General features: G+C 42.3%; 57 protein-coding genes, 1 other RNA gene, 1 pseudogene and 1 other annotated feature (1 of these 60 running past the window's edge). Of the genes and pseudogenes, 39 read left to right on the top strand and 20 right to left on the bottom strand.

Annotation, left to right across the window (positions count from 1 at the left end; translation table 11 throughout):
- Positions 1 to 572 carry the start of a transglycosylase domain-containing protein gene (locus J7I80_RS07250; RefSeq protein ID WP_214737063.1) on the bottom strand. The gene continues 1,993 nt to the left of window position 1, outside the view, so only the first 572 of its 2,565 coding nucleotides appear in the window; it begins with the start codon at positions 570 to 572; the stop codon falls past the left edge of the window.
- Between the two features lie 31 nt (positions 573 to 603).
- Positions 604 to 1,221, bottom strand: a complete 618-nt coding sequence (gene recU / locus J7I80_RS07245) for a Holliday junction resolvase RecU (RefSeq protein WP_214737061.1) — start codon at positions 1,219 to 1,221, stop codon at positions 604 to 606.
- 123 nt (positions 1,222 to 1,344) lie between these two features.
- Between recU and J7I80_RS07240 the strand changes: the two genes are divergently transcribed.
- The 3 genes from J7I80_RS07240 (at position 1,345) to J7I80_RS07230 (ending at position 3,624) form a co-directional block, all read left to right on the top strand.
- Entirely contained in the window at positions 1,345 to 2,331 is a 987-nt protein-coding gene (locus J7I80_RS07240) for a DUF2515 domain-containing protein (RefSeq protein WP_214737327.1), read from the top strand.
- Between the two features lie 525 nt (positions 2,332 to 2,856).
- Positions 2,857 to 3,111 carry a hypothetical protein gene (locus J7I80_RS07235; RefSeq protein ID WP_214737059.1) on the top strand — a complete coding sequence of 85 codons (255 nt, stop codon included), beginning with the start codon at positions 2,857 to 2,859 and terminating at the stop codon, positions 3,109 to 3,111.
- A 129-nt stretch (positions 3,112 to 3,240) separates the two neighbouring features.
- On the top strand, positions 3,241 to 3,624 hold the full coding sequence (locus tag J7I80_RS07230) for a YppE family protein (RefSeq protein WP_214737057.1): 384 nt from the start codon (positions 3,241 to 3,243) through the stop codon (positions 3,622 to 3,624).
- Between the two features lie 41 nt (positions 3,625 to 3,665).
- On the opposite strand, the gene J7I80_RS07225 is transcribed toward J7I80_RS07230, so the two are convergent.
- Positions 3,666 to 3,863, bottom strand: coding sequence for a YppF family protein (locus tag J7I80_RS07225; protein ID WP_214737055.1), 198 nt, complete (start codon positions 3,861 to 3,863; stop codon positions 3,666 to 3,668).
- Between the two features lie 191 nt (positions 3,864 to 4,054).
- Here J7I80_RS07225 and J7I80_RS07220 point away from each other — a divergent pair, with 191 nt between their 5' ends.
- Positions 4,055 to 4,630: a YppG family protein gene (locus J7I80_RS07220; protein ID WP_214737053.1), complete on the top strand. Its 576-nt coding sequence runs from the start codon at positions 4,055 to 4,057 to the stop codon at positions 4,628 to 4,630.
- A gap of 163 nt (positions 4,631 to 4,793) precedes the next feature.
- On the opposite strand, the gene J7I80_RS07215 is transcribed toward J7I80_RS07220, so the two are convergent.
- Positions 4,794 to 5,270, bottom strand: a complete 477-nt coding sequence (locus J7I80_RS07215; protein ID WP_214737051.1) for an Hsp20/alpha crystallin family protein — start codon at positions 5,268 to 5,270, stop codon at positions 4,794 to 4,796.
- Between the two features lie 223 nt (positions 5,271 to 5,493).
- Between J7I80_RS07215 and hcp the strand changes: the two genes are divergently transcribed.
- Positions 5,494 to 6,795 carry a hydroxylamine reductase gene (gene hcp / locus J7I80_RS07210; protein ID WP_214737049.1) on the top strand — a complete coding sequence of 434 codons (1,302 nt, stop codon included), beginning with the start codon at positions 5,494 to 5,496 and terminating at the stop codon, positions 6,793 to 6,795.
- A gap of 91 nt (positions 6,796 to 6,886) precedes the next feature.
- Here hcp and J7I80_RS07205 read toward each other — a convergent pair whose 3' ends face one another.
- A complete protein-coding gene (locus tag J7I80_RS07205) occupies positions 6,887 to 7,579 on the bottom strand; it encodes a Crp/Fnr family transcriptional regulator (protein ID WP_214737047.1) in 693 nt (230 codons plus the stop codon).
- A gap of 207 nt (positions 7,580 to 7,786) precedes the next feature.
- Between J7I80_RS07205 and J7I80_RS07200 the strand changes: the two genes are divergently transcribed.
- From J7I80_RS07200 to J7I80_RS07165, 8 genes are all read left to right on the top strand, one after another.
- Positions 7,787 to 10,063, top strand: coding sequence for a DEAD/DEAH box helicase (locus J7I80_RS07200; protein WP_214737045.1), 2,277 nt, complete (start codon positions 7,787 to 7,789; stop codon positions 10,061 to 10,063).
- A gap of 15 nt (positions 10,064 to 10,078) precedes the next feature.
- Positions 10,079 to 11,356, top strand: coding sequence for a ribonuclease H-like domain-containing protein (locus J7I80_RS07195; protein WP_214737043.1), 1,278 nt, complete (start codon positions 10,079 to 10,081; stop codon positions 11,354 to 11,356).
- Positions 11,357 to 11,784: 428 nt separating this feature from the next.
- Positions 11,785 to 12,102 carry a CotD family spore coat protein gene (locus tag J7I80_RS07190; RefSeq protein ID WP_084135366.1) on the top strand — a complete coding sequence of 106 codons (318 nt, stop codon included), beginning with the start codon at positions 11,785 to 11,787 and terminating at the stop codon, positions 12,100 to 12,102.
- A gap of 127 nt (positions 12,103 to 12,229) precedes the next feature.
- Positions 12,230 to 12,790, top strand: coding sequence for an SLOG family protein (locus J7I80_RS07185; protein ID WP_214737041.1), 561 nt, complete (start codon positions 12,230 to 12,232; stop codon positions 12,788 to 12,790).
- Between the two features lie 107 nt (positions 12,791 to 12,897).
- Positions 12,898 to 13,197 (top strand): cell division regulator GpsB, encoded by a 300-nt coding sequence (gene gpsB, locus J7I80_RS07180; RefSeq protein ID WP_023627594.1) that lies wholly within the window; start codon positions 12,898 to 12,900, stop codon positions 13,195 to 13,197.
- An 83-nt stretch (positions 13,198 to 13,280) separates the two neighbouring features.
- Positions 13,281 to 13,669, top strand: an RNA gene (gene rnpB, locus J7I80_RS07175) — RNase P RNA component class B.
- Positions 13,670 to 13,801: 132 nt separating this feature from the next.
- Positions 13,802 to 14,944, top strand: a complete 1,143-nt coding sequence (locus J7I80_RS07170) for a THUMP domain-containing class I SAM-dependent RNA methyltransferase (protein WP_214737039.1) — start codon at positions 13,802 to 13,804, stop codon at positions 14,942 to 14,944.
- Between the two features lie 505 nt (positions 14,945 to 15,449).
- On the top strand, positions 15,450 to 15,617 hold the full coding sequence (locus tag J7I80_RS07165) for a hypothetical protein (RefSeq protein WP_214737037.1): 168 nt from the start codon (positions 15,450 to 15,452) through the stop codon (positions 15,615 to 15,617).
- Positions 15,618 to 15,704: 87 nt separating this feature from the next.
- Here J7I80_RS07165 and J7I80_RS07160 read toward each other — a convergent pair whose 3' ends face one another.
- From J7I80_RS07160 to J7I80_RS07140, 5 genes are all read right to left on the bottom strand, one after another.
- Positions 15,705 to 16,010 carry a metal-sulfur cluster assembly factor gene (locus tag J7I80_RS07160; protein ID WP_214737035.1) on the bottom strand — a complete coding sequence of 102 codons (306 nt, stop codon included), beginning with the start codon at positions 16,008 to 16,010 and terminating at the stop codon, positions 15,705 to 15,707.
- Positions 16,011 to 16,023: 13 nt separating this feature from the next.
- Complete coding sequence (locus J7I80_RS07155; RefSeq protein ID WP_214737033.1) at positions 16,024 to 17,268, bottom strand: hypothetical protein; 1,245 nt, start codon at positions 17,266 to 17,268, stop codon at positions 16,024 to 16,026.
- Positions 17,269 to 17,273: 5 nt separating this feature from the next.
- Entirely contained in the window at positions 17,274 to 17,489 is a 216-nt protein-coding gene (locus J7I80_RS07150) for a DUF2249 domain-containing protein (RefSeq protein WP_214737031.1), read from the bottom strand.
- 1 nt (position 17,490) lies between these two features.
- On the bottom strand, positions 17,491 to 17,730 hold the full coding sequence (locus J7I80_RS07145) for a DUF2249 domain-containing protein (RefSeq protein WP_214737029.1): 240 nt from the start codon (positions 17,728 to 17,730) through the stop codon (positions 17,491 to 17,493).
- Positions 17,731 to 17,837: 107 nt separating this feature from the next.
- On the bottom strand, positions 17,838 to 18,527 hold the full coding sequence (locus tag J7I80_RS07140) for a Crp/Fnr family transcriptional regulator (protein WP_214737027.1): 690 nt from the start codon (positions 18,525 to 18,527) through the stop codon (positions 17,838 to 17,840).
- A gap of 221 nt (positions 18,528 to 18,748) precedes the next feature.
- On the opposite strand from J7I80_RS07140, the gene J7I80_RS07135 reads away from it, so the two are divergent.
- Positions 18,749 to 21,112 carry a nitric-oxide reductase large subunit gene (locus tag J7I80_RS07135; RefSeq protein ID WP_214737025.1) on the top strand — a complete coding sequence of 788 codons (2,364 nt, stop codon included), beginning with the start codon at positions 18,749 to 18,751 and terminating at the stop codon, positions 21,110 to 21,112.
- Between the two features lie 36 nt (positions 21,113 to 21,148).
- Here the strand turns inward: J7I80_RS07135 and J7I80_RS23465 are convergent, their stop codons facing one another.
- On the bottom strand, positions 21,149 to 21,283 hold the full coding sequence (locus J7I80_RS23465; protein WP_285289118.1) for a hypothetical protein: 135 nt from the start codon (positions 21,281 to 21,283) through the stop codon (positions 21,149 to 21,151).
- Positions 21,284 to 21,479: 196 nt separating this feature from the next.
- Here J7I80_RS23465 and J7I80_RS07130 point away from each other — a divergent pair, with 196 nt between their 5' ends.
- From J7I80_RS07130 to asnS, 4 genes are all read left to right on the top strand, one after another.
- The gene (locus J7I80_RS07130; RefSeq protein WP_214737023.1) at positions 21,480 to 21,713 is read left to right on the top strand and encodes a DUF2249 domain-containing protein; all 234 of its coding nucleotides are present in this window, start codon (positions 21,480 to 21,482) and stop codon (positions 21,711 to 21,713) included.
- Positions 21,714 to 22,105: 392 nt separating this feature from the next.
- Entirely contained in the window at positions 22,106 to 23,614 is a 1,509-nt protein-coding gene (locus tag J7I80_RS07125; RefSeq protein WP_214737020.1) for a carboxypeptidase M32, read from the top strand.
- 62 nt (positions 23,615 to 23,676) lie between these two features.
- Positions 23,677 to 24,582, top strand: coding sequence for an EamA family transporter (locus J7I80_RS07120; protein ID WP_214737018.1), 906 nt, complete (start codon positions 23,677 to 23,679; stop codon positions 24,580 to 24,582).
- Positions 24,583 to 24,832: 250 nt separating this feature from the next.
- Positions 24,833 to 25,066: a binding site (T-box leader), on the top strand.
- Between the two features lie 54 nt (positions 25,067 to 25,120).
- Positions 25,121 to 26,512 carry an asparagine--tRNA ligase gene (gene asnS / locus J7I80_RS07115; protein ID WP_214737016.1) on the top strand — a complete coding sequence of 464 codons (1,392 nt, stop codon included), beginning with the start codon at positions 25,121 to 25,123 and terminating at the stop codon, positions 26,510 to 26,512.
- 317 nt (positions 26,513 to 26,829) lie between these two features.
- Here the strand turns inward: asnS and J7I80_RS07110 are convergent, their stop codons facing one another.
- The 3 genes from J7I80_RS07110 to J7I80_RS07100 are packed head-to-tail and all read right to left on the bottom strand — an operon-like array spanning position 26,830 to position 29,138.
- A complete protein-coding gene (locus J7I80_RS07110) occupies positions 26,830 to 28,485 on the bottom strand; it encodes a b(o/a)3-type cytochrome-c oxidase subunit 1 (RefSeq protein ID WP_214737014.1) in 1,656 nt (551 codons plus the stop codon).
- Positions 28,485 to 28,961, bottom strand: a complete 477-nt coding sequence (locus tag J7I80_RS07105; RefSeq protein WP_214737012.1) for a cytochrome c oxidase subunit II — start codon at positions 28,959 to 28,961, stop codon at positions 28,485 to 28,487. The genes J7I80_RS07110 and J7I80_RS07105 overlap by 1 nt, the downstream gene beginning before the upstream one ends.
- A 27-nt stretch (positions 28,962 to 28,988) precedes the next feature.
- Entirely contained in the window at positions 28,989 to 29,138 is a 150-nt protein-coding gene (locus J7I80_RS07100) for a hypothetical protein (protein ID WP_023627611.1), read from the bottom strand.
- 591 nt (positions 29,139 to 29,729) lie between these two features.
- Here J7I80_RS07100 and J7I80_RS07095 point away from each other — a divergent pair.
- From J7I80_RS07095 to J7I80_RS07070, 6 genes are all read left to right on the top strand, one after another.
- Positions 29,730 to 30,503: an SDR family NAD(P)-dependent oxidoreductase gene (locus tag J7I80_RS07095; protein WP_214737010.1), complete on the top strand. Its 774-nt coding sequence runs from the start codon at positions 29,730 to 29,732 to the stop codon at positions 30,501 to 30,503.
- A 506-nt stretch (positions 30,504 to 31,009) separates the two neighbouring features.
- Positions 31,010 to 32,095: a type III polyketide synthase gene (locus J7I80_RS07090; RefSeq protein ID WP_214737008.1), complete on the top strand. Its 1,086-nt coding sequence runs from the start codon at positions 31,010 to 31,012 to the stop codon at positions 32,093 to 32,095.
- A 1-nt stretch (position 32,096) separates the two neighbouring features.
- Positions 32,097 to 32,666: an isoprenylcysteine carboxyl methyltransferase family protein gene (locus J7I80_RS07085; RefSeq protein ID WP_214737006.1), complete on the top strand. Its 570-nt coding sequence runs from the start codon at positions 32,097 to 32,099 to the stop codon at positions 32,664 to 32,666.
- Between the two features lie 380 nt (positions 32,667 to 33,046).
- Positions 33,047 to 36,700: a dynamin family protein gene (locus J7I80_RS07080; protein ID WP_214737004.1), complete on the top strand. Its 3,654-nt coding sequence runs from the start codon at positions 33,047 to 33,049 to the stop codon at positions 36,698 to 36,700.
- Positions 36,701 to 36,896: 196 nt separating this feature from the next.
- Positions 36,897 to 37,742, top strand: a complete 846-nt coding sequence (locus tag J7I80_RS07075) for a sulfurtransferase (RefSeq protein WP_483297689.1) — start codon at positions 36,897 to 36,899, stop codon at positions 37,740 to 37,742.
- Between the two features lie 201 nt (positions 37,743 to 37,943).
- Positions 37,944 to 38,807 (top strand): 5'-3' exonuclease, encoded by an 864-nt coding sequence (locus tag J7I80_RS07070; protein ID WP_285289121.1) that lies wholly within the window; start codon positions 37,944 to 37,946, stop codon positions 38,805 to 38,807.
- Between the two features lie 59 nt (positions 38,808 to 38,866).
- Here J7I80_RS07070 and sspL read toward each other — a convergent pair whose 3' ends face one another.
- Entirely contained in the window at positions 38,867 to 38,998 is a 132-nt protein-coding gene (gene sspL / locus J7I80_RS07065; protein WP_214736998.1) for a small, acid-soluble spore protein L, read from the bottom strand.
- Positions 38,999 to 39,155: 157 nt separating this feature from the next.
- Here sspL and J7I80_RS07060 point away from each other — a divergent pair, with 157 nt between their 5' ends.
- Positions 39,156 to 39,617, top strand: coding sequence for a divergent PAP2 family protein (locus tag J7I80_RS07060; protein WP_214736996.1), 462 nt, complete (start codon positions 39,156 to 39,158; stop codon positions 39,615 to 39,617).
- A gap of 65 nt (positions 39,618 to 39,682) precedes the next feature.
- A complete protein-coding gene (locus J7I80_RS07055; RefSeq protein WP_214736994.1) occupies positions 39,683 to 39,952 on the top strand; it encodes a DUF6123 family protein in 270 nt (89 codons plus the stop codon).
- A 79-nt stretch (positions 39,953 to 40,031) separates the two neighbouring features.
- Here the strand turns inward: J7I80_RS07055 and J7I80_RS07050 are convergent, their stop codons facing one another.
- Entirely contained in the window at positions 40,032 to 40,970 is a 939-nt protein-coding gene (locus J7I80_RS07050) for a DMT family transporter (RefSeq protein WP_214736992.1), read from the bottom strand.
- 1 nt (position 40,971) lies between these two features.
- Entirely contained in the window at positions 40,972 to 41,379 is a 408-nt protein-coding gene (locus J7I80_RS07045; protein WP_214736990.1) for a reverse transcriptase-like protein, read from the bottom strand.
- A 197-nt stretch (positions 41,380 to 41,576) separates the two neighbouring features.
- Here J7I80_RS07045 and J7I80_RS07040 point away from each other — a divergent pair, with 197 nt between their 5' ends.
- Positions 41,577 to 42,233 carry a reverse transcriptase-like protein gene (locus J7I80_RS07040; protein ID WP_214736988.1) on the top strand — a complete coding sequence of 219 codons (657 nt, stop codon included), beginning with the start codon at positions 41,577 to 41,579 and terminating at the stop codon, positions 42,231 to 42,233.
- A 24-nt stretch (positions 42,234 to 42,257) separates the two neighbouring features.
- Positions 42,258 to 42,431 carry a zinc-finger domain-containing protein gene (locus tag J7I80_RS07035; protein WP_214736987.1) on the top strand — a complete coding sequence of 58 codons (174 nt, stop codon included), beginning with the start codon at positions 42,258 to 42,260 and terminating at the stop codon, positions 42,429 to 42,431.
- Positions 42,432 to 42,821: 390 nt separating this feature from the next.
- Here J7I80_RS07035 and cspD read toward each other — a convergent pair whose 3' ends face one another.
- Entirely contained in the window at positions 42,822 to 43,022 is a 201-nt protein-coding gene (cspD, locus tag J7I80_RS07030; RefSeq protein ID WP_023627628.1) for a cold-shock protein CspD, read from the bottom strand.
- Between the two features lie 318 nt (positions 43,023 to 43,340).
- On the opposite strand from cspD, the gene J7I80_RS07025 reads away from it, so the two are divergent.
- The 4 genes from J7I80_RS07025 (at position 43,341) to mntR (ending at position 47,531) form a co-directional block, all read left to right on the top strand.
- Positions 43,341 to 44,327, top strand: a complete 987-nt coding sequence (locus J7I80_RS07025) for an HD-GYP domain-containing protein (RefSeq protein WP_214736985.1) — start codon at positions 43,341 to 43,343, stop codon at positions 44,325 to 44,327.
- A 60-nt stretch (positions 44,328 to 44,387) separates the two neighbouring features.
- The gene (locus tag J7I80_RS07020) at positions 44,388 to 44,675 is read left to right on the top strand and encodes a hypothetical protein (protein ID WP_214736983.1); all 288 of its coding nucleotides are present in this window, start codon (positions 44,388 to 44,390) and stop codon (positions 44,673 to 44,675) included.
- Between the two features lie 185 nt (positions 44,676 to 44,860).
- Positions 44,861 to 47,038, top strand: coding sequence for a DNA topoisomerase III (locus J7I80_RS07015; RefSeq protein WP_214736981.1), 2,178 nt, complete (start codon positions 44,861 to 44,863; stop codon positions 47,036 to 47,038).
- Positions 47,039 to 47,108: 70 nt separating this feature from the next.
- Complete coding sequence (gene mntR / locus J7I80_RS07010) at positions 47,109 to 47,531, top strand: transcriptional regulator MntR (protein WP_214736979.1); 423 nt, start codon at positions 47,109 to 47,111, stop codon at positions 47,529 to 47,531.
- Between the two features lie 424 nt (positions 47,532 to 47,955).
- On the opposite strand, the gene J7I80_RS07005 is transcribed toward mntR, so the two are convergent.
- On the bottom strand, positions 47,956 to 48,174 hold the full coding sequence (locus J7I80_RS07005) for a DUF3892 domain-containing protein (protein WP_214736977.1): 219 nt from the start codon (positions 48,172 to 48,174) through the stop codon (positions 47,956 to 47,958).
- A 122-nt stretch (positions 48,175 to 48,296) separates the two neighbouring features.
- On the opposite strand from J7I80_RS07005, the gene J7I80_RS07000 reads away from it, so the two are divergent.
- Together J7I80_RS07000 and J7I80_RS06995 are read left to right on the top strand one after the other, a co-directional pair.
- A complete protein-coding gene (locus J7I80_RS07000; RefSeq protein ID WP_214736975.1) occupies positions 48,297 to 48,980 on the top strand; it encodes a class I SAM-dependent methyltransferase in 684 nt (227 codons plus the stop codon).
- 12 nt (positions 48,981 to 48,992) lie between these two features.
- Positions 48,993 to 49,626, top strand: a pseudogene (locus J7I80_RS06995) (AIM24 family protein).
- Positions 49,627 to 49,686: 60 nt separating this feature from the next.
- On the opposite strand, the gene metA reads toward J7I80_RS06995, so the two are convergent.
- Complete coding sequence (metA, locus tag J7I80_RS06990) at positions 49,687 to 50,595, bottom strand: homoserine O-acetyltransferase MetA (RefSeq protein ID WP_214736973.1); 909 nt, start codon at positions 50,593 to 50,595, stop codon at positions 49,687 to 49,689.
- 366 nt (positions 50,596 to 50,961) lie between these two features.
- Here metA and J7I80_RS06985 point away from each other — a divergent pair, with 366 nt between their 5' ends.
- The 5 genes from J7I80_RS06985 (at position 50,962) to J7I80_RS06965 (ending at position 57,237) form a co-directional block, all read left to right on the top strand.
- A complete protein-coding gene (locus J7I80_RS06985) occupies positions 50,962 to 52,650 on the top strand; it encodes a formate--tetrahydrofolate ligase (protein WP_214736971.1) in 1,689 nt (562 codons plus the stop codon).
- A gap of 152 nt (positions 52,651 to 52,802) precedes the next feature.
- Entirely contained in the window at positions 52,803 to 53,333 is a 531-nt protein-coding gene (locus tag J7I80_RS06980; protein WP_214736969.1) for a hypothetical protein, read from the top strand.
- Between the two features lie 227 nt (positions 53,334 to 53,560).
- A complete protein-coding gene (locus tag J7I80_RS06975; RefSeq protein ID WP_214736967.1) occupies positions 53,561 to 54,409 on the top strand; it encodes a DegV family protein in 849 nt (282 codons plus the stop codon).
- 303 nt (positions 54,410 to 54,712) lie between these two features.
- The gene (locus J7I80_RS06970) at positions 54,713 to 55,357 is read left to right on the top strand and encodes an HD domain-containing protein (RefSeq protein ID WP_214736965.1); all 645 of its coding nucleotides are present in this window, start codon (positions 54,713 to 54,715) and stop codon (positions 55,355 to 55,357) included.
- A complete protein-coding gene (locus tag J7I80_RS06965) occupies positions 55,354 to 57,237 on the top strand; it encodes an ABC-F family ATP-binding cassette domain-containing protein (protein WP_214736963.1) in 1,884 nt (627 codons plus the stop codon). Before J7I80_RS06970 ends, J7I80_RS06965 begins: the two co-directional genes overlap by 4 nt.
- Positions 57,238 to 57,671: the final 434 nt, after the last annotated feature.

Raw genomic sequence — 57,671 nt, 5'->3', positions numbered from 1 at the left:
ACATACATTTCAAAGATTTGTTCTTTTGTATATTTCTGTTCCAGCTGGTATGCAAGCCATGCTTCCTGTGCCTTCCTTGAAATTGTTTTTTCAAAGCCGAGGAAGTAGTTTTTCACGACCTGTTGAGTGATGGTAGAAGCACCTTCGGAACCAAAGCCTTCAGTTATATTTGCTATAACAGCTCCTCCAAGGCGGATGACGTCTATACCATTATGTTTATAGAATCTGACGTCCTCTGTCGCTAAAAAGGCATTTTCCACTAGTTTTGGTATATCTTCATAGGCAACATAATCCCTGTTCTGCGAGCCTACTTCTGTTACAAGCTCTTTGTCTTTATCATAAATTTTGGAAGATATAGGGTCTTTGAGCAAGCTTTCATCAAGTTTTGGCGTATCCTGTATCATGAATGCAAAGGTGGCGATTCCAGTCAGCATGCCAATGATCCCTAGGGCGATCAGCGTCAGGAAAATTTTCTTGAACATTCCTTTATTCGCTTTCTTTCCTTTAGGTTTCTTATTCTTGGCTGCCTGCTGTCTTCGTCGCTCCTCTCTAGTTAGAGGTTTTTGTGCCATATATAGTTCATTCCTTTCTCGCAATAAAAAACTAACTAAGTTTATAAAGATAATCGATAACCTTTATATAGTCAATCCTTGGATGAAGGCCAAGGGGGATCTGATGGCCCAATTTCATGACCTCTTCCTTTGTGATTGACTTCCTGCCGCCTGTTATCATTCGTTCCCAAAAATTAAGTAAATGGCTGGCTTCGAGCAGGTAGATTTCTTCTTCGGTGGAGAAGCGGAGAATCACAAAACAAATGCCTTGCTGCTCAAGTACGGCTTTCATATGGACGATCTGGTGTTCATGAAAGTTTTTCAAAGGAAAAGATGTTGAAAACTTTGTCTCTTTCGCTTCAAAATCAATGTACCTACCTTTGTAAACCCCATTATAGTCTGTAGTAGAAGCTTGTTTAAAGTATGCCTCTTTTATAACTGCTGCACTCCTGCGCGGATAATCCACATTAACGATTTGAACGGGTGTTGGTTTTTTATGGATTACCGCTATACCCCGGTCAAGATAGTAGGAGTTCGTTTCATTCAGGTCCTCCTCCAATGTCATACCTCTATTACTGTAGGCTGCGTTTTTTTGCACCCGGACTTTCTTTGCCCGCTCATTACTTGTGTTTGGAGTATATTTCTTCCCATTTGGATAATTGAATATCAAGCTGACCACCTCGCAGACTACTCTATATCATACCAAATATCAACGGACTTTGGTTGAATAAAAAGCCTCATTTCAATTCACCCTATAAAGAACCTATTGAAAAGGAAGAGAAAAGGTGTGTCAATAACCCAAAATCCTCAATTTCAACAACTGACTGACCACGAAGCCGAAGTTCTGCAAAAAATCAGGCAGGAAACACATGGCAAGAATTTGGACAATATCTCAAGAACAAGAGCATATCTGGATTTCTATCTGGACTATCCAGAAATGATCTGGTCGTTCCTGGCCAGCATGGTGTCAAGAAATGGCGGATATAATATGTGCGACCTGGAGGGAGACTGGTTCCCGAAGTTTCTGGATCCTCCAATCCGCCAGCGTTTGTTCCTCACATATGAAAGGGCGAATTGGCTAATCTTTCGCGATGCCTATTCTCAGCTCCTTTTATACTCTTATTCGACGAAAAAAAGCTCACCAATGTTTCACCTGCTGAAATTCCTGGATGTTTCGTCTTTTATGGAAAAGGAATGGCAGATGTTTTGGGAGCAGGGAGATAAGAAGAGGTTATTGACGGCTTTGATCATTAATGAACAAAATGTAATTCATAATCCTGTTATTAAACATCCAGTATATAAAAAACGGGTATTTAATACCTTGATGTTTTCCTTCGAAGACTATTTGCATTTCAGCACAGTCCTTTTTCCGACGTGCGAGGGAGAACTTTACGGGGCAAGTGTGAATGGATTCAAATCTGTCAGCAAAAGGATTAACCTTGGAAAGCGGCTTGCATCAATATTGTTTGACAACCGCTACTATCCTTTATTTTTGGAATTTGCGATGCATACGGAACATACTGCTTCAAGGCATGATTATGAACAGTACTTTCCTAGTAATAAAAAAAGAGACACTCCGTTCCTTCGGAGTACATATCCAATTATTCAGCATCATTTTCACGAGCAAGGTGACTGGTATAAAGAGAGGGGATATCACAAAAAATGGTTCAGCCAGGAACTCAATCACAGACATCCTGCCCACTTGACCGGTTGGTACAAAAAAAAACAAAAACAATTACATGCTTTGATTTCGCTGAAGGAGTTATTCACACCGGAATGAACCAAACAAAAAAGCAAGGGAGCTCCTTGCTTTTTTGTTTCTTAATCTAATGCCCCGCCAGTTTTCATTCCCAAGTCGGCATCCTTGAGTACCTTGTGAAAAATCAATCACTTTGTGCAGCTCGAATCGCTTGCTGGGGCTGAGCGAGTGGCTTGCGTTTTGCGTCATTCTGCTGGACGGTTAGGTCCTTCTAATTTTTTGTCGCCATATCCTGTTTTCTTCTCAGCGGTTTTACCAGGCTGCTGTGCAGTTTTCTGTTGTTTTTTATTCATTTGAACACCTCCCGAGATTAGTTTGTTCATTTGCTGGTTTTTCATTCGGTAATTGCATGTCGAAGGCTGGATAGATTGTTGCTGAAAAGCACTTTGTTTGGCGAATTCCTTCTAGTTTTGTCAACGTGGAAGGAGGTTTCAGCCAAAAATAGAATTTACAAGTAAAGTTCCTATATTTCCGTAGATTCTTTGACGTGCAGCGAGTTCGATTCTGCCAGCCCAAAAAGTTACTATAGTAAGGAGAGATGTCCAAATGAGACCAGGAATTGAAAAAGATGAGATTTTAAGGATGTTGAATGACATGGCCCATAGCCTTGAAGTTACAGATATGAACCTGCATGATTTATTGACGGAAACCCGAAAGACAATGTATGGGACACATTCCAGGCATTTAGCAGAAACCAGCTTTCTTTTAGAAAAAATGGAAGGTAAACTGCCACAGCCAATGCCCCCAGCCTTGCATACCAAGCCTGAACAGACATCTTTAAAACTTGAATTGAGTTTTTAATATATAATAGAATAGATTCAACGTTAAGTAGCTTTTTTAAAGAAGGCTACTTTTTTGTATAACTGAAAGATGGCCAACGATTGGATACAATAGCGAAAGTAAAATAGATTCAAGAAAGTGTGATGAAACATGGAATTGGAAAATAACATTCTGACATTGTCCCGGAAATTGCTGGTGAATGTAGATACGGCCCATAGAAGATTTCAACATTCGAAAGAAGAGGGAGTCAGGGGCGACTTTCATTCGGAAGTAAAGCCATTTGCTGATGAGGTAAAAATAGCAGCGGATGCCTGGAGAGAATCTGCCGCCAACTGGGTAAGAACTAACAGACCAAAGAACCTGCATGCTAATCAAATCGAAACAGCGGCTGATTATTTGGAAGTCATCTCGGTGCAGGCCTTTTTTCCTGAAACAAGCAAGAAGAGATTCCTAGATCAAGTACAGTCGGTTGAATTCATTCTAAACAGCATGATCATTGCCATCGAACAAGCTGCTGGTCAGCCAGGCAAATGATAGTAAAGAAGCACCAGTTCTGAACTGGTGCTTCGATCTGTTTAGATGGATATTTCTTTCTGTTCCTCGGGAATGACGGCACCTTGCAACTCCAGCTCACGAACCAGGTTCCGGTAATCTAAAATGGAAATTTCATTATGAATGTACGATTTTTTAGTGAAATCAAGCAATTCATTTACATGTTCCGGAGTATATGCTTTTGTTTCGGCAAATAAATTTTTTAGTTCGTGAACGTTCATTTTTCATCCTCCTCCATCATTTGAAACAATCGTATCATGAAAATACAATTGTCATTTATTTTTCAAAAATTGAAACTTCCGACAACATTTTTCACCATTAGACAAAACCGGAAGCACCTTCCAGCTTTATCACCAACTGGGCGGCCATAACATATAATATCGTAATGAAAACCCGGAGGAGGATGTTCGCCATGTTTGGCCGCAGAAATAAGACGAATGCCAATCATCCACAATGGTGGGAAAATCAATATAATCTAAATCCTAACTTTGTAAACGTGAATAATCAAGGTTTGAACCGGCAGCAGCCATACCCTCAACAATATAACGCTCCATATTGGAATACCGCGCCAGGAAACTGGCCTAACCAATATATACAGCAGGAAAACCTGGTGAACCCATATATGCAGCAGGGTTATCCAATGAATCCATATATGCAGGGTAATGGCTCTTGGAATCAGCCTAATCAAATGGGCGGGAACAAGAATGACTATTCCAAAATGCTTTTCCAGAATCCTCTTGAGCCTGAGGGTGACCCTATTTATGGATACTATAACTCTCAAGCAGATTACCAGAATTTCAATCCATATCCTCAATATGCATTCATGCCAAAGCAGCCATCCGGCCTGCAATCGATCATGAACTCTTTTAAAAGCCAGGATGGTAACCTGGATGTCAACAAAATGGTTGATACTGCAGGACAGATGATGAATGCAGTGACGCAGGTTTCTTCGCTGGTCAAAGGACTTGGCGGGATGTTCAAGGTTTAAGTAAGATGGAGATTTCCTTAATTCCTGAAATAACATGAGGGGAATCGAAAGCTATAGGAACAAAAAAACAAGCAGGCCATTTAATTAGCCTGCTTGTTTTTTGATCGTACACATATGAGAGGGTTTCGTCTGCTATAAGGGTAAAATAAGGATTTTTATCATTTCATTCATCCTGATCTGATAGTATATCAATCTTCTTGCCTTGCTTTTTCACTACCTTGACTTCAAGCAGCCCGTCACGATAGGCAGCGCGGGTCTTTCTTTCATTGACAGGAACAGAAAAGGGAATCGTCCTGCTCAAACGCTGTGTCGAAGCCATGTGCTTCTCTGTTTTGGAGATATCATTGATCTCTGAAGTGACGTCAGTCTGATTGACCAATATGGTAAGGGAGTTATTAATAATATTGATTGATATTTGGTCTCTCTTAACCCCTGGCAATTCCGCTTTCACTATATACTCCTTTTCTGTTTCATGCAGTACCACATTGAAGGGTGAATGTGGGAAAGGCTGTCTGAAAAAATCATCAATGCTTTGCAGTATGCCTTTAACCGGCTTTTCTTGCATCAGTTGATTCATAGATTTAAACCATTGTTCCAGCGCCTCGTGTTTTTTTGGACGGTCAGGGTGGTTGGTTGCCATTGGGAACATCCTCCTCTGCAGGAATTCTTATAATAGGATATGTTGACAGGAATGTCCCTGTTCAATATTGGTGATTTTTTAACCTTGGAAAGGCTTCATCACTTCGCCTTAGATTTTTGAACACTTTGTGAAAAATGCCTTTAGTGTGATTTAGGTCACTTAACTGGATTTTCATCCTCTGTATGCTGAAAAAGTAAATAACGCAGAAGAGGGGAATACACATATGTTTTGTTACCAATGTGAACAAACGCCAACAGGGGGATGTACAGTTGTTGGTGTGTGCGGAAAAGATGAAACGATCGCTAGTCTTCAGGATACAATGATTTTTGCTTTGAAGGGGATTGCAGCATATAGAACACATGCGAATCAGCTTGGTTTCACAGATCCATTTGTTGACGCAACAACCCATGAAGCATTATATATGACATTAACTAACTCAAACTTCAATGTACAAGAACATATCGATATGGCTATGAAGGTTGGCCAATCAGCAGTTCGCGTGATGGAGCTTCTTGATGAAGCGCATACGAGTCGCCTTGGGATCCCTCAGCCGGTAAAGGTCAGCCAGAATAAGATTGAAGGAAAATGCATCGTCGTAACAGGACATAACCTGTTCGCGCTTGAAGAATTATTGAAGCAAACAGAAGGAAAAGGAATCAACATCTATACACACTCCGAGATGCTTCCTGCCCATGGTTATCCGGCATTGAAAAAGTACCCGCATCTTAAGGGGAACATCGGGAAAGCATGGTTCGACCAGCGCCGCCTGTTTGAAAAGTTCCCAGGAGCTATCCTGGCTACGACAAACTGTGTAATGCCAATCAAAGGTTCATATGCAGACCGTATGTTCACTTATGAAGTTACAGGCCTTGAAAATGTAAGAAAAATAGAAAATGATGATTTCACAATGCTAATTGAAAAAGCATTGGAGCTTCCTGAAGCAAATATGGAATCTGAAGAAACATTAGTGACAGGCTTCCACCATGAAACAGTGATCGGCCTAGCGCCAGAGGTTATCGATGCAGTAAAATCCGGGAAGATCAAGCGATTCTTCGTCATTGCAGGCTGTGACGCACCTGGTAAAGGGGGAGAATACTACCGTGAGCTTGCGACATCACTTCCTCCTGAAGCTGTGATCCTGACAACTTCTTGCGGAAAATTCCGTTTCAATGATGTAGATTATGGTGTGGTTCCTGGAACAGACATCCCTAGGTACTTGGATCTTGGACAGTGCAATAACTCTGTATCCACTGTGAAAATCGCTAAGGCACTTGCTGATGCGTTTGAATGTGACGTAAATGAGCTGCCTGTAAGTATCGTCCTTTCTTGGTTCGAGCAAAAAGCTGTAGCGATCCTGCTTGGATTGTTCAGCCTTGGAATTCAGGATATCCGCATTGGGCCTAAGCCGCCAGAATTCATTTCTGATGGAGTGATGGAAGTTCTTCAGGAAACCTTCAACCTGAAGTTGATCACAACCGCACAGGAAGATTTGGAAACAATGATGGGATTAAGCAAAACTGAATAATAAGTAAAACGCCCGGAGCAGAATCCGGGCGTTTTACTATGTTTCTTATATAGTAAAGAAAAGTATTAAAGGGTTTGCGTCTACTAGTAAATTAAACAAGCTCATCCATCAAAACATCAGGGTTCAATACCATGTTCCCGTTTGTATCAGTAGAGATTAGTTCATCTTTTTTCATTTTAGTCAATGTCCTGCTAACTGTTTCTCTGGTTGTTCCAATCATATTGGCGAGGTCTTTGTTTGTGAAATCAGCCTTCAGCAAAACCGTGCCGTCCTCCTGTTTTTCTCCATGAAGTTCTCCCAGCCTGATCAAAAGCTTGATGATCTGTTCATAAGTGTTGTTCAGGATTTGTGCTTCAAGCCTTTCTTGAAGATCAACAATTTTTTCTCCAAGGACCTTGAATACCTTGATACTTAAGTGAGGGTTATCAACTAGGACTTTCTCGAATTGTAAAATCGGAACCACGACAATGCTTGCCTGTTCCAGTACCTCGGAATAACCTGGATAGCCGCCTTTCCGGAAAAAACCGACATGCGGGAACATCTCTCCTTTTTTCAGGATGGCCACAATCTGCTCCCGGCCATTGGCATCACTTTTATAGACTTTCACTTTTCCCTCATTAATAAAATACACATTTTCCAGTGGATCGCCCTGCATGAAAATATGGCTGTTTTTCTTCCACTCTCGGGAAATTGATATATCGACAATCTTATCTAGTTCATTATCATCAAGATCCCTGAACAAAGAAAATTTAGCCAGGACCCTTTTTATCTCATTTTTATTCAAAAAAAACACCTCTATCAGCTGTTTGTCCACTCTATTTTAACAAAAGGCTGATTTAAAAGACATAACAGATTGTTTCGAGGAAGGTCAAATAGAGAATATTAGGGATGGAAAAGTGTGTTTTCCAAAAAATAGCAGTTTGATTTATTGAACTTTTATCTTTTGTAACGAACGTTTATTCGGTAAAATAGGGATAACGAGGTGAACGCTATGAAGGTCCGGAAAAGCATGCAAGAGATTTTGCAAGATCTAAAGGTTAGTGAATCGGTTAAGAAAAACATTGTCCACTGGCATACGATTGAAGAGCGAGAAGCTCAAACGGAAGAGATGCCAGAGGAATTAAGCGGCGTATTAAGAAACGCACTTGAAAGACGCGGAATTTCCCGCCTGTATACACATCAGAAGTCTTCATATGAACAAATCATGAAGGGGCAAAGCATTGTGGCTGTCACGCCGACTGCTTCAGGGAAAACATTGTGTTATAACTTGCCAGTGCTTCAATCAATCATTAATGATCCGAATGCCAGGGCGCTCTATATGTTCCCGACAAAAGCGCTGGCCCAAGACCAGAAGAGTGAAATCAATGAATTGATCCAGGAGGCGGAGCTGGCAATCAATAGTTATACATATGACGGAGACACTCCTTCTAATATCCGCCAGAAGGTCAGGAGAGCAGGGCATATCGTTATAACAAACCCGGACATGCTCCATTCTGCGATCCTTCCGCATCATACAAAATGGGTTTCCCTTTTTGAAAACCTGAAGTATGTCGTCATTGATGAATTACATATTTACAGGGGAGTCTTTGGCAGCCATGTGGCAAATGTCATTAGAAGATTAAAAAGAATCTGCAATTACTATGGAAGCGATCCCGTTTTCATCTGTACTTCCGCGACGATTGCAAATCCACTTGAATTGGCTGAGGGTCTGACTGAAAAGGATATGGTCCTGATTGACAATAATGGGGCTCCTTCAGGAAGGAAGCACTTTTTATTTTATAATCCTCCAGTCGTCAATATTCCGCTGAATGTCCGCAGAAGTGCAACGCTTGAAACCAGGAGGCTCGCAGGTGAGTTCCTGAAAAATAAGATTCAGACCATCGTGTTTGCAAGAAGTAGGGTGAGAGTCGAAATCCTGCTTACTTATCTTCAGGAGCTTGTCAAACACAAGCTCGGTCCAAAGGCAATAAGAGGATACCGGGGCGGCTATCTTCCGACAGAAAGGCGCGAAATTGAAAAAGGCTTGCGTTCGGGTGATATATATGGAGTAGTCAGCACAAACGCACTGGAACTTGGTGTCGATATCGGACAGCTTCAGGTATGTATCATGAACGGATACCCTGGAACGATTGCCAGTGCCTGGCAGCAGGCAGGGCGGGCAGGACGCCGCCACGGTGAATCGGTTGTCATCATGGTGGCGAGCTCCAGCCCGCTGGATCAATACGTTATCCAGCATCCTGATTACTTTTTTACTCGCAGTCCGGAAACGGCGAGAATCAACCCGGACAATTTGATTATCCTGATCGATCACATCAAATGTGCATCCTATGAATTGCCTTTCAAAAAGGGCGACACTTTTGGTGCTGCTGAAATTGAGGAAATACTTGAATATTTGACGGAAGAGCGTATCCTGCACCAGAACGGAGATAAGTGGTTCTGGATGAATGACGCTTTCCCGGCACACAATATCAGCCTGCGTTCAGCATCACAGGAAAATGTCGTGATCATAGACCAGTCAGATGTTGCAAATGTAAGGGTGATTGGCGAAATGGATACTTTTTCAGCGATGACATTGCTGCATGAAGAAGCCATTTATCTCCACCAGGGAATACAATTCCAGGTGGAAAAGCTTGATTGGGAAGAAAAGAAGGCGTTTGTCCGTGAAGTGGATGTCGATTATTTTACCGATGCCAACCTTGCTGTCCAGCTTAGCGTCCTTGAAGAAGATAAAATCAGAGGCAATGAAGAAACAGCAATCGGCTATGGCGATGTCAGTGTCAGAGCAATGGCAACAATTTTCAAGAAGATCCGGTTTGAAACACATGAGAATATTGGCTCAGGACCGATTTTCCTTCCGGAAGAGGAGCTCCATACAAGCTCAGCATGGATATCACTGAACAAAGAGCTGTCGGAGTTCGGCCATGACCGGCTTGAGGAAGGGCTGATTGGGACATCCCAGGCACTAAAACATATCGCCCCATTATTCGTAATGTGCGATCCCTCTGACGTTCATGTAGTCCCGCAGGTCAAAGCGGCTCATAATGAAAAGCCAACTATCTTCTTTTATGACCGCTACCCTGGAGGGATCGGGTTAAGCGAAAAAATATATACCGGAATCGAAGAAATTTTGAACCAAACTAAAAAAATGGTCATGAATTGCCAATGTGCCGACGGGTGCCCATCCTGCATCGGAACGGATACATCATCTATTCATTCAAAAAATGACGTCATAAAATTACTGGATTTATTCCTTAAAGCCGCTGTGTAGGAAAGGAGGGGGAATATGAGTCTCAAGAATAAATTGAACAGGCTGAAGCCGCATATAAAAAGCGGAGTTGAAAAGCCCAAGACCGAACCCGTAAAAGCGGAAGAAACGCCGGAAATCCCATATCTTGATGTTTGGCAGCAGGAGCAGGTATCCCCCTTCTATTTTGACGGACAATATTGCCTTGTCAGGGAAGTGAGTTATCCACTAGACCAACAGCACGGCCATTACCAATTCGGCGATTTACTGGAGGCTGTGTCACTGTGGAACAAGGAGCAGACAAAGCATCCGCTTTCTGCAGTCGGGCACAGCCCAGCCGACCTGGTATTTTTTGATACTGAAACAACAGGACTAGGGGGAGGGGCAGGCAATACTATCTTCCTGCTTGGCCATGCGTCCATTTCAGGGAATTCACTGAATTTGAAACAGCATATCCTGCCAAACCCGGGAGCGGAAGTAGCTCTTTACCAGAGCTTTTTACTGAATGCCGATTATACGACATTGGTTACATACAATGGCAAGGCTTTCGATTGGCCACAGGTCAAAACGAGACACACCCTTGTTCGTGACCATGTGCCAAAGCTGCCTTCCTATGGCCATTTTGATTTATATCATGCGGCCCGGAGATTGTGGAAGCATAAGATTGAGCGGATGAAATTAAGCATTGTGGAACAAGAAGTACTAGGTCTTGAAAGAAAGGATGACATTCCTGGCTTTTTAGCACCAATGATCTATTTTGACTTTCTTGAGAGGAGTAACCCCGAAGGCTTGCTGGGAGTCATTAAGCACAATGAAACGGATATCCTGTCACTAGTGACTCTCTATACACATTTAACATTCCAGATTCTTGGGAGGGACCGCTCACAAACATCGCGGGAAACTTACGAGGTGGGACGCTGGTTTTCCTATCTTGGCGAATCAGATAAAGCGAAGCAAGCGTTCAGTGGTCTTCTAGATGACGGAAATGAGGAAGCGGTCTCTGCTAAGCATGCACTGGCTTTTGAGTATAAAAAGCATAAAGAATGGCAAAAAGCAGTCGCCCTATGGAAAGAAAGTGCAGCTAAAGGGACGAAAAAGCAGCGGAAAGAAGCGTGCATTGAGTTGGCCAAACATTACGAGCATCGCGAGAAAGACCTTGAACTGGCGATGAAGTATTGCTCTCTTGCTGAAGAAATACACCGCGAAGAAAAGGGTACAACAAAAAAAGACATGATTTTCACCATGGAGCTTGAAAAAAGAATTCTGAGGATTTCCCGAAAAGAATTTCCCGGGCAAGCGCAGAATTCGCCAAAATAAATTGCTTTCGTGCCAGGTTTCGTCAAGGAATCTTGAATTGTAACAAAATTTTAACATTTATCCTTTCAAAACCTGTAATATCCTGTTGTATGTATGGTTTCGACGTTGTAAAATGTAAAATTGTATGGTGTTAAAAAACAATATAATTTTACGGGGCTGGTTTGATGTATAAAGCGGTATTAGTTCTATATTTTGTTGTGATTACTCTCATCGCTGTGATTTTCAGCGGGTTGAAGGACAACTTTTACACATTCCTCTAGGAGTTTTTAATAGGATTTCATTGAAATCACTAGGTGGTTGCGCTGCAAAAACTAGGTAGTTGCAATGAATTTATTTGAAAAATAGGTGTTTTCATTAGTACAAGACGCATGACTTCTTCATAGGCTGATAATGTAAACAATAAGTCTAAATGAAAGGAGTTATGCACTATGCACTGCAAGCCGACACATGTATTGCCAACAGTAGTTCATCCTACAAAGTGCTGCACGAACCATAACTTTACAAACAATGTGGTTCCGCATGTTCATCCAACACACACTACAAACGTAAACCACATCAATTACGACCATGTCCATTATTTCCCGCAGACACAGTCCACGGTTAATCAGGTGACACACCAGAATCATTATGGCGGACCTGGTCCGGTACCAGGCGGAGTGGCTCCAGTTGGCCCGAGACCGCGCCCAGGATTCGGCGGTCCAGGATTTGGTGGACCAGGATTTGGCGGTCCAGGATTTGGTCGATAAAATGACTTTCAACAAGGGCTCCTGAAGCCCTTGTTTTTTTGAAATTTTAAGGTGTAATAATTCCTGTATATAGGGAATACCTTCAATATGGAGTCTTTGATTTAATAAAAGATTCAAAGGAGATTATATGGTAAAAGTAGTTGCGATAACTGGTTATAAACCTTTTGAACTTGGCGTGTTCCAGCATAATCATCCGTCAGCAGAATACATAAAAATTGCGATAAAAAAAAGCTTGATTCCTTTAATTGAAGAAGGGCTGGAATGGGTGATGATAAGCGGACAGCTGGGTGTCGAATTGTGGGCTGGTGAAGCGGTTTTCGAGCTGCAGGAAGAATATCCCGAACTTAAACTTTCTGTATTCACCCCTTTCTTGAATCAGGAGGAAACTTGGAAAGAAGCCAATAAGGAGTGGTATGAATCAGTGCTTGCTGGCGCTGACCATGTTGATTCCATCACTAAAAAGCCTTATGAAAAACCGTGGCAATTCAGGTTGAAGAATCAATTTTTTGTAGAGAAAAGCGACCTGTTGGTCCTGCTTTACGATCCTGAAAAAGAAGGCAGTCCAAAATTTATATATGAAACAGCAAAAAAATATCAAGAAGCAAACGATTATGAGATAAGATTAATTACATTGTACGATTTACAAATGGCGGTTGAAGAGGAACAATTGAAACAGCAGGATTTTTAAAATTGCTTTCAGAACCACATAAATAAGTTTAATAAAAGAAAAATTGACAAATCCCCTTGTTTTTGAAAAAATGAATGTGACGATTGTGGTATATTGAGGTGAATGGAATGCTATCCGATAAAATACAGTTAACTGCTAAAGATATTTTAGAAAAAGAATTCAAAACAGCAATGCGTGGTTACAAACCAGAAGATGTCGATAAGTTTCTTGATATGATCATTAAGGACTATGAAGTGATGCAGCAGGAGATCGAGGAGCTTCAACAGGACAATCTTCGCCTGAAAAAGCAGCTTGATGAAGCTTCGCGCCGACCAAGCACACAGGCGGCCGGCACAACGAATTTCGATATCCTTAAAAGGCTTTCGAATCTGGAAAAGCATGTTTTTGGGGATAAACTTTACGATTAATCCAGCATTTGCTAGTTTTTGAAATGTATTACCATTGCTTTTCAAACCTATATTTCATATAATGTTTCTTGTAGCTGTTAATAACGTTCGGGTAATCGCTGCAGTTCTGCTGCAGAGGAAAGTCCATGCTCGCACAGGCTGAGATGCCTGTAGTGTTCGTGCCTGGCCAATTCATAAGCCAGGGCAGTCGGGCTCACGCTCGGCTGACGGCCGGGAAAATGCCTAAGTCGGCAACGATATGGCATGAATACCTATAAAAGTGCCACAGTGACGGAGCCTTTCGAGAAATCGGAAGGGTGGAACGAGGTAAACCCCACGAGCGAGAAACCCAAACGATGGTAGGGGCATCTTCCTGGAGGAACTGAACAAAGGGAAGGACAGATGAGTTCTCATCTGTAGATAGATGATTACCGCCGGAGTACGAGACTTTTGGTCGTTTGCAGTACAAAGGTACAAAACATGGCTTACAGAACGTTATTAATGGATTTGTATGAGTGTTTACTAAAGCTCTCCTTTTGCCAGGAGTGCTTTTTTATGTATATTAAGTCTATTGGGCAAACTTAATAATGGAGTACATAAGATATTGGATATAAAGGGTGAAACGATGAAGAATTTTGATATAATCGCAACCTCTGCTATGGGTCTTGAAGCAATTGTCGCAAAGGAAGTCCGTGACTTAGGGTACGAATGTCAGGTGGAAAACGGTAAGATCATTTATAAAGGGGACGCCAGGGCGATAGCCAGAAGCAATATGTGGCTCCGGACCGCTGACCGAATTAAGATCAAAATCGGCGAATTCAAGGCTTATACTTTTGACGAATTATTTGAAAAAACGAAGGCTCTCCCATGGGAGGATTTTTTACCGGAGAATGCTGAATTTCCTGTTTCGGGCAAGTCAGTGAAATCCAAGCTTTTCAGTGTATCGGATTGCCAGGCAATCGTTAAGAAAGCTATTGTTGAGCGAATGAGAAAGTCATACAAAACAACAACATGGTTTGAAGAGAACGGGCCATTGTTCAAAATAGAAGTTGCCCTCCTGAAGGATGTCGTAACACTGACAATAGACACCAGCGGAAGCGGCCTTCATAAGCGCGGTTACAGGACTGGCCAGGGGGAGGCTCCATTGAAGGAGACTCTTGCAGCTGCCCTGATCATGCTGACCAATTGGAATCCGGACAAGCCCTTTGTCGATCCGTTCTGCGGGTCTGGAACGATTCCGATTGAAGCTGCATTAATTGGTCAAAATATTGCACCAGGCTTTAACAGAGAATTTGTATCAGAAGGCTGGCCAATTCTTCCTGATTCCGTTTGGGACGAGGTAAGGATGGAATCAGAGGATCTTGCAAAATACGATCAGCCTCTGGACATCAGCGGCATGGACATCGACCATCGTATGGTAAAAATCGCCGAAGAGAATGCTTTTGAAGCGGGGCTTGGCGATTTGATTTCCTTCAAGCAAATGCGTGTCCAGGACTTTACGACAAAGAAAGACTATGGCGTCATTGTTGGCAACCCGCCATACGGGGAGCGACTGGGTGAAAAGAAAGCAGTTGAAGAAATGTACAGCCAGATGGGCAAGGCTTTTGACCCGCTTGACACATGGTCCATTTACATCCTGACTTCCAATGAGGACTTTGAACAAGTGTACGGAAAGCCGGCAACTAAGAAACGGAAGTTGTTCAATGGGTTCATCCGGACAGATTACTATCAGTACTGGGGTAAACGCCCTCCAAGAGTTGATAAATAAGACACAGCCTCCTGTATACCAGGAGGCTTTATTTTTTCTGGAAAAATTGAAATATGCAAGATGAAACAGCCTCTAAAAAAACACTAGGCTGACTAACAGGAATAAATATGGGGAGAACATCATAAAATACATTTATATCTGTATTTCGTAAAGGATAAGAAAGTACCAACTGTTTACACTTAGATTAGTGTCCAGCTTCAGCGCCTTTTTCATCCCCGAGAGGGCTTCTTCGAGAATCTTGCTCAAAGCGTTAGCTTTGAGCAGCTCGAGACGTTTGTCTAGCTGCGGCTCCTAACTCCTCGAGACTCTTCGGTCCTGCCAATGAAGTCAAAGAGCGACTTCACTGTCAGGCCCTCCAGAGCTTGTCGGTGTTGGGCAGTCGCAAACGCTTTTCGAGTTCGGTCCGCCCAATGAAGTCAAAAAGCGACTTCAGTGGTCGGCCCTCCAACGCTTGTCGGGGCTGAACAAGGCGCTTGCGCATTTCTTATGAAACGGAGGGATGGCAATGAATTATACATTTATCGACTTCCAAAGGATCTTAAAAGCTCTTTCAACTAGTACAGAGGCTTTGCGTAATGAATTCCAGGCTGATGAACTCCAGCTGGCAGAATTGCAGGAAGCAGAAAATAACTTTCGGCAGGCATTGTCATTTGGCCTTTCAAATCTTAAATAAGCCAATGCAAAGATGCAAAGAACGCTTGAAGCCCAAGCGTTTCTTTGCATCTTTGCTGTTTGATTATGAAACCATCATTTCCCCTGATTAAAAACCCTGAAGCAGTCTTTTTCCATCCTCGGTCATCCGTTCTGGTGTCCAGGCTGGCTCCCATGTCAATTGGACGTCTGCATGGTCAATTTCCTCCATGCCTTGTACGCAATATTTAATGCCGCTGGCGATGCTGTCATGAAGTGGGCAGCCCGGAGTTGTCAGTGTCATTAAAATCTTTGCTTTGCGGGGTTCTGGAACATCTATTTCATATATCAAACCTAGATCCACAACATTAATATTCAATTCTGGATCGATCACAGTTTTTAAATTTCCCCTGATTTTTTCCAATAATTCATTCATTTCTAACTCCTCCTTAAATAGTGACCACTTTGGCGATAATATAGCTGAATAGGACAGTCCCGATAACAATCAATCCCTGACCGATGTAAAAGACCGGCATCAGCCTGGCAATGAATGAAAGTAATAGAAGGATCGTCCCGGCAGTAAACAAGATGAAAAGCGGCAGTGCCAGCTTCTCATCCATCATGTCCTTTAACGCAGGCACCTTCTTTTTACCGATTTCCTTGCTGTATTTATGAGTCCACCACAGGAATGGGACGATCTTATATAGATAACCAATGATACTGAAAGCAATCCAGGCGACTAAATATAGTAAAATAATCGGCCCTGCCATTTTTGAAAGGAGATTTGCGGCACTTCCTGCAAAAGCGGCAAAGTGGATTAAAGCACCGCAGCCAATCGCAAATAAGGCGAACATGAATGGGCGGTCAAGCTTCTTCTTCACACGCTTATCAATGATTATTTTGACATGCCAGGTGAAAATCATGAATCCGGCAAATAGCATGAAAGTTCCCAACACTTCAAATAAATGGCTGCCCGTTAAGAAGGAAAAGATCAAAATGATAATTCCAACAACATAAACACCGAATACAAATGGTGCCGGTTTCATGGAATACCCATGTGAAAGTGAGAACATCGGAACCATTTTATAAGAAAAACCAAAGATCAATAATGAGAACCAGCCCACTGTACCCAGCAGGATATGAGTTTTAAAAATAGCTTGATAATACTCTGATGCAAAACCTGACTTCATGCTCAGAACCAATGTGATACCAAGTGTAATTGTTGCCAGGAGAGAAAACAGTGCAGTACCGACGAACAAAGTTAAGATATTTGGTTTTGCCTGGCTTTTAAGCGTCATGAACATCTGAAATATGAACATCAAAATTCCGAGCAATGTCAGGATTCCTGGAACCAAGGCATCCTGTGGGCGAAGGTATAATGCTGCAGCGAAAGATACGATTCCTGCAGTCGTTACAGCCAATTGCCAAAATCCAAATTTTTCGTTCCAAATCGGTGTCAGGAATGCGACAGGGACCAGCTGGTACATGGCACCCATAGCTACCATCAGGGCCCAGCCGAGTACGAACAGATGTGCAGCTGACCAGATTGCCGGCAATCGGAATACGCCGGAAACAAGAAGGTCACCGTTCAGCAGGATTAGCAGCTGTGAAAGAATTAACGCGAGCATGCTGAAGCCGATGAATGAAAAAGGAAGCTTTATATTTGTTTCGTTACCACTGTTTTGCTGAAACATTTGATTCACCCCGCTTTGCGGGAAATAGTCACGCGATAGCTTCCATCTTCTTGCTGTTCAGTCAAATAAAGATATCCTAGTTCATCAAGCTGCTCGAACAGAAACATCGGACGTCGGTCATTGATAATGATAAGCGTCTGTCCTTCCTCAAGCTCCTCCAGCTTTGCCAGTGTCCGCATCATCGGCTGTGGCGGTTCAAGCCCTCTGTTATCCAGGATCATCTTATTTCCCTCCCTTTTTTGTAAAAGTGATTTTATAATGTTTTGCCTCGATTTTTTCGACTACGTGTTCAAATCCCTTTGCTTTTAAAACCCCATACAAGGGGACAGGCTTGAAAGGTGCATGGAGGACCAGTCTGTCATTCAATTCTAAATCGCCAATGGCTTCCATGATTTTTTGGAAAGGCTCCAGCTTGTTATTTATATCCTCACGCACATCCAATTCTATCGTTCTGTGTTCCATATCATTCAGCTCCTCGATACTTTAGTTGGTATGATTAAATGATAATCATTTTCACTCTTTTCTGCCGTGATACGCATCACTTAACCGCAGAAAAATTGCTCTTCCTGTTAAAACAATTCCTGATGCAATTTTTCATGGTCGATCAGATAGTAGCCGTCAGGATCCAAACTTAAGTAATCTTTTTTCTTTAAATGGTTGATGGTTCTGCTGACGGTTTCCCTGGAAGTACCGATCATGTTGGCAAATTCCTTATTGGTAAAATGGGTGGTCAATTTAAATCCATGTTCCTTCTTTTCTCCATTTGTCTTGCAAAGGCGGAGTAACAGCATAATGATCTGTTCGTATGTATTGTGAAGAATCTGTTCCTCGAGCCTGGCCTGCAAATCAATGATCTTCTCTCCAAGGACTCGGAATAACTTAATAGATAGTTCGGGATAGGCAACCAGGATCTCTTCAAATTTAGAGATTGGTACGATGATCATCAGTGTGTCTTCCATTATTTCCGCGTGGGCAGGATATTGGCCTTTCCTGAAGAAGCCAGCGTGAGGAAACATTTCACCGGATTCAAGGACAGAAACGATTTGTTCTCTTCCTGATGAGTCGGTTTTATAAATTTTCACCTTCCCTGAATGAATGAAGAAAACGCGGTCTAGCGGATCTCCCTGCATGAAAGCATACATTTTATTTTTAAAGAATCTTGGCTGGGCGATTTCTATGATCGGATCCAGCTCCTCTGTCGATAATTCTTTGAAAATAGGAACTTCTTTCAATTGCTGTTTGATTTGTGATATATGCATCTCAATCTGCTCCTCTATGATTTGATTAAGTATCTGCCGTAAATTTTATCAAGGGAAAGAGGAGGGCTAAGTGACCTGAATCATATTTTGACGTTTTTATGAAAATAATTATCATTGCTGTGGGAAATATCACACCCGGCAAATGAAGAACTTCACAAACTAAACATTTCATTCCCATTATGCTTAAGTTGTAAAAAAAACAGGGAAGGGGTGTATGATAGATGGAAATCCAGCGTGGAACATCCACGAAGGCAGTGGTCAAGAAAAATAGAAACTCACTGCTGAAATCCGTACTCATCATCACATTATTACTTAGCTTTACAGTACTCCTGACAGGAGGTTACTGGATCTTTAAAGATATGGCTCCTAGGCCGCTAGAAGTGACAAACGAAAAGGGAGAGGTCATCTTAACGAAAGAAAGCATCATGGGAGGGCAGGCTGTCTTCCAGAAATATGGTTTGATGGATTATGGAACTGTATTAGGGCATGGATCCTATATGGGGCCTGATTACACGGCAGAGGCACTGAAAATTTATACTGATGGGATGCATGACTTCAAGTCACAAGAAAAATATGGTAAGGCTTTTAAAGCGTTGACGGGAGATGAACAAACAATCATCCGGGACACTGTCATGAAGGAGATGCGTGAAAACCGTTATGTGCCGGATACCGATAAGCTGGTGCTGACAGAGGCACAAATAAATGGGCACGAAAAGGTAAGGGAATTCTATCATACTATTTTTACTGAAGGTGATCAGTGGGGTCTAAAGCCAGGGTTAATTCAGGAAAAACATATGCCGGACGGGGAGCGAGCCTGGGTATCAAAGGGCGATCAGATTGAGCAAATCGCTGATTTCTTTTTCTGGACAGCATGGCTTTCAAGTACAGAAAGACCCGAAGATGATATTACTTATACAAATAACTGGCCATATTATGAGGATGCCGGAAACACTATGTCCTTCTCTGCAATCTGGTGGAGTGGTGCGAGTGTGACCATATTGATCCTATTCGTAGGATTAATCCTGTTTGTTTTCTACCGTTATCATTTAGGGATGCAAGAGGCTTATACAGCCGGGAACTTCCCGAAAATCGATTTGAGGAAGCTTCCGCTTACATCCTCGCAATTGAAAACAGGTAAGTATTTCGCGGTTGTTTCTGTACTGTTCTTTGTTCAGGCAATGTTCGGAGCGCTGCTCGCTCACTATTATATCGAGCCTGACAGTTTCTTTGGAATGAAGTGGGTCCATGATATCCTGCCATTCAATATTACAAAAGGATTCCACCTTCAGCTGGCAATCTTCTGGATTGCGACTGCATGGTTAGGAATGGGCATCTTCATCGCTCCGCTGGTCGGCGGGCATGAACCAAAGCGCCAGGGAATACTAGTCGACATATTATTCTGGGCACTAGTTGTGCTTGTAGCCGGCAGCATGATTGGCCAATGGCTTGGTGCAAACGGCTACCTGGGCAACAATTGGTTCTTATTAGGTCACCAGGGCTGGGAATACCTTGAGCTGGGACGCATATGGCAGTTCATTCTTGCGACCGGAATGCTGATCTGGCTGTTCATCGTATTCCGCGGGATCAAGAGTGGGTTGAAGAGGGAATCAGACAAAGGCGGCCTGATTCACCTGTTGTTTTACTCAGCAATTGCCGTGCCAGCATTTTACTTCTTCGCTTTCATGATCAATCCAGGCACACACTATACCTTTGCTGACTACTGGCGCTGGTGGATCATCCATCTCTGGGTTGAAGGAATATTCGAAGTTTTCGCAGTCGTTGTCATTGGTTTCTTAATGGTCCAAATGAAGCTAGTCACGAAAAAATCAACAATAAAAGCATTATACTTCCAGTTAATCCTGCTGATGGGAGCAGGTGTCATCGGTATCGGCCACCATTATTATTACAATGGTTCTTCCGAAGTCTGGATTGCGCTCGGTTCTGTATTCTCTGCTCTGGAAGTCATCCCGTTGACCTTGCTCATTCTGGAAGCATATGAACAGTACAAAATGATGAGGGATGGGGGAGTTGATTTCCCTTATAAAGGTACATTCTGGTTCTTGATTTCAGTAGCCATTTGGAATCTGGTAGGTGCAGGTGTACTTGGCTTCCTGATCAACCTGCCTGCAGTCAGCTTCCTTGAGCACGGCCAATTCCTGACACCAGCACACGGCCACGCGGCGATGATGGGTGTGTATGGAATGTTCGCAGGCGCAGTATTGATCTACTCATTGCGCAATATTGTGAAGCCTGAAAAGTGGAACGACAGGTGGGTTAAATTCATAGTCATCATGCTGAACGCAGGCTTGGCTGGCATGGTATTCCTGTCATTGCTGCCAGTCGGATATCTTCAGTTAAAAGAAGCATATTTCAATGGTTATGCAGCTTCACGTTCATCTCAGTTCTTACAGCGGGAAACAGTTGAAATGCTCCTGACGCTGAGGGCAATACCAGATACGATTTTCTTGATTGGTGTTGCTGCGCTGGCAATATTCAGCTTAAAAGCACTCTTCAATCTCCGTAATGTGACACATAAAGAAGAAGAACAGCTGCCAGTAAAAGATTTGGCTATTGATGAAGATTAATAGGAAAACCGCAAAGCGTTAGCTTTGCGGTTTTTATTATGATTTTTGTTCCTCTTCTTTTTCGCATTCAAAACAAAGCACTTTCCCATCTTTATGTACACCATTCAAAAAACCATCCAGGCAAAAAATCTCTTTTCCACAACGATCGCAGCTGCCAACTAGCTCCTTCAAAAAATCCCCTCCCCTTCATAGAATTCTCTCTAGAAAAAGTAGTTCCTCTATTTTTTTACAGATCACATTTAGAGGTGACTGAACTTCTCGAATGAAAGAAGTCATAGTTACTCTGTGACCGCGCTCACTACAAGTGGGATACAGGAGAATTATAATGTAAATGTAAAGGAAATCAGAAATTAAAGGAGAGAGTGAAATGACTTTCAATGTTATTATCAATGTTCCTGATTATGCCCCACGGGAAAAACACCCGACCATATTCCAAAACTTTGACTCACTGCACAAGGGGGAATTCATGCAAATCGTCAATGACCATGACCCTAGACCGCTGCAATACCAATTCATGATGGAACGCCCGGAGTCATTTTCATGGGAGTATCTAGAGGAAGGCCCAGAAACATGGCGAGTGGCAATCGGTAAAACGAAATAATTATCTGGAAAACATCCTATGATTCTATTAAACAACAGGTTCGCCTGTTGTTTTTATTTGGCTCTTTTCTCAAACTTTGTTGCTATTGACTACAAAATCGGGTTGAAAGACCAATATGTTCTTCGCAAAGTTGACTCTTTTGTGAAAAAAGAGCATGTCAAACTTAATACCGACCTGCAAAATGGCTTTATTACGTTAAAATCAACTTTAGGATTTTAACAATAATCTTTACGAAACAGCCTTTTATTTTGTTTCACAATTCATTAAGTTCATAAAGAATACGGCTTCAGCGCACACCCCTTTTAGGCGGGATGGCTTTTAGATTTTCTTGAACGTAAAGTTCAGAAAAGTATGATAAGATAGACGAGAAAGAGAAAAATGGGGTGAAATGAATGAGTGAAGTCATGCAAACAGAAAAGAAATTTTTGGATTATGTCAAAAAAATGGCTGCCTATGGAGAGGCGCTTTCTTTGATTTATTGGGATTTAAGGACAGGAGCCCCAAAAAAGGGAGCAGGTCAGCGTTCTGAAGTGATCGGAGTACTATCTTCAGAGCTTTTTAACATGTCAACATCAGAAGAAATGGCATCATACATAGCACGACTTTCTAATGAAACAAGTTTATCTGAGATTACCCGTAAAACGCTGGATGAGTGCAGAAAGGATTATGACCGCAATAAAAAAATCCCTGCAGAAGAATATCTTGAATATGTGATTCTTCAATCAAAAGCAGAAAGTGTTTGGGAAGAGGCAAAAGCAGAGTCCGATTTTGAAATGTTCAGACCGTATCTTGAAAAATTGGTGGATACCACTAAGAGATTCATTGGTTACTGGGGATATGAAGGCAATAAATACAACACCTTGCTCGATATGTATGAACCTGGGGTCACGGTCGATGTTTTGGACCAGGTGTTTGGAGACCTTCGTGAAAAAATTGTCCCGCTTGTACAGCAGATTTCCAGTTCAACTGCCAAACCTGATACAGAGTTCCTTTTTGAGCATTTTCCTAAAGAAAAGCAGCGTGCTTTCAGCCTCGAGATCCTAAAGCAAATGGGATATGATTTTGATGCAGGCCGGCTTGATGAAACGGTTCACCCATTCGCAATGGGGCTTAACCCAGGAGATGTAAGGGTTACGACGAAATATGATGAAGCAGATTTCAGGACAGCTGTTTTCGGTACCATTCATGAAGGCGGCCACGCTCTTTATGAACAAAACATCTCGGATGAACTGGTTGGAACTCCTCTGAGTTCAGGCACTTCAATGGGCATCCATGAATCACAGTCGCTTTTCTATGAGAACTTTGTTGGACGAAATTACTCTTTCTGGAAGCACAACTACAGCCTGCTGCAGGAGTTCTCTGAAGGACAGTTTACCGGGGTGGAGGCAGAGGAATTCTATCGTGCAATTAATGAGTCCAAGCCAAGCTTGATCAGGATTGAGGCAGATGAGCTGACATATCCACTCCATGTGATGGTACGATATGAAATTGAAAAAGGCTTATTCAATGATGAAATTGAAGTAAAGGACCTTCCGCAGATCTGGAATGATAGATATGAACAGTATCTCGGAATCAGGCCGGAAAATGATGCACAAGGTGTGCTGCAGGATGTACACTGGGCAGGAGGCAGCTTTGGCTACTTCCCATCCTATGCTTTAGGCTATATGTATGCAGCGCAGTTCAAGAATGCCATGCTCAAAGATTTGCCTGACTATGAGGCACTCCTGGAACAAGGAAATCTTCAGCCGGTTAAAGAGTGGATGACTGAGAAAGTCCATAAGCATGGAAAAATGAAAAAACCACTTGAAATATTGACTGATGTAACTGGAGAGGGACTTAATGCTCAGTACTTAGTCGATTATTTATACGAAAAATACAATAAAGTATATCAGCTGGTTTAATAAGATTCTTTTTTAGAAAATAAGATGGCAGTCTTCCTGCCATCTTTTCTGTGGGTGAATGTATGTACGGGAAATTGCCTTATTTTATGATCGCATTTGCTGCGGCAATGTGGGGCCTGATTGGTTTTTTTGTTAAAGGCCTGAATAATGCCGGGTTCAGTGCTATGGAGATTGTGGCTATCCGTGTGTTGACCGCAGCCATTATTTTGATTCTGGTGGGAATTGCTTTTTACCGAAGCCATTTAAAAATCAGGGTGAAAGACTTGTATCTTTTTGTGGGTACAGGAATTTTAAGCATTGTTTTTTTTAATTGGTCTTATTTTACGGCAATCAACCTGATGAACATCCCGATTGCTGTAGCTTTACTGTATACTTCTCCTGCTTTTGTTGCGGTTTTATCATTTCTTTTCCTGAAAGAAAGCATTAACAGGAGGAAGCTGTTGGCGATTGTCATGACGGTCATCGGCTGCACACTTGCCGCAGGCATTACAGGGCACGGGGGGACGTCATTTTCTGTCTCCAGTATCCTTATTGGCCTAGGGGCAGGGTTCGGCTACGCTCTTTACAGTATATTTGGCAAGTTGGCATTAAGGCGGTACCATCCTTTTACGGTCACTTTGTATACATTCCTTGTGGCTTCGGCTGCCCTGGCTCCGACAACTGGTATAGTCAGCAAGGCTTCTGTCCTTTTCACCGGGAATGCGTGGCTTTATGCGATAGGGTTAGGGATCTTCCCGACTGTGATTGCATATTTTGCATACTCCTGGGGCCTTGAAAGGACGGAAAGCAGTACTGCTGCAGTAGTTGCTACACTGGAACCCGTCATTGCCACCATGCTGGGAATACTGGTGTATGGTGACAGGCTGGGCGGTCTTCAGATGCTCGGATCTGCGTTGATTATCATATCTGTAATATCTATCAATATCTCAATTCCCATCAGGAAGCAAAAAAAGCACTTCACTGTGTGATTCAATCTCGTTTGAAGTGGTAAAAAAGCAAATAATAAACGCACGAATTAACAGAGAAAGGAGCCTGGTCACAAACCCAGGCTCCTTTTCTCTTAAATTAAAGCACTTTTTCGTTTAGGTAAATTGTTTCACTTTAGATTGTAATCAAAGATTTTTAGCGAAAAATGCAGATAACTTAGGGGGCAACTAGACAAAGGATTATGTTTTGTGATAAATTATTACAGTAAAAATCCTTTGAAAACTACATATTTTTAAATCGATGAAAAGGAAAGTAGTTTTTGCTATATTCGATAGCGAGCCGGGGACGGTGGAAGCCTGGCGATGAAGCATAAATGAAGAACACCTTTGAGTTCTAACCGAAAGGGATATCGTGAGTAGGCTTAGACGTTTCCAGCACGTTATAGACTGGGATATGCAATAGTAAAGCTGGTCATTTTATGACAATTTGGGTGGTACCGCGGAAGTTCAGCCTTTCGTCCCTTTTTTGGGGATAGAAGGCTTTTTTTATTGCAAAAAAATTACCATAAGGAGGCTAATTATGATTAAGACCGTAGTAAAAGATTTATACAGAAATCAAGAAAATTTTAAAGACAAAACTGTTCAAATTACAGGGTGGATCCGTACGCTACGCGATTCCAAAACCATTGGTTTTATGGAGTTAAACGATGGAACATTCTTTAAGAGTGTACAAGTTGTTTTTGAAGATACCCTTGATAACTTCAAAGAAATTACAAAGTTGCCTATTAGCTCTTCTGTTTTAGTAGAAGGTGAATTTGTTCCAACTCCTGAAATGAAGCAGCCGTTTGAAATTAAAGCAACAAAAATTGTAGTCGAGGGATTGTCGGATACAGATTATCCTATACAAAAAAAGAGACATACCCTTGAATATTTGAGAACAATCGCTCATTTACGTCCGAGAGCCAACGCCTTCTCAGCCGTCTTCAGAGTAAGATCTCTTGCATCCTATGCCCTTCATAAATTCTTTCAAGACAAAGGGTTTGTATATGTACATACACCGATTATTACCGGAAGTGATACTGAAGGAGCAGGGGAGATGTTCCGTGTAACATCAATGGACTTGAACCAGCTTCCAAAAACCGAAGACGGAAAAGTGGATGACAGTGCAGATTTCTTCGGTAAAGAAACAAACTTAACTGTTAGCGGCCAATTAAATGTCGAAAGCTTTGCTCTTGCTTTCCGTAATGTGTATACCTTTGGTCCGACATTCAGAGCAGAAAATTCCAATACGGCACGACATGCCTCAGAATTCTGGATGATCGAGCCGGAAGTTGCCTTTGCAGAATTACCGGATATCATGGACCTTGGAGAAGAAATGGTCAAGTATGTCATTGATTACGTTTTTGAACATGCACCAGAAGAAATGGCCTTCTTTAACAGCTTTATTGATAAAACACTTATCGAAAGATTGAAGAATGCATTAGAATCCGATTTCGGACGCGTTACTTATAGCGAAGCTGTTGAATTATTGAAGAACTCAGATAAGGAATTTGAATACCCTGTTGAATGGGGTACAGATTTGCAAACGGAACATGAACGTTACCTTAGCGAGGAAATTTACAAACGTCCTGTCTTCGTAACCGACTATCCGAAAGAAATTAAGGCATTTTATATGCGAGCGAATGAGGATGGCAAGACAGTTGCCGCGACAGACCTTTTGGTTCCCGGCATTGGCGAGTTAATCGGCGGAAGCCAGCGTGAGGAAAGAGAAGACGTTCTTGCAGAGCGAATTAAAGAACTTGGTATGGCGGAAGAAGATTACTGGTGGTATCTCGAGCTTAGAAAATACGGCAGCACAAAGCATTCTGGTTATGGTATTGGATTCGAACGACTTGTTATGTATCTAACTGGAATGAAAAACATCCGCGATGTCATTCCATTCCCTCGTACACCAGGAAATGCAGAATTTTAATTAAAATATGTGTGAAAATGCAAAATAGGATGCTGAGGCATCCTATTTTTTTCATGGAAGTCGAATAAGCTATTCCATGATGCGGCCCATAACAAGCCTCTTATATTGGTAGGCATCGGGTTATGTTCGATTTTAATGGCAGGTATTTTGTATGTAAAATAACAGGGCGGGAATGACAAGATCAGCATGCTAAATAGTGTGATATTAAGTTTTTTATTTATATGTTAATCGTATAAATGCTGCTAAAACAACAAAAAACAGGGTGAAATTTTTTGCAATTTCATACCCTGTTTTGGTTGATTCATAGAAAGTGTTTTTTAGAAGAATTTATATCCCTTCGACCCGATCGGTGCATTTTCGATCATATCGATGAACGGTATCGTGTATGCGAAGAGAATCAAAAGGACAGTGATGCCAAGCCATAGCTTCCAGTTTTCGAATACCATCGGAGTTTTCTCTGCTTGGTCAGCAACTTCTCCAACAGGGAATTCTTCTTCCCCTTTAGGTGCGAAGAATGCAAGGTTAATGAAAATGTAAAGGATCAGGATGATTCCAAGGAACAGGATAGATCCGCCGACTGCCTGTGCAACCTGGTAAGGAATCCATTCAGCTGCTTGCTCTGAACCGCCGTACGTTGAGAATGAAGAACGGCGTGGAGCTCCAAGGAGACCAGCTGCGTGCATCGCACCGGACATGAATGTCATACCGATTGCCCAAACAATTCCCTGGATAATGGCTAGTTTATTCATAGCCTTTGTCAAGACCCTGCCAGTCAGGTGAGGGACCAGCCAATAAGAAATCCCAAAGAAAGTAAGGACAACTGAAGTTGCAAGTGTTAAATGGAAGTGTCCTGTAACCCAGATTGTGTTGTGTACTACCTGGTTCAACTGGTGGGAAGCGTTGACTAGTCCACCAGCACCGGCAGGGATGAATGCAAGCATACCTATGAAAGGTACTGCGAATCGGGCATCTCCCCAAGGAAGCTTTTTCACCCAGCCGAATAGGCCGGTAGATCCTTTAGAACGGCCAAACATTTCAAATGTCGCAAACAATGAGAATGCGGTCATCAATGATGGGATGACAACAAGGAAAGTCAAAATAACCTGAAGGAATTTCCATGCTGGGTCAATACCTGGTTCCATTAACTGGTGGTGGAAACCAACCGGAATTGAGAACAACAGGAACAGAATGAATGACATTCTAGCTAATGAATCAGAGAAAATCTTTCCGCCTATAATTTTTGGAACGATTGCGTACCAGGCCATATATGCAGGCAATAACCAGAAATACACAAGCGGGTGGCCGAAATACCAGAACAATGTACGGCTGACCAATACATCTACACGCTCAACAAGGCCAAGCGACCAAGGAAGCAGCTGGAATAGTACTGTTGCAGCAACACCAATCGTAGCTACGATCCACATAAGCGTGTTGACGAGTGACATGAAAGTCAACAGCGGGCTAGGCTTTCCAGGATTAGCTTTTCTCCACGAAGAGTAAGCCATGATGATTGCAGCGCCGTCAATCCAGCTTCCGACGATCACGAGTGTAAGTCCCAAGTAAAAGAGTGCGTGTGCCTGTAATGGTGCGTAGAATGTATAAAGAACAGAAGCCTGGTTTGTCAGGATCATGATAGCAGCCATTACAGTACCGATGGTCATCGTCCAGAAACCAATCCAGCCAGTCTTTCGCTGTTTATTTGTTAATGTTCCGGATGTTTTGCTCACAAGAGAGAGCTGGAATCCCATAATGAAAAATGTTGTAAGCACGAGTCCAAGTACGACACCATGGATGGTAAGGATTTGGTAATACCCAGTCCATGAAGGTAATTCAAATTTTCCTGAACGGACAAGTGTCTGGAGCAAACCTGCAAGACCGCCAATTGCAAGAGCGATGAAAGCGACATAAAAGTGGGCCATTGCCAATTTGCCGTCTCGGCGGTCAACCTTTGGATTAATTGATTTAGTATTCATTATTCTACCACCTCGATTTTAGACGACATCATGTGGTGGCCGACACCACAATATTCATTACAAACAATCAGGTAATCACCGGCTTTGTCAAACGTGGTGACGTACTCACTGATATATCCAGGCTCAAGCATCATGTTGATATTAGTTCCTGCAACCTGGAAACCGTGAATGACGTCTTTTGTAGTCGCGATTACTTTCACTTTAGCTCCTTTAGGAACTTCGACCTGTCCAGGGTTGTAGGCAAATGCCGATGCCACGAAAACAAGTTCGTAATCCCATTCTTTTCCTTCAACCTTCTTTAGTCCAGGTTTATCGAAAGGTGCTGTAGTATCTACCTTTTCAGGATTGATTGTTGCCAGGCAGCTCGGAGGCTGGTTGCCTAAATAGAAGGCGCTGACCCCAATAACAGTCAGGAATACGATTAAGGTCGTAATTCCGAATATCAGCCAGATTTTTTCAAATTTATGAATATGCATAACTTCTTTCTCCCCTTTTGGTCTATCTTAGAAACGATCAACAAACAAGAAATAAACGCCTACCCAAGTAACGATTAAAAAGAATCCTAACAAGAAAACGGATGCAAGTGTTCCTTTCAAGGAAGATTGGTCTTCCACCTTTGTATGTGTTTTCTTCCCGATTCCAGGCTGAGCCATCCCGGTCCACTCCCTTCGTATGAAATGTTCGTTTATAAATGATAAGTACATTTTCATAATACAAAACAATTTGGAAACGTAAATATGGTTTCAGACAGTTCACAAATTGTTCATACCTGATATATTTACTATGTTAATGGTGAAAACGCGTCAATACAGTGATTTAAGTCACATGTAACGATGGGTAAATGTGAAAAATCTGTGAATAGATTTATGTGAAAATTTGAGCATATTAGCAAGCAATCAAATCGGGATGTGACAGAACGACTTGACATTTTTAAAAAAGCAATTAGAAAAACAGGAATCACCATTCCACGTTTAGCTAATAAACTAATAGAAAATGGATCTATCAGGAAGTGGGTTTATGCAAAAGTATTATTGCGAACATTGCCGCCTCATATATGATGAAATAAGATTATGCAAAAAATGCGGGAGGGCAGCTGAAAAACAAATCTGGATTGAGGTACAAAAGCAGTCCGACGAAAAATAGCACCTGGTTTGGTGCTTTTTCGTATTCGCAGGCGAGATATCCTGATTTTCCCGGACAATATGTTAAAATTAAGTCAATTTTAAAGCGGGAGGATGATGTGAATGTTTTTGCCATCTTTTGATTTGAAAGGTAAAACAGCAGTAGTGTCAGGTGCTGGCAGAGGGATTGGCCGAGCGATTTCAATCGGTCTGGCTGAAGCTGGAGCAGATGTTGCCTTATTTGCACGCACGGAGGAAGATCTCAAAGAAACATCTTCGGTAATTAAAAAAATGGGAAGAAAGACTCTGGTGCTGCCAACAGATGTGACAAAAAGGGATCAAGTACATAATTCGATTTCTACAGTAAGGTCTGAATGGAAAAAGATTGATATTCTTGTCAACAATGCGGGTATGAACATCCGTTCAAAGGCTCTGGAAGCAACGGATGAAGAATGGCAAACAATCATGGATACCAATCTGAAATCTGCCTTCATGATGTCCCAGGAAGCGGGAAAAATCATGAAGGTACAGGAATCAGGAGGCAAAATCATTAATATTGCGTCTGTAGCGGGTCAAGTAGCCCTCAGGACGGGCGTGGCCTATGCGGCAACTAAGGCCGCCCTTATGCAGATGACAAAGGTGCTTGCGATGGAATGGGGACAATACGATATCAATGTGAATTCAATCGGTCCATGGTACTTCAAAACGCCTCTGACTGAAAAGCTATTGGCCGACGAAGCGTATGTGCAGGATATCCTGGCAGTTACACCATTGAAGCGGATCGGGGAGTTGCCTGAGCTTGTGGGGCCGGTGGTATTCCTAAGCTCAGATGCCGGGAATTATGTCACTGGACAAACCCTGTTTGTAGACGGTGGAATGACGATCCATGGTTTTTGATTGCCTGATAAAATAGACTTACTGTAAGCAGTAGTTTGTTTACTGTATTGTCCTGAAAATGTTATTGAGGAGCAAACTGTAAAAAAAGTGGATTTGCATGCTTAATAGTAACTTTACGCTTGAATAATACCCTTATGGAGGAGGAATGCCTTCCATAAGGGTATCTTTCTGCTTGAACGATATCGAAATGTAATTATCCATTACCCGAAAAAGATCCGCGAGGTTTAAAACGGTAAAAGCAGGTACTCTGCTTCGTACAAAAGAAGCCATTGAGGTAAAAACAGACAGTCTTCTAAGAAATATAATGTCAACTGGTAATGATTTTATAATGTACAAGGCTTGAGTGCATTGTATAATGAACTTGCACAGCAACTCCTTCAAAACGTTAGGCTTTCCCTTATTTGTGGGGAAAGCTTTTTTTCGTTTCAGTCCAAGTCTAGTTTGACTGTATACTCTCTGGGTAAATGGAAAAAGTAACCGTACATAGATGTGAGGAGAGTATAAACATGCCAAGAGTTATATCCATCGCAGAAGCTGTGCCGCCATTTTCAATAGAGCAGGAAAAGGTAATGGATTTTGCAGAAAAGCTATTCAAAGAATCCTTTAAAGATATAAATAGGCTGCTAACTGTATTTCAGAATGGCCAAATCGAGAAACGCCATTTTGCTAAAAATCTTGATTGGTTTGAAAGTGACCATACTTTTGAAGAGAAGAATAATGCCTATATTGAGGCAGCTGTGGAACTAGGAGCACAAGCAATCTCGAATTGCCTGAAAAGTGATGAGTTTTTAAAAAACCAAGTACAACTTGAAGAAATCGATGCTATTTTTACTATCAGCAGCACGGGTGTGTCGACCCCAAGCATTGATGCGAGAATAATGAATATCCTGCCATCATCTCAATATACTAAAAGGATCCCAATCTGGGGTCTTGGGTGTGCTGGTGGGGCAGCTGGACTGTCGCGAGCCTTTGAATATTGTCTGGCATACCCGGAGGCAAAGGTTCTGGTGCTGTCAATTGAATTATGCAGTTTAACCTTCCAGCGTAATGACCGTTCAAAAAGCAATCTGATTGGAACTTCACTGTTTGCGGATGGGGTTGCGTGCGCCCTGGTCTGTGGTGATGATTCCGGCTATGAGAATATCATGAAAAAAGATGCTGCACCTAATATTATCGGCACTCAGTCAACAACCATGCCTGACTCTGAGGATGTCATGGGCTGGGAAGTGAAAAATGAGGGACTTTATGTCGTGTTTTCCAAGGATATACCGACGATCATCGAAAACTGGCTTCAGCCTAATGTTTTAAGGTTTTTGAACAGCAATAACCTTGACGTTCCGAATCTCGATCACTTCATTGCGCACCCAGGAGGAAAGAAGGTCCTGGATGCCTATGTTTCTGCTCTCAAATTCCCTGAAGCAATGACCAGGACATCAATGGAGGTCTTAAAAGATTATGGGAATATGTCTTCAGCAACAATACTATATGTATTAAAAAGGTTCATGGAGACAGCGGAGGCAGGCGATCTTGGACTGGGGGCAGCCTTAGGACCCGGATTTAGCTCCGAATTGCTTTTGATGAGGTGGGAATAACATGGTGTTCCTCATATTTATCGGATTAATCATCTTTCAGAGGCTGACAGAACTAGTCATAGCCAGAAAAAATGAAGCCTGGATGAAAGCACAGGGAGCAATAGAGTTTGGGCAGGGGCACTATCCCGCAATGGTGTCAATCCATACAGCTTTTTTCATATTTTTTATCCTGGAAGTGATCTTCTTTGATAAAAACCTGTCAGGATATTGGCCGGCATTACTTGCTTTGTTTATTTTTACGCAGGTGATGAGAATTTGGTCACTCTCTTCATTGGGAAGGTTCTGGAATACAAAGATCATCATTCTTCCAGGAGCTAACGTCATCAAAAGAGGACCATATAAAATCATCAAGCATCCAAACTATTTAATTGTAGCAATAGAATTGATTGTTATTCCTTTAATGTTCAATGCCTATATCACAATGGCAGTCTTCACCTTGCTGAACATCCTGATTTTATCGATCAGGATTCCTGCAGAGGAGAAGGCATTGCGAGAGTTGACCATGTATGAATCTGAATTCTCGAATCAGGGTCGGTTCGTCCCGAATTTGTTAAATAAGTGTGACAATTAATCTGCTTCCATTGAAAATGATAATCAATAGTGCTACACTTTCCTTAAGATGAAAATTATTCTCAGTTAAAAAAGAACCTTAAGGATGGTGTCGTACCAATGGTTTCCATGTTAGTTGTTTCTACCATAGCAGCTTACTCCTTACTTATGAAATATGTATTGAGCAATGTACTAAAACCACATTAATAAACAGATTCTCAATTAGATGAAAGCCCGGACTAAGTTCGGGCTTTTTCTTTTTGTCCATTTGTCAGTGCTTTTCTAGGTTGATTAATTTATTTGTTTTACTTTTTACAAGAGGCGAAAATGTAATTATAGGAAAAGACCGAAAAATCATATAAAATAAAGTTATTCACAATTTTGTCACAAGGGGTTAGAGGAATGGGCCAGACTATTGCACAGCAAGATCATAAGCTTCTTGGAAAGATTTTATCTTTATATAATTTAATGAATTCAAATCACGATGACGATACAGCTGAAAAAGTAAAGGAATTGGGAAGGAAAGCAGTTGAGGAGGAATTTTCAATTGCTTTTTGCGGACACTTTTCTGCAGGGAAGTCGAGCATGATCAACAGGCTGATCGGCGACAATATCCTGCCCTCAAGCCCAATTCCGACCAGTGCGAACCTGGTACGGATTAAGTCAGGTACTGAATATGCAAAGGTCATCTTCAAAGACGGCGGCTCACGCTTATATCCGGCACCATATGATTATGAAACTGTCAAAACTTACTGCAAGGATGGCGAGCAAATCCAGGCTATCGAAATCAGCCATAATGGTGCGGAGTTTCTGGAACAGGCCGTCATCATGGACACACCTGGGATCGATTCCACTGATGATGCCCATCGGATTGCCACTGAATCGGCGCTCCATCTTTCAGATATCGTGTTTTATGTGATGGATTATAACCATGTCCAATCTGAACTGAATTTCCTTTTTACGAAGGAATTAACAGATGCAGGAAAAGAACTATATTTGATTATCAACCAGGTCGACAAGCACCAGGATGCAGAATTGTCTTTTGAGCAGTTCAAGACGAGTGTTGAAAATTCTTTTGCTGACTGGGGAGTAAAACATGCGGGGATTTTTTATACATCGCTGAAAGCCCCTGAATCGCCACATAATCAATTTCAGATACTCCTTTCGTTTATCATGGAGCGGAAGAGCAAGAGAAAAGAAATACTGCCAGTTTCGATTTTTAAGTCGATGGAAAAATTGACCGAGGATCATTTGGCGCATCTTCATCAGAATGTCTCTGAAGAAATCGATCAATTTGAAACAATCCTCGAAGGGCTTTCGGACAGTGAAAGGCAACAGCTGTCATATGAACTGGATAATTTAAGGATGAATATTGAAAAAATCCAGGGTGAACGGGATCCTGAACGTGAATTCCGGGATGGACTCAATGATATTCTAAAAAGCGCCTATCTAATGCCATTCCAGACAAGGGAGCTGGCGGAGGCTTATCTTCAGTCAAGGCAGCCAGACTTTAAAGTGGGTTTGCTATTTTCAAAACAAAAAACGGAACAGGAACGAACAGCAAGACTCGACAGTTTCTATCGAGACCTCGAGGATAAAGTTCAATCCCAGCTCGACTGGCATATCAAGAACTTTTTATCCGAGCTGTTCAAGAAACATAATCTTTCGCAGACCGAGCTGCAGACATCAGCCAATAGCTTTAAGATTGAGTTCCAAACCGAGCTGCTATCTGGAGCCGTCAAGTCTGGTGCAAGACTTTCAGGAGACTATGTTCTCAATTATACTAACGACGTGGCGGAAGCATTGAAGAATCTTGCAAGAAGAAAGCTGGAGCCCATCAAGGAAAAGTTCATCGGCTATGTAAAAGGTCAGGATGATGAGGAGATAAATGAAATTCTCAAGAAAGAAGAACAACTCGCGAAGCTTTTCTCAGCGTGGAAGGCATTGAATGTCATTCTGGAAAACCTGGCCGAGCAACGCAGGTTCGTATCAGAAATTCTGTATGGTCAACCGACAGAATATCAAGAGGAAGCGTATCTGATTTTTAAGGCTGCCGAAGACGAGCCAGAAGTGATCGTAACTGATGATATTGCCTCCTCAAACACTGCGAAGGAAGTGACCGATCCTTTAGTACAGGAAGCTCCTGTCGAGCAAGGCGGGATTGAGATTGCACAATTTCATGAGAAACAACAGAAGCTGGTAAGAAAAATGAATTTTACATCTGAACAGATCGAGAATATACCTGGCTTGAAAAAAATCGCCCGTGAATTAAAGGATAAAGCCTCAAGGTTAAAGGAAAGAGAATTTACTGTTGCCTTGTTCGGGGCATTCAGCGCTGGGAAGTCCTCTTTCGCAAATGCTCTGGTAGGGGAACGGATTTTGCCGGTATCACCAAATCCGACAACTGCTGCCATCAATAAAATTAAACCGGTGACAAATGAGAATCCTCACGGAACGGTCATTGTCAAAATAAAAAGTGCCAGTGAATTACTGAAAGAACTGGACCGCTCTCTGGGATTATTCGGCAAGAACACGACTGATTTCGAACGAGCGATCGATCAAATCAATAGTCTTAATTCCGAGGATAGCGGTTACAGTGCCGCAGAAAAAACGCATTACTCATTTCTCCAGGCTTTTGCCAAAGGATTCAGTGATTTTAAAAATAGTTTCGGCGAGAAGCTTTTTGTTGATCTTGAATCATTCCGAGGCTATGTTGCTGAAGAGGAAAAATCTTGTTTTGTTGAATGGATAGAGGTCTATTATGATTGCGAACTTACAAGAGAGGGGATCACTTTGGTTGATACGCCTGGTGCCGATTCAATCAATGCCCGCCATACAGGAGTTGCCTTCGATTATATCAAGAATTCGGATGCTATTTTATTCGTAACCTACTATAATCATGCCTTCTCAAAAGCGGATAGGGAGTTCCTGATCCAGCTGGGCAGGGTCAAGGATACCTTTGAGCTTGATAAAATGTTTTTCATTGTCAATGCCGTTGATTTGGCGAATTCGGAGGAAGAGCAGTCAGCCGTATTAGAATATGTGAAAGACCAGCTTGTCCAATATGGCATCAGGAAGCCTCATCTGTTCCCAGTTTCAAGTTTGAATGGCTTAAATGCTAAGTTGGATCAAGAGACTGGTGGAGACCAGCTTTTTAATCGATTTGAAAAGGCATTTTATTCATTCATTGCCAATGACCTTATGAATATGGCTGTTGAGTCTGCAGGGGCAAAATGGCGTCAGGCTGTCAATGTGATCGAGGAAATGATTAGGTCGGCAGAAGAAGACAAGGCTGCAAGGACTGATAGGCGGAGGAAGCTATTATCACAAAAAGAAGAAATGCTGAGCGTTTTATCCGAGAAGCAACCGGCAGTGCTTAAGGACCGCCTTGTCCAGGAAAGCGATGAATTGACATATTATATTCGCCAGCGTGTCTTCATCAGGTTTGGGGAATTCTTTAGGGAGGCCTTCAATCCAGCGCTTTTGAAGGACGATGGGCGCAATATGAAGAAGGCTCTTGAAACAGCGCTTGATGAATTGATTGAGAGCATTGGATATGACCTGGCTCAGGAAATGAGGGCCACCTCATTAAGGGCCGAGGCGTTTATTTTACGGATATTGAAAGAGTTCCAGGAAGCTTTGTCAGCCGAATTGCTGAAAATTAATTCTTCGGTTTCTATTTCTGCCACAGAAAATGGTCCATTAACCGGAGTAGACTTTGAAACAGCATACCAGGACATCGATCATGCGATATTCAAGAAGACGCTTGGAATGTTCAAGAATCCCAAATCCTTCTTTGAGAAAAATGAAAAGAAATTAATGGCAGATGAACTTGAAAAGCTTTTACACGGACCTGCAGAGGATTATCTTGAAAAAGAGAATGCAAGGCTGAAAGACCACTACCTTCCTGAATTAGATCGTGAGTTTGAGAAAGTCCAAAAGGATTTTTCAGAGCAGATCACCGAGTATTTCGAAGGAATCACCTCTGCCCTTGATGATAATTTCTCTATCGATACTGTGAAAGCTGCATTGATGAATATAAAAAACGATCAATAAAGGTTGTATGAGGGATGACCAGTAACCGATTTCATGCATGTGCTACTTGTGTTAATTTTCAGGCTGAAAAAATTGATGGGAAAATGAAATATCATTGCCTAAGGCTGGGCTATGAAACGAAAAGCCACTATCAATTCAACTGCTGGGATCCAAAGGAGCATGTAAAAAAATTGATGGTCCAAAAACAAACGAAGGAGTGAATGCCTTGAGAAATCATGTTGATTCAAAATGGCTTAATGATCGTCTGGGAGACAAGGATACAAGAGTCGTCGATTGCCGATTCAAGCTGGGGAATCCTGATGAGGGCAGGCTTCTATATGAACAAAGCCATATTCCAGGCGCTGTTTATTTCGACCTGGAAAAAGATCTTTCTGGTTCGGTCGGGGAGCATGGCGGCAGGCACCCTCTCCCTGAAACAAGTCAGTTTAAAGAGAAGCTTCAGAATGCTGGAATCGATAATGAAACAACAATCGTTGTCTACGACGGAAAGGAAGGAGCATTCGCATCAAGGATGTGGTGGCTTCTTCAATACGTTGGACATGAGAAAGTCTATATCCTGAACGGAGGCTTCGACGCGTGGAAGAAGGCAGGGTATCCGACTGAGGAATCCGTAACGCATTATCAAAAGACAAATTACACGATAAATGAAAATAACGATATGCTGGCTTCCTATGAAGAGGTGAAAGATATTGCACTTGAAGGGAATGGGAGTGCTGTCCTTGTTGATTCCCGGGAAAGCAGACGTTACCTTGGAATCGAGGAGCCAATTGACCGGATTCCCGGCCATATCCCGACAGCGATTAATAAACCTTGGATGGACGGCTTTGAAAATGGTTTTTTTAAGCCTCGGGACGAGCAGGAAAAGAGATTTAAAGACCTAGATTTTAGCGAGCCAATCATCGTTTATTGCGGCTCAGGTGTTACGGCAACGCCTAATTATATCGCCTTAAAAGAAGCTGGATTCAAGAATGTCAGACTCTATGCAGGAAGCTTCAGCGATTGGGTTTCTTATCATGAAAATCCCGTTTCCAAAAGTGAATGATGTTTTGGGGAAAAGTCGCTTTGACTCAGTCTGGTTAGATGATTGAAGAATGGTTATTTTCGGAATATACAAGGGAACACCTATAATTGTGTTATAATATCAAAGTTGACTTTCACATTAAGGCATCAAGCTTTTTAAATAAAGCAATGGCTCAAAATTCTCATTGGAGGTGCCAGCTTGGAAAATAATAAAACTTCGCTAATGCTGGTTGACGGGATGGCTTTGCTTTTCAGAGCATTCTATGCAACAGCTGTTTCCGGACAGTTCATGATAAATTCCAAAGGGGTCCCAACAAATGCGATCCACGGGTTCATAAAACACTTTGCGACTGCAGTTGCAAATTTCAAGCCTACCCATACTGCAGTATGCTGGGATATGGGCAGCAAAACCTTCCGTACAGAAATGTTCGACCATTATAAAGCAAATAGACCTGAGGCGCCTGTTGAGCTGCTGCCGCAGTTTGACCTTGTTAAAGAGGTAGTGGAAGCTCTGGATGTACCAAACATTGGTTTGAGAGGCTATGAAGCTGATGACTGTATAGGGACGATTGCCAGGACGGCTAAGGAAGTGGACTCCATTACGATTCTGACAGGTGATAAGGATATCCTACAGCTTATTGACGACCGGGTTTCTGTCATCCTGCTCCAGAAGGGCTACGGCAATTATCAAGTCCACGATCGCCATAGCCTTTTTGCAGAAAAAGGCATCTGGCCTGAACAGATGATTGATTTAAAAGCCTTCATGGGCGACCCAAGTGATAACTATCCTGGAGTCCGCGGGATTGGTGAAAAGACTGCTATTAAGCTGCTTCAGGAACATAGGGATGTTGAAGGTGTCATCGCGAACCTGCATCTACTGACAAAATCTCAGCGAGCTAAAATCGAAGCTGACCTTGATATGCTTCATTTAAGCAGACAGCTGGCTGAAATCAAATGTGATGTACCTGTTGAATGCAAGATCGACGACGCCAGGTTTAAAATTGACCGGGAAAAGCTTCTTTCCAAGTTCAATGAAGTTGAACTCAAAGGGCTGCACCGTCTGTTCGAATACGAAATGCACGCTTAATGGGAACGGCTGGTAATATACCAGCCGTTTTTTTATGGTTTAGCGTTCAGCAAACTTCGTTATTTTGTATTCTTTTTCTTAGCGGCATTTTCCAGCTTTGACTTTGGTTCTTCAGCCAATTCAGCATCTTGTCCATAGCCTTGTGGATTTACCCCGGGTGCCTTTGTCCCTCTGTTTCCCTTTTTGCTCATATTCAGCAATCCCTCCAGAAAAATTTTTGTTTAAAAATGTTCAGAAATGAGAATTAACCTTTATAGGTTGTCTGCTTATTACAGCTTAATCCTTATTATGAACGGGCAAGAATAAAAGCAATCATTTTTCTTCAAAATAACATGGAGGTGACGGAAGATGAATAAAGGTGCAGTTATTGCAATTTCAAGTATTGGCCTTGCTCAGGCTTTAAAAATACCGTTTCATTATGCTAAGACACAGGAATGGAAACCAGATTTATTTTTGGCCAGCGGCGGAATGCCAAGCTCCCATTCAGCTGGTGTCTCATCTTTAACAACATATGTTGCTCTTACTAAAGGTGTACGTTCGGTTGATTTTGCATTGTCACTCGTGTATGGCATTATTGTCATGTATGATGCCCAGGGGATAAGGAGACAAACAGGAGAACTGACTTTAAAAGTTAATGATCTTGATGAATTAATGGATAAGATTCATGAGGATGACCCTGTAGAGTTTGAAGAAAAGTCTCCAGATCCATTGAAAGAAATGCTGGGCCACCAGCCAAAAGAGGTACTTGGCGGAGCCTTTATTGGCATGGCGATGGGATTTGCTGGATATCTTTTAACAAAAAAACGGTAGAAAAAGCTCGAATATTGCGGTAAAATTTTACTAGAAACGGCTTGAAGAGAGGATTGATTCAGTCAGTGCGGACAGTTGAAGATTACCTGCTTCATTTGAAAAGCAAAGGGTTCCAGTTGCGTGAGGACGCCATCGGCTTTATTTATTTCGGTCAACAGTATACAAATTCTACCGATGAACTCACAAATACAGCCATTGAAATCACACTAAAAGCCCAAAAAGGATTTGATGGAAGCTTTTATATTTCGCTCTTGGAAACCTTTGCTTCTAATAAAATTCATTCCCGCAAAGAAGCGTTGCAGTACGTTAAAAAAATCGAGCTTTTGGCCGTATGACAAAAAGCGGAAGCGCCGGGTCAGCCCCGACAAGCGCTGAAGCTGAACTAGAATATAAAGAGAGGCTGGTTCCAAAGCGCTATGCTTTGAAATCAGCCTCTTTTTTAGGGATTATTTTACGAATGAAACTTTCGAATTTGCCAGACGGCAATTCCGCGAAAACCATACCGGCAAAAATTAATACACAGCCGGCAAGGGCAATATAGGTTAGGCGCTCATCTGCCCAGAAGTAAGCCGTAATTGCTGCAAAAACTGGTTCCATTGCAAAAATCAAGGCAACTCGAGTGGCCGTTGTGTGTTTCTGGAAATTCGTCTGGATAAAAAACGCCAGAGCAGTCGCCAGTATGGATGTAACCAGCAGGGCGATCAGGACATTCGCTGAAAAGATGACCTCAGGGTTGAATGCTCTTTTCCAATCCTCAAAAAGGATAGCTGATATTGCTGACAGAGCCCCTACAGTTGCGATTTGGACCATCGTCAAAAGGAGTGTCGGATAACTGCTGCTGAACTTTCCTGTGAAAACGATGTGCAGTGCGAATCCTGCGGCACATATTAGGACAAAGCCGTCACCAATATTCAGGCTGGATACATCCGACATTGTTAAGAGATAAAGGCCAGCAGTTGCTGCAGAGACCCCTGCGATCGAGTTCAAGCTCGGCCGCTGTTTCAGGATTCCAAGCATTAACAGTGGTACCAGGACCACACTCAATCCAGTTATAAAGCCAGCCTTGGATGAAGTCGTATACAGCAATCCTAATGTCTGGAATGCATAGCCGATGAAAAGCCAGAATCCCAGCATGATCCCGGATAATATCAATTTCTTATCCAGCTTTTTTAGCTGGTCTTTTTCAAAAACCATAAGCCAAAGTCCTAACAAGATTGCTGCCAGGGTAAATCGGACTGCATTGAAGGATTGTGGCTCGAGAAAAGATATTGCATTTTGTACAAGCACAAATGTTGCTCCCCAGATGAGGGCTACGAAAAGCAAGCTTAAATCCGCGAAAGTTGATGCTTTCATATTATTCTTCGGTTCCTTTCATGTTGTTCTCCCTTACAGCCTTTCTTGCCAGGTCGTCCGCTGTTTTATTTTCACTCGATGGAATCCATTTCATGAAGAACAAATCAAATTGCCCGGCAAGCATTAATGCTTTTTCTAGCAGGGGGGAATAAAGCTTGTTTTTCACGAACTCCTTTTCCACTGCTGCATTTACGAGCTGCGAATCGGTCCTGAATGATACAACACTGAAACCTTTTTCAAGACAGATTTCCAATGCTTTTATAAATGCATGATATTCAGCTTCATGGTTAGACATGACCCCAAGAGGGATGGAGTATCTGAAAACTTCTCCTTCTCCTTTTATAAAAATGCCAGCACCGCTTGGTCCAGGGTTGCCAGCACTTGCGCCATCAATATAAACTTCGAACAACAAAGATCACTCCCGGTTTGTTTGTACAGATAATAGTTAGTGTATCATAAGAGGAGCGATAATTTATAAAATATACTACCACCAATAAAGTTTCATCGTCCCTTTTTCATTGTAACGTGTTCAGAAAATGGGTAAGATAACTAAAAATAACCCATTTGGCGGAGCGAAAAAACAGATTAGAAAGCGGGGGAGAATTCATGAAATATAAATTGGAATGGGAATATAAAGTAAAAGGAATAGATCGAATCCTGTTCAGCTCAGATTTTCTTGATGGTGAGCATGCACTTCAGGCCGGTGAAGAGTTAGAGAAATCAGGTAAAGCTGGAGAAATATCTTTTATAGATGAAATCGGTACTTCGTGGACGATAAAGGAGATGCGCAAGCTTCTTGAAGAAGTAGAAGAAGAACCTCATGACCTTACAGTTTACTTTGACGGTGGATTTGATAATTTTAATCATAAGGCAGGACTTGGAACCATAATCTACTTCAAGCAGGGAAAGAAGAAGTACAGATTGCGTGCCAATGAGGTCTTCGATGAGCTTGAAACGAATAACGAAGCAGAATACGCTGCTCTTTATTTTGCCCTCACCATCCTTGAGGAAATGGGTGTAAGGAACATGACCTGTGACATTAAAGGGGATTCGCAAGTGGTACTCAAGCAGCTTGAGGGTGAGTGGCCATGCTATGAAGAAACCCTGAACCGCTGGCTCGACAGGATTGAGAATAAGATCAAGGAACTGGGATTGTATCCGAAATACAATCCTGTAGGCAGGAAGGAAAATAAAGAGGCTGACAAACTGGCGACACAGGCATTGCAAGGTAAAATGATCAATAGCAAAATGCAAATATTATAACGAGGAGAGAAAGGCGGGAATAGATTGACGCGTAATGAAGTCCTTGCCGAGGTGGAAACATTGCTCAATACATTCTGCAATGGATGCTTCCTGAAAAAGCATCACCGGCAAGAAAACGGAAAAAGATATGCCCACCGGTTCTGCATTAACGAATGCACCGTTGGGGAAAAAATAAAAAAATGCGGACAAAGACTTTAGTTTCGATTTCATGGTAGATCTTTTAAGGACATTTTAAAGGAAATGAGTGGCCGAAATGTCCAAGAAAGATAATTTTATGGACATTTCAACGGAGGAGTGAAGTCAAAATGTCTAAGAAAGTGGTTTTAATGGACATTTCAGCGGATGAGTGAAGTCAAAATGTCTAAGAAAGTGATTTTTATGGACATTTCAGCGGATGAGTGAAGTCAAAATGTCTAAGAAAAAGCGTTTAATGGACATTTCATTGGAAGTTCGAGGTCAAAATGTCTAAGAAAGTGATTTTTATGGACATTTCATTGGAAGTTCGAAGTCAAAATGTCCATAAAACGCTCAGAACAATCAACCAATCAAAAAAGGCTGGCGTCAGGCGCCAGCCTTCAACTTTTTGAATTATAGTTTTACTACGTTAGCAGCTTGTGGTCCGCGATTTCCTTCAACGATTTCGAAAGAAACTTCCTGACCCTCTTCTAGTGACTTATAACCATCGCCCTGGATTGCTGAGAAGTGGACGAATACATCGTCTCCGCCTTCTACTTCGATGAAACCGAAACCTTTTTCATTGTTGAACCATTTTACTTTACCGTTTTGCATGTTAAACTTTCCTCCCATGTCTTTCGCGGCACAAATGTGTGCCAAGTTGAATATTATCATCTAATGGATACACCTGCAGTTTTGCCATGGCAATTATAATCTATTAAATGATGTCTTAAATATACAATATTGGGAAGGATTCAGTCAAGAATGTAAGCGTCATACAAACTAAATAATCTTAAAATTTAGTCAATTTAAAATAAAATGAAATTATCTCCTCTTTAGTTCCTATTTCCGGAAATATTTGTTATTATTTTCTTAATCAGAGAGCAATCATTTTAAACTACAAGTCTATTATAAGCTAAGAGGAGGGTATCAATGAAGAAGACCACTCCATCCGCGTTCACGTCCTTAACTGATCATCAAATTGATGCATTATTGGATACAATCAGGAATGGCAATGCCATTCAGGACCGCACACCACAGATCGCAGTAAATAAAAAGCTTGATGATATATCAAAGAAAATCGATGAGGCTTCCAGGCAAATGGAAGAGATATTCGATATTGTTGCAAAGACAGGAGTTGTCCCTGTTGGTGAAATCAAGAATGACATCCTTCCTGTAATCAGGCAGGCGGCTGAAATTCCCCATATCTACCATCTCTTCTATGAGCTGAAGGCGCAGGATGAGTATACCTACAGGCACACAGTCTGTGTTGGCATCATCTCCACATTGATAGGGAAATGGATGAATCTGGGCCAATCGGAGTTGAATGATCTCACTTTGGGAGCGACACTCCATGATATAGGGAAAGCTCGTATCCCTGCCAACATCCTGAACAAGCCAGGAAGGCTGACGCAGGAAGAATACATTGAAATGAAACGCCATACAGCTTATGGCTACCGGATGTTAAAGGACATTCCAGAACTAAATGAAAGAGTTGCGCTGATTGCTCTTCAGCACCATGAGCGTGAGGATGGTGGAGGCTATCCGTTCAGCCTGAGCAGCGAAAAGATAGACGAGCTTGCGAAAATCGTTGCCATTGCAGACGTATACCATGCCATGTCATCCTCAAGGGTCTATCACCAGGCAGAGCCTTTCCATATTGTTATTTCCCAGATGCAAAACGATGTATTCGGAAAATTCAATCCGAAAATCATGCTCGTTTTCCTGTACAGAATCATGGACAGCCTTGTAGGAAGGCGTATCCTCCTTAGCGACGGCGAAGAGGGGACAATCTTGATGGTTGACCAATTCGAGCCGTTAAGAGCATTGATTAAAACCGGGGATACACTTGTTGATTTGCGGCTGAATCGCGGGTTAAGGATCTCTCGAGTGCTTAATGATTCAATTGTAGGGGTATAATCTGCTGACGCCGTTCATATCTTTTAATAGTCAATGATGATGAATTAAAAGGGTGAGGGCATGTACCGCTTTTCGATAGGTGATGAGGATTGGATTATCATTTTTTCTCCGCATCTTTCACTTGAGCAAACAGAAAAGGAAGAAATTATCCGTTCCATTGCCATCATGGGTCCCCAGTGGGCGGGGTTCAGCCATGGGGAATCCTTTGTGATTTTCCAGCAGCTGGTCGGGGCAATCGTGGTGCGGATCGAAAAAGTTCCTTCGCTGATTTTAACCGTCTCGGCAGTCGTTAACAGGAATCGATGGTACATTAATGACAACAACATAGTCGAGCCATTTGAGGAATAATAAATCTTTTAGGCAGCTGATCATTTCAGCTGCCTGTTATTTTTTTAAGGGTTAGGGTACACAGCCAATGCAGGAAGGCGGGGAAAGCAGCAATAAAAGTCCTTTACGCTTTTGTCGAAAAAAAGATAAAATAGAGTTCGAAGATTAAACAGCACGTTCATATAAAAGTTTTTCAGGAGGAAATTATGAAATTGATTGTTGCGGAAAAGCCTGACCAGGGCAGAACGCTGGCCTCCGTATTCAAAATGAAAAAAAGGGATGGATTCATCGAGATACTCCCCAATGAAATATTCCCTAAAGGTGCTTACGTTTCATGGGCAATCGGCCATTTAACGGAATTGTCTGCACCCGAGCAATATAGTCCAGCCTGGAAAAAATGGTCGCTGGATACACTGCCGATCATTCCGGAAAATTTCAAGTACGAAGTCGTCAAATCGAAAGCAAAGCAATTCCAGATCATAAAAAAGCTTGCCACCGATCCGCAGGTCACTGAAATCATCCATGCAGGCGATGCCGGGCGCGAAGGTGAACTGATCATCAGGAACATCCTTCGCCTTGCCAACTGCATGAAGCCAATGAAAAGATTGTGGATTTCCTCGCTGACTCCGAAAGCGATAAAGGAAGGCTTTCAAAACCTTTTGAAAGAATCAGATACAAAGAATCTATATTTTGAAGCATACACTCGTGCTTGTGCTGACTGGGTTGTAGGCATGAACGCATCGAGGCTGTACACTCTTCTTCTTCAAAAGAAAGGCTATTCAGACGTGTTCTCTGTCGGCAGGGTACAGACTCCTACGCTTGCTTTAATTGTAAAAAGAGAGCTTGAAATCGAAAATTTCGTATCGGAACCATTTTGGGAAGTACTCGCAAAATTCAATATCAATGGCAAGAAGTACAGCGGAAAATGGGAAAAAGACGGTGATTCACGGATTAAAACGAAAGAAATGGCCGAGAAAATTGCTGCTTTTTGCGATGGGAAGACTGCGGAAGCAGCAGAGGTTGCCTCTGAGAAAAAAGAATTCCTGCCGCCGCTTTTTTTTAATCTTTCTGCAATTCAGGCGGAAGCAAATCGCCGTTTTAAAATGTCGCCAAAAAAGACTCTGGACATTTTACAAGGATTATATCAAAGGGGAATCGTATCCTATCCGCGATCTGATTCCAGATATGTAACCCCAGGAGAAGCAGAAGGCTTTTCTGCCATTTTGAATAAACTGCAGGCTAATCATGAGTATCAGCAGCTTTTTCCATTACCAAATTCATCGATAAAAAATAATAAACGCTACGTGAATGAAAAAAAAGTCACAGATCACTACGCAATCATCCCGACTGAACAAGTTCCAAACCTAAGCAGGCTGTCCGGGGATGAGCTGAAATTATATGATTTGCTGGCAAGGACACTGATTGCAGCCCATTATGGTCCATACATCGCGGAATATACAACCATCAAGACGGTCGTGGAGGGACGAGCTGAGTTTATTTCCAAGGGAAAAGTCCAGCTGGATGAAGGCTGGAAAAAAGTTCTTCCGCAAAAAGACTCAGACAAAGAGCCAGAGCTGCCTGCTGTCCAGCAAGGAGAAACTGGAACGGTCATGAAAGCAGAGGTAAAGGAAAGCAAAACACAGCCGCCAAAAAGGCTGACTGAAGGCCAGTTGATTACCTTAATGAAAACTGCAGGAAAGCATATTGAGGACAAGGAACTTGAAAAGGTTTTGATGAAAGCTGAAGGCCTTGGAACTGAAGCGACGAGAGCAGGCATCATTACCATGCTTAAAGACAGAGCATATATTGAAGTCCGCAAAAACCTCGTATATGCAACTGCAAAAGCAAAAATACTCGTCGCGGCCGTTGGTGGACAAGTCCTTGCATCACCGGAAATGACAGCGAAATGGGAGCAGAGGCTGCATCAAATAGGGCAGGGAGAGGCTTCGCCCAAGCAGTTCATTGAGCAGACATCAAAAATGATTAAACATCTTGTTTCTGAAACCTCCGAAGGCTCCTCAGGCTGGACTTTTTCCGAGGAACTTACAAACGCCTTTGTGCCGGGGAAAAAGGGCGGGCGATCCCGCCGAACTACTAACCTGGGGAAATGTAAAATATGCGATGGCATGGTTGTGGACAAAGGGACGTTCTACGGCTGTTCAAACTACCAGAAAACTAAATGCAATTTCACTCTCTCCAAACAAATCCTTGGAAAGACAGTAACACAGAAAAATATCAAGAAGCTGTTGGCAGAAGGAAGTACAGACGTGATTGAAGGCTTCCAGAGTAAGGATAAAACCTTCAACGCGAAGCTATATTGGGATGGAGAGGAAAATAAACTCAAATTCGATATAGCTGCACAGCCGGTCAAGCAAGGGGGATAGCGCCTTGTCACCCTTGTTCTTCTATAGTAAACTTTAATATGGCTATTGCTTAAGCATTGGAGGTCATGGGATGCCAACACCTAGTATGGAAGATTATATTGAACAAATTTTTATATTAATAGAACAAAAAGGATATGCCCGGGTAGTGGATATCGCAGAGGCATTATCGGTCCATCCCTCCTCAGTGACAAAAATGGTCCAGAAGCTTGATAAAGACCAGTTCGTGGTTTACGAGAAATATCGAGGTCTTGTGCTGACTCCAAAAGGATATAAAACCGGCAAAAGGCTGGTCGACCGTCATGAACTACTTGAGCAATTGCTGAAGGTGATTGGCGTAAAGGAAGAAAATATATATAATGATGTAGAAGGTATTGAACATCATTTAAGCTGGGATGCAATCGACAGGATTGGAGACCTTGTCCAGTTCTTTGAAGAAGATAAATCTCGTCTCCAGGAATTAAGAGCAATTCAAAAACAAAATGATGAAGAATAAAACAAACACCTGACCATTAATTCAGGTGTTCAGACTGTAGACAAGCTCACTGAAACGGAGCTTGTCTACTTTTTTGTGAGTGGTTAATTTCGGAAGTGGTAAATGCTATATCATCAATGAAATGTACCCTTCTGGAAGGTGACTCCCTGCATATGGTTACGATAAAAGCCGAATCGTGCCCTTATAGAAGGTGAACCCCCTGCATAAGGTTACGATAAAAGCCAAATCGTGCCCTTATGGAAGACAAACTCCCTGCATAAGGTTACGATAAAAGCCGAATCGTGCCCTTATAGAAGGTGAACCCCCTGCATAAGGTTAGGATTAAAGCAGCCTACTCCTTCTTACATAAATTTATAGGTTTACTTCCGTCCTTTTCTATATATACAAACCACCTGACAATGCTGTCAGGTGGTTTATTCGTTTTTTAATAAATATCGGGAAATTGTTCAAAGCCTGTTCCATCAGCTGAGGCTAAGGAATTATTTCCATCTGCACCCTCATTGATATTTACGCCTGTAATTGTTCCTGTATTAACTTCCATCAGTGCCTTACGGTAAGAAATGATCCTTCCGCTCGATGTCTGGAAACTGATGATTTCACCAGCGTTATTTTTATGTATGGCAACCAATTGTTCTTGTTCCAATATAATCTCTCCTTTCACACCTCCTAGTCTTGCACTTTTTCTGTAAAATTAAACTTAAGAGGAATTCCCTTTTTCGTAGCGAAATAACTATTATAGTAATTAGAAACTAGGCAGGTGAGCTTATGGATACATTTGACTGGAAAATGGAATCTGAAAAACAGTGGGACAGTATGGCCCCCTCGTGGAATTCCAGGAGCAGGGGGATGTGGGAATCTGGAAGCCGAAAGGATATCGTGCCATTCATCAAGCAATTTGTTCCGGAGGGTTCCCTTATTTGTGATTTAGGCTGCGCGGATGGAACAGGTTCGGAAAAGTTGGCGGAAGCAGGATATCTGGTAACTGGAATCGATCTTTCCGAGGAGATGCTTGAAAGAGCCAGGCTGAATCCAAGGAATGAGCACTGTTTTTTCAACAAGGTAAGTCTATCGGATTGCGGAAGTCCTGATAACTATTTCGACGCGGTCATGGCAATTAATTCAATAGAATGGACGAACCATCCCAATGAAGCTTTAAGTGAAATGGCTCGCATCCTCAAACCGAATGGATATGCCTGCATAGGCATACTCGGTCCAACTGCAGGCCCAAGGACAAAGAGCTTCAGAAGATTGTATGGAGAAGAGGTAATCTGCAACACAATCATGCCATGGGAACTAGAGAGGCTCGCTATGGAAAATGGCTGGAGAAAAGCGGGTGAGTTCGGAGTTTTTAAAAAAGCAGCAGAGCAGGTGCCGCATGGTTCATTGCCAGCAGAACTGCAGCAAGCACTATCATTTATGTGGGTTTTCATGTTCCAGGTTTTAAAATAAGGAGGCATTATAATGAGTCGGTATTCAATTGAAGAGTTTGTGAACAGAAATCAATTTGAATGGCCAGGTATGGTCGAAAGCAGGAGCGATGGTTTCCTATCGCGGCCAGATCAAGTTTGAGCGCGAGGGAGTGCTTGAACATGGGATCGGCAAGATGTTTAAAAAGGCGTTAACGGGTGAAGGTGCTTCACTAATGAAGGCAAATGGAAATGGAAAGCTTTATCTTGCTGATCAGGGAAAGAAAATATCAATCTTGCATTTGCAAAACGAAGCCATTTTCGTAAACGGCAATGACCTGTTGGCATTCGAGCCTTCCATTAGCTGGGATATCAAGTTGATGCGCCGGGTCGCCGGAATGCTGTCCGGCGGATTGTTCAATGTCCGCCTCGAGGGTACGGGCATGGTAGCGATCACATCCCATTATGAACCGCTGACCCTGCTTGTCAGCCCGGATAATCCGGTTTATACAGACCCGAACGCAACAGTAGCCTGGTCTGGAAATCTCCAGCCGGAATTCGTAACAGATATTTCGTTCAAAACGTTCCTTGGCCGTGGAAGCGGCGAATCCATTCAGATGAAATTCAGTGGAGAAGGCTTCGTTGTCGTCCAGCCTTTTGAAGAAGTTTATTACGCTCCGCAAAGTTAATAGAAGAGCCGGAAATAGATCCGAAATGAAGAAAGGCATCGACTCCGTCGATGCCTTTTCTTAATCCCATTCATATGGTGTAGCCTGGTATACATAATAGTTCAGCCAATTGGAGAAGAACAAATGGGCATGTGACCTCCAGCGGTTGACCGGTTTGTTTTCAGGATTATCATTAGGGAAATAATTCTCAGGCACTTCGATTTCAATCCCTTTTTCCTTATCTCTTAAGTATTCTTCTGCGAGTGTTGCAGCTTCGTATTCAAGGTGGCCGGTAATCATGATTTTCCTGCTGTCTCTGCTGGAAATAATCAGAGCGCCGGCTTCTTCTGATGAAGCCAGCAGCTTCAAATCAGGATGATCTTGCAATGACTCTTCAGGGATATCCGTATTTCTCGAATGCGGAGCAATAAATTCATCGTCGAATCCTCTTAAGATTTTTTCGGTATGGTCAAGAACTCTATGGTTGAACACGCCTGAGCACTTTCTCTGCAGGGCATACTTTTTGATGCCAAAATGATGGTATAAAGCAGCCTGTGCTCCCCAGCATATATGCAATGTGGAAGTGACGTTCTGCTCTGTCCAGTTGAGGATGTCCTTCAGTTCGTCCCAGTAATGTACTTCCTCAAATTCCATCAACTCGATTGGTGCACCGGTGATGATCATGCCGTCATATTTCTTTTCTTTTACTTCGGTAAAGGTTTGGTAAAACTCTTCCAGATGGTATTGTGATGTATTTTTTGAATCGTATGTAGCGGTTTTTAAAAATGTTATGTTCACCTGGAGTGGTGTATTTCCAAGCAGTCTCAGCAGCTGTCTCTCTGTTTTTTCTTTTTCGGGCATGAGATTCAGGATCAATATATTCAACGGCCGGATATCCTGTTTTGCAGCTCGGCTGTCGTCCATGATAAATATATTTTCTTTTTCCAGTATTTCTTTCGCTGGCAAGTGCAGCGGGATTTTTATTGGCAAAGTATAACCTCCCCTTTGGTAAATGCTGTTTTTCGCAATCCTTGTTGCTAATCGTACATGTTCTAATAACCGTATTAGTAAAGGTATCGAGGCTCTTTTCATGGAGACTTCTGTATAATGATTGCATCTATACTCGCAAAAAACCCATGTGGCGGTTTTTACTTTTGTTTGAAAAAGTAACAAAGTTTTTGAAAAGAGCCTTAGTAAACTAAAATCAATAATTTTTATTATAGTCTGAATTCTTTCGTGGAGCAATTGGCTAAAGAGGAAATTTTATGACAAATAAATATTTTTTGTCTGATAGTATTTCTCTGATGGTAAAATATAAGTTGGTAAGCATATAGAGAATATCTGGGGGGAATGGAAATGGGAACAAATATTCAAGTTAAGTCAGATATTGAAATTGCTCGTGATAGTAAAATGAAACCAATTGTTGATATTGCAGCGAACATTGGCCTGGACGCCGATGATATTGAGCTGTTCGGAAAGTATAAGGCGAAGCTTTCGTCAGAAGCTTTGGCTAAATTAAAAACAAAAGAAAGCGGCAAGGTCGTACTTGTTACTGCGATCAATCCTACTCCTGCAGGGGAAGGGAAATCAACTGTTACAGTCGGACTTGCAGATGCGTTGAACAAGCTTGGTAAAAAAACAATGATTGCTATGCGTGAGCCTTCTTTAGGACCTACTATGGGAATCAAAGGCGGTGCAACAGGCGGAGGTTTCGCACAGGTGCTTCCGATGGAGGATATCAATCTTCACTTCACGGGTGACCTGCATGCGATTACAACAGCGAATAATGCGCTGGCTGCATTGATTGATAACCATATGCAGCAGGAAAACAACCTTAATATTGATCAGCGCAGGATAGTTTGGAAGCGGGCTCTCGACTTGAATGATCGTGCATTGAGGAAGGTTATCGTCGGACTTGGCGGGCCAATGCAGGGAGTTCCTCGTGAAGACGGCTTCGATATTACGGTTGCTTCTGAAATCATGGCTGTCCTTTGCCTTGCAAGTGACCTGAAGGATTTGAAACTGCGTCTTTCAAAAATGGTTGTTGCTTATAATTATGACAAGCAGCCTGTCACTGTGGGTGATCTAGGAGTAGAAGGGGCTTTGACGCTTTTATTGAAGGAAGCAGTCAAGCCAAATCTTGTCCAGACGATTGAACATACTCCGGCATTGATCCATGGTGGTCCATTTGCGAATATCGCACACGGGTGCAATAGTGTCATCGCCACCGAGGCTGCATCCAAGCTTGCTGATTTCGTCGTTACGGAAGCAGGGTTCGGTGCCGATCTTGGAGCAGAGAAATTCTTGAATATTAAAGCAAGAACAGCAGGAATTGATCCGTCAGCTGTTGTTATTGTAGCGACTATACGCGCACTGAAGATGCATGGCGGAATGAAGAAAACGGAATTGGTCAGAGAAGACGTGAAAGCATTAAGGGATGGATTCACGAACCTTAAAAAGCATATTGAGACGATTTCAAGCTTTGGTTTGCCATATGTTGTTGCAATCAATCGATTCATTACAGATACAGAACTAGAAACAAATACATTGAGAGAGCTGTGCGAGAATGCTGGGATCCCGGTTGCCTTGACGGAAGTTTGGGAAAAGGGCGGCGCCGGCGGAGTGGAGCTTGCGGAGAAGCTTCTTGATGTAATTGAAAAAAGTGAAAACACATTTGCCCACCTTTATGACTTGTCCGATTCACTCGAGGATAAAATCAATACGATTGCCCGTCAGGTTTATGGTGCGGATGGAGTCGAATTTTCGCCGAAAGCCAAGAAGCAGCTTGTTGACTTTGAAGGTTTTGGCTGGGGTGTGCTGCCAATCTGTATGGCCAAAACACAATATTCATTGTCTGATGATCCGCAAAAACTTGGAAGGCCAACAGGCTTCATTATTACAGTCAGGGAACTTAAGCCGTCAGTAGGTGCGGGATTTATCGTCGCATTGACTGGCGAAGTCATGACAATGCCTGGCTTGCCGAAGCTTCCGGCAGCATTGAATATGGATGTCGATGAAGAGGGCAACGCTGTTGGATTGTTCTAAGTAAAATAAAACATTTTGGTCAGTCCTGGCAGGCATAGTGTCGACGTGTGATTGTTATTTCTATCTAGCGTCTGACATAGTGCTTTACATTGGACTGACCATTTTTCATTTGGTAAAGGGCAGAATTATGACTGGTAAAAGGAGTGGAAGCTTTGTTTGATCCGACAGCTTTTGAAAACATCAAAGTCGTCATTGAAGGCGATATATATGACAGGGATTTGAGCGGGGAAATTATTGTCATTGACCGCAATGACTGGATCAATGCCGCCAAGTTGTCGCGTAAATACGAAATTTCATTCGCAAAAAAAGGATATGAACAGGGGCTCTTGTCGGCAAACATGACCATCGAGGCCGGGTTGGAGAACCTCTCTGCTGAACTATTGCAAAACGAGAATGCCAAACAGCTTGCAGGTTGTATAGTAGGTATTTCATTCAAGCTTTTACATAGAAACGAAATGAATGTTTTTAATGAAGTTCAGAAAGCACTGGTGGGGATTTGGGGAAGGGACCGGGCGATTGTGCAGACCGCCATGATCGACCCTTTGGAAAAGAAATCACTCATACAAAGTCAGGTGAAGGTTTCCTTTAATCGCCTTGTTTTCGAAGAACAGATCGACGACTTGTCAGAAATGGTCGATTATATGATAACTTCACTGGAAAAATTAAAAAAAATTATTGATTGAATAATAATTCCTGTCTTTAAGGCAGGAATTTCTGTATTGTTTTCAGAATAATCTATTAACAAAGGGGTTCTCTATAATTCTGCTATTGGTGGAAGCACCCATTGTTAGGACAAGCATATCAGCCCTTTTAAGGTTAGGATTCTCTGTACGATTGATACAGGGGAATGGGTTGGCATCTGCAAACCATAATACTATTAAAATGAAAAAATGAAATAGGGGGAGTTTATTTGAAAAAAATCGCCTGGGTTACTGACAGTACAGCCTACCTGGATGAGGAGTTGAAAAATCATCCTGATGTATATCAAGTACCGATGACTATTGTATTGGATGATGTTGAGTACCTTGATGGAAAAGATCTGACTGCAGAAGAACTATATAAAAAATTAAAGACCGTGAAAACGGCGCCGAAAACCTCGCAGCCGCCTGTTGGTGTCTTTATGGAACTATATGAGAAGCTTGAGAAAGACTATGATCTCGTCTTTTCTGTCCTGATCTCATCCAAGCTGAGCGGGACAGTCGCCTCAAGTTTACAGGCTGCCCAAGCCGTCAATATTCCTGTCATAACCTTTGATTCTAAAGTTCTCACATATCCATTAACATCCCAATTGAAAAAAGGAATTGCGTTGGCTGAACAGGGGGCAACAATCGAGGAAATCAAAGAGAAGCTGGAAACCATTCGGGAGTCCAATGAAACCTATGTGATGATAGGAAGCCTGGAACAGCTTCACCGAAGCGGCCGTATGTCGGGGATGCAATTCTATCTTGGAAGCATGCTGAATATCAAACCAATCATCAGTATTGAAGATGGCGCATTGAATACCAAGGAAAAGGTCCGCAGCGATAAAAAGGCACGCGAGAAAATATTTGATTATTTGACCCAGTCTAACGAGAAATACGGAATTAAGGAAGTGTACATTCTCTATGGCCTTCATAAGGAGGTTGCTGATGAATGGCAACGAGAGCTGGAGGCAATATTTCCTGAGATCACTTTCCTCAGCTGTCCGATTGGAGCCGTGATCGGCGTCCATGCAGGTGAACATACAATCGGAATCAGCTGGAATAACGCAGATGCATAAGTGCCAAATTGGCACTTTTTTTTTTACTTAAACAACTACTCCGATGCAATCAAAACAGGGTAGGAAGGCTCTATCGGACAAATGGATGGAGGAAATCATGAAAAGTGTCCGATAGGCAGGCTCTATCTGACAAACATAGGCGGAAACGGGAAGATATCCTATAAATGTTTCTAAAGGTCAACGGGGGACAATAAAAGGACTAACATTCCAACCAAGAAAGATTTGTCGAATTCCCAATTAACCCAGCCGCCATAAACCAATTTCTATGGTAAAATGAGTTCGGTAGGAAAGTAGGTGCAGGATATGAGAGATAAATTAGCAATGGCAGTGGAGTTTGTCAAAGCTGAACTTGGCAAGGATTCTTCCGGGCATGATTGGCACCATATTGACAGGGTCAGGAAGAATGCCCGACTTATATGGAGCAAAGAACAGCAGGGTGACTGGTTCATCATAGAAATGGCCGCCTTGCTCCACGACATTCCAGATGATAAATTGAATGAATCAGAAGAAGCCGGATGGATGAAACTTGATTCATTTTTACAAAGCATACAATTAGATAGTGAAACCTCATCAAGAATAAAGAGTTGTATTGAAACAGTTTCCTATAAAGGCGGCAGGGTGATCGAGCTTAATAGTATTGAAGCGAAGATTGTCCAGGATGCCGACCGCCTTGATGCCCTTGGTGCGATCGGGATTGCAAGGACATTTGCCTTTGGCGGTAAAAAAGGCCACCCGATCTACGAGCCTGACCTGGATGTCAGGGGGGAAATGACGTTTGAGGAATACAGGAATGGCGACAGTTCTTCGGTCAATCACTTTTATGAGAAGCTTTTGAAACTTAAGGATAAAATGAATACTGAGCAAGCGAGACTTCTAGCTGAGGAACGACATGGATTCATGGAGACTTTCCTTGATCAATTTTACAGTGAATGGAATGGTAAGGCATGAAAATGATCACGATTGAAAACGTGACGAAAACATACGGAGAAAAAGAGCTTTTCAATGGGATTTCTTTTACGATCGGCGAGCGTGAAAGAGTAGGCCTGATTGGGGTAAATGGAACAGGAAAGTCTTCTTTACTCCGGATTGTGGCTGGGATTGATCAGCCGGATTCTGGAGATTTAATCTTTGCAAAAGACTATAAAATCTCATTTTTATCCCAACAGCCTGAAATGGAACCTGATAAAACAGTACTTGATCAGGTTTTCAGCGGGGAGGCGCCAATCCTGAAGCTAATGAGGGATTATGAGATTATTCTATCTGAATTAAACAGAAAACCTGATGATTCAGGACTTCAGGAAAGATTTTATGAGTTGCAGCGGAGAATGGATAGTTCAGATGGCTGGGATGCCAATACTGCCGCAAAATCCATTCTCATGCAGCTTGGGATTTCTGACTTCTCCAAAAAAATGGGGGAGCTATCCGGTGGGCAAAAGAAGCGTGTCGCACTCGCTCAGGTGTTGATTGAAGCTCCCGACTTATTGATCTTGGATGAGCCGACAAACCATCTTGATTATGAGACGGTAAAATGGCTTGAAGACTATCTCTCCAGATATTCAGGATCGCTTCTGCTCGTCACCCATGATCGCTATTTCCTTGATAGAGTCACGAATAGGATTTTTGAACTTGACGGAGGGAATCTGTACAGCTATAAAGGCAACTATGCCAGCTTCCTCGAAGCCAAGGCGATCCGCGAGGAAAACGAAGCGGCAACACTTGAAAAGAAGAAGAACTTATTCAGACAGGAACTCGAGTGGATCAGGCGCGGAGCTAAGGCAAGGACGACTAAACAGAAGGCCCGCATTCAGCGCTTTGACAAACTGGATGATGAAGTTTCTAATGTTAAGTCTTCAGAGAAACTCGATATCTCTTTAAGTGGCAGCAGGCTGGGGAAACAAGTGCTTGAACTGAAGGATGCAACCAAAAAATATGAAGATAAAGTAATACTCGACCACTTTAATCTGCTTGTGAAACCTGGAGACAGACTGGGAATCATCGGCCGAAACGGAACAGGCAAATCAACTTTGCTGAATATCCTCGCAGGCAGGATCAAGCTTGATGATGGTGAAATCATTACCGGACAAACCGTTAAGATCGCTTACTATACTCAAGAAAACGAAGATATGGACGAAAATAAGCGGGTAATAGAATACCTGAAAGAGACGGCGGAAATAGTCCAAACGACTGATGGCAAGACAATTTCCGCTGCACAAATGCTAGAGAGATTCCTGTTCCCGCCTTATGCACATGGAACTCCTATCAGAAAGCTTTCCGGTGGCGAAAAACGCAGACTTTACCTGTTAAAACTGTTAATGGAAGAACCAAATGTCCTGCTGCTGGATGAGCCGACGAATGATTTGGACACACAGACATTGACTGTACTGGAAGATTATCTGGAAGAATTCCCGGGTGTCGTCATTACCGTTTCCCATGATCGTTACTTCCTTGATAAGGTCGTAGATTTGCTGCTTGTACTGGAAGGAAACGGACAGACAGACCTTCATTACGGCAACTACTCCGAATACCTTGAAAAGAAGCCGAAACCAGAAGCTGCTCCTATGGTACCGAAGAAGGAAAAAGTAGAGCAGACAGAAAAGCCAAAGAAAAAGAAACTATCCTTCAAAGAGCAAAAAGAATGGGCAGAAATTGAAGATAAGATTACTGGTACAGAAACACGCCTTGAAGAGATCCAGGCCGAAATGGCCAATATCGGAAGCGATTTTGAAAAGGGCCAGGCACTGGTAAACGAAGAGAAAGAATTGAATGAGCAATTAGAGTATCTAATTGAGAGATGGAGCTATTTATCCGAGCTCGCAGAAAACGAATAAGGCCTGGGAAACCAGGTCTTATTTTTTCTGTCTTATACTTCTTTGAAGTCATAGCAACTTCAGACAGGTTCAACGGGTAAAGCGGGAAAGTTGTCAAAAGACAGAGCAACTTCAGACAGGTTCAGCGGGAAAAGCGGAAAAGTTGTCAAAAGACAGAGCAACTTCAGACAGGTTCAGGGGGAAAAGCGGAAAAGCTGTCAAAAGTCATAGCAACTTCAGACAGGTTCAGGGGGAAAAGCGGAAAAGCTGTCAAAAGTCAGAGTAACTTCAGACAGGTTCAGGGGGGAAAGTAGAAAAGCTGTCAAAAGTCGGAGCAACTTAAGACAGGTTCAGGGGGAAAAGCGATAAGGCTGTGACAAGGCAGAGAAACTTTATACAGGTGCAGGGGGGTTCTCGGTAAAGAAGACCAAATTCAGAGGAACTTCAGACGGTAT

Origin of the sequence: Bacillus sp. ISL-41 (assembly GCF_018613235.1) — a bacterium.
Taxonomy (GTDB): Bacteria; Bacillota; Bacilli; order Bacillales; family Cytobacillaceae; genus Mesobacillus.
This window is presented reverse-complemented; position numbering and strand designations above follow the sequence as displayed.

Excerpts from the sequence above, each read along its gene's own strand:
- J7I80_RS07235 (WP_214737059.1), top strand. The coding sequence starts at position 2,857 with ATGAGACCAGGAATTGAAAAAGATGAGATTTTAAGGATGTTGAATGAC.
- J7I80_RS07230 (WP_214737057.1), top strand. The coding sequence starts at position 3,241 with ATGGAATTGGAAAATAACATTCTGACATTGTCCCGGAAATTGCTGGTG.
- J7I80_RS07225 (WP_214737055.1), bottom strand. The coding sequence starts at position 3,863 with ATGAACGTTCACGAACTAAAAAATTTATTTGCCGAAACAAAAGCATAT.
- J7I80_RS07220 (WP_214737053.1), top strand. The coding sequence starts at position 4,055 with ATGTTTGGCCGCAGAAATAAGACGAATGCCAATCATCCACAATGGTGG.
- J7I80_RS07215 (WP_214737051.1), bottom strand. The coding sequence starts at position 5,270 with ATGGCAACCAACCACCCTGACCGTCCAAAAAAACACGAGGCGCTGGAA.
- hcp (WP_214737049.1), top strand. The coding sequence starts at position 5,494 with ATGTTTTGTTACCAATGTGAACAAACGCCAACAGGGGGATGTACAGTT.
- J7I80_RS07200 (WP_214737045.1), top strand. The coding sequence starts at position 7,787 with ATGAAGGTCCGGAAAAGCATGCAAGAGATTTTGCAAGATCTAAAGGTT.
- J7I80_RS07195 (WP_214737043.1), top strand. The coding sequence starts at position 10,079 with ATGAGTCTCAAGAATAAATTGAACAGGCTGAAGCCGCATATAAAAAGC.
- J7I80_RS07190 (WP_084135366.1), top strand. The coding sequence starts at position 11,785 with ATGCACTGCAAGCCGACACATGTATTGCCAACAGTAGTTCATCCTACA.
- J7I80_RS07185 (WP_214737041.1), top strand. The coding sequence starts at position 12,230 with ATGGTAAAAGTAGTTGCGATAACTGGTTATAAACCTTTTGAACTTGGC.
- gpsB (WP_023627594.1), top strand. The coding sequence starts at position 12,898 with ATGCTATCCGATAAAATACAGTTAACTGCTAAAGATATTTTAGAAAAA.
- J7I80_RS07170 (WP_214737039.1), top strand. The coding sequence starts at position 13,802 with ATGAAGAATTTTGATATAATCGCAACCTCTGCTATGGGTCTTGAAGCA.
- J7I80_RS07165 (WP_214737037.1), top strand. The coding sequence starts at position 15,450 with ATGAATTATACATTTATCGACTTCCAAAGGATCTTAAAAGCTCTTTCA.
- J7I80_RS07160 (WP_214737035.1), bottom strand. The coding sequence starts at position 16,010 with ATGAATGAATTATTGGAAAAAATCAGGGGAAATTTAAAAACTGTGATC.
- J7I80_RS07155 (WP_214737033.1), bottom strand. The coding sequence starts at position 17,268 with ATGTTTCAGCAAAACAGTGGTAACGAAACAAATATAAAGCTTCCTTTT.
- J7I80_RS07150 (WP_214737031.1), bottom strand. The coding sequence starts at position 17,489 with ATGATCCTGGATAACAGAGGGCTTGAACCGCCACAGCCGATGATGCGG.
- J7I80_RS07145 (WP_214737029.1), bottom strand. The coding sequence starts at position 17,730 with ATGGAACACAGAACGATAGAATTGGATGTGCGTGAGGATATAAATAAC.
- J7I80_RS07140 (WP_214737027.1), bottom strand. The coding sequence starts at position 18,527 with ATGCATATATCACAAATCAAACAGCAATTGAAAGAAGTTCCTATTTTC.
- J7I80_RS07135 (WP_214737025.1), top strand. The coding sequence starts at position 18,749 with ATGGAAATCCAGCGTGGAACATCCACGAAGGCAGTGGTCAAGAAAAAT.
- J7I80_RS07130 (WP_214737023.1), top strand. The coding sequence starts at position 21,480 with ATGACTTTCAATGTTATTATCAATGTTCCTGATTATGCCCCACGGGAA.
- J7I80_RS07125 (WP_214737020.1), top strand. The coding sequence starts at position 22,106 with ATGAGTGAAGTCATGCAAACAGAAAAGAAATTTTTGGATTATGTCAAA.
- J7I80_RS07120 (WP_214737018.1), top strand. The coding sequence starts at position 23,677 with ATGTACGGGAAATTGCCTTATTTTATGATCGCATTTGCTGCGGCAATG.
- asnS (WP_214737016.1), top strand. The coding sequence starts at position 25,121 with ATGATTAAGACCGTAGTAAAAGATTTATACAGAAATCAAGAAAATTTT.
- J7I80_RS07110 (WP_214737014.1), bottom strand. The coding sequence starts at position 28,485 with ATGAATACTAAATCAATTAATCCAAAGGTTGACCGCCGAGACGGCAAA.
- J7I80_RS07105 (WP_214737012.1), bottom strand. The coding sequence starts at position 28,961 with ATGCATATTCATAAATTTGAAAAAATCTGGCTGATATTCGGAATTACG.
- J7I80_RS07100 (WP_023627611.1), bottom strand. The coding sequence starts at position 29,138 with ATGGCTCAGCCTGGAATCGGGAAGAAAACACATACAAAGGTGGAAGAC.
- J7I80_RS07095 (WP_214737010.1), top strand. The coding sequence starts at position 29,730 with ATGTTTTTGCCATCTTTTGATTTGAAAGGTAAAACAGCAGTAGTGTCA.
- J7I80_RS07090 (WP_214737008.1), top strand. The coding sequence starts at position 31,010 with ATGCCAAGAGTTATATCCATCGCAGAAGCTGTGCCGCCATTTTCAATA.
- J7I80_RS07085 (WP_214737006.1), top strand. The coding sequence starts at position 32,097 with ATGGTGTTCCTCATATTTATCGGATTAATCATCTTTCAGAGGCTGACA.
- J7I80_RS07080 (WP_214737004.1), top strand. The coding sequence starts at position 33,047 with ATGGGCCAGACTATTGCACAGCAAGATCATAAGCTTCTTGGAAAGATT.
- J7I80_RS07070 (WP_285289121.1), top strand. The coding sequence starts at position 37,944 with ATGCTGGTTGACGGGATGGCTTTGCTTTTCAGAGCATTCTATGCAACA.
- sspL (WP_214736998.1), bottom strand. The coding sequence starts at position 38,998 with ATGAGCAAAAAGGGAAACAGAGGGACAAAGGCACCCGGGGTAAATCCA.
- J7I80_RS07060 (WP_214736996.1), top strand. The coding sequence starts at position 39,156 with ATGAATAAAGGTGCAGTTATTGCAATTTCAAGTATTGGCCTTGCTCAG.
- J7I80_RS07050 (WP_214736992.1), bottom strand. The coding sequence starts at position 40,970 with ATGAAAGCATCAACTTTCGCGGATTTAAGCTTGCTTTTCGTAGCCCTC.
- J7I80_RS07040 (WP_214736988.1), top strand. The coding sequence starts at position 41,577 with ATGAAATATAAATTGGAATGGGAATATAAAGTAAAAGGAATAGATCGA.
- cspD (WP_023627628.1), bottom strand. The coding sequence starts at position 43,022 with ATGCAAAACGGTAAAGTAAAATGGTTCAACAATGAAAAAGGTTTCGGT.
- J7I80_RS07025 (WP_214736985.1), top strand. The coding sequence starts at position 43,341 with ATGAAGAAGACCACTCCATCCGCGTTCACGTCCTTAACTGATCATCAA.
- J7I80_RS07020 (WP_214736983.1), top strand. The coding sequence starts at position 44,388 with ATGTACCGCTTTTCGATAGGTGATGAGGATTGGATTATCATTTTTTCT.
- J7I80_RS07015 (WP_214736981.1), top strand. The coding sequence starts at position 44,861 with ATGAAATTGATTGTTGCGGAAAAGCCTGACCAGGGCAGAACGCTGGCC.
- mntR (WP_214736979.1), top strand. The coding sequence starts at position 47,109 with ATGCCAACACCTAGTATGGAAGATTATATTGAACAAATTTTTATATTA.
- J7I80_RS07000 (WP_214736975.1), top strand. The coding sequence starts at position 48,297 with ATGGATACATTTGACTGGAAAATGGAATCTGAAAAACAGTGGGACAGT.
- J7I80_RS06985 (WP_214736971.1), top strand. The coding sequence starts at position 50,962 with ATGGGAACAAATATTCAAGTTAAGTCAGATATTGAAATTGCTCGTGAT.
- J7I80_RS06970 (WP_214736965.1), top strand. The coding sequence starts at position 54,713 with ATGAGAGATAAATTAGCAATGGCAGTGGAGTTTGTCAAAGCTGAACTT.
- J7I80_RS06965 (WP_214736963.1), top strand. The coding sequence starts at position 55,354 with ATGAAAATGATCACGATTGAAAACGTGACGAAAACATACGGAGAAAAA.